Source organism: Bradyrhizobium elkanii WSM2783 (assembly GCF_000472865.1).
Lineage (GTDB): Bacteria > Pseudomonadota > Alphaproteobacteria > Rhizobiales > Xanthobacteraceae > Bradyrhizobium > Bradyrhizobium elkanii_A.
In genome coordinates this window covers 1-57,523 of sequence record NZ_AXAP01000007.1, presented here as the reverse complement: position 1 = coordinate 57,523, position 57,523 = coordinate 1, and the positions used below count along the sequence as shown (strand labels likewise).

54 protein-coding genes and 1 pseudogene (1 of these 55 cut by a window edge) are annotated in these 57,523 nt (G+C 59.0%); 26 read left to right on the top strand and 29 right to left on the bottom strand.

Going from position 1 to position 57,523, the window contains the following annotated elements; genetic code table 11:
• The 3 genes in view from YY7_RS0108965 to YY7_RS0108955 are tightly spaced (each overlapping or abutting the next) and all read left to right on the top strand, a layout consistent with a single transcriptional unit that may run on beyond the window.
• Positions 1-720, top strand: the 3' portion of a protein-coding gene (locus tag YY7_RS0108965; RefSeq protein ID WP_028162946.1) for a hypothetical protein. 678 nt of this gene lie to the left of the window's left edge; 720 of the gene's 1,398 nt are visible here — the last part of the coding sequence; its start codon lies off the left edge, out of view; the stop codon is at positions 718-720.
• Complete coding sequence (locus tag YY7_RS0108960) at positions 717-1,976, top strand: ABC transporter permease (protein ID WP_028162945.1); 1,260 nt, start codon at positions 717-719, stop codon at positions 1,974-1,976. Before YY7_RS0108965 ends, YY7_RS0108960 begins: the two co-directional genes overlap by 4 nt.
• Complete coding sequence (locus YY7_RS0108955) at positions 1,973-2,647, top strand: ABC transporter ATP-binding protein (RefSeq protein WP_028162944.1); 675 nt, start codon at positions 1,973-1,975, stop codon at positions 2,645-2,647. Before YY7_RS0108960 ends, YY7_RS0108955 begins: the two co-directional genes overlap by 4 nt.
• Here YY7_RS0108955 and YY7_RS51110 read toward each other — a convergent pair.
• On the bottom strand, positions 2,627-3,856 hold the full coding sequence (locus tag YY7_RS51110; protein ID WP_080663637.1) for a DUF3182 family protein: 1,230 nt from the start codon (positions 3,854-3,856) through the stop codon (positions 2,627-2,629). The two genes, YY7_RS0108955 and YY7_RS51110, sit on opposite strands and share 21 nt — an antisense overlap.
• Before the next feature lie 148 nt (positions 3,857-4,004).
• Here YY7_RS51110 and YY7_RS0108945 point away from each other — a divergent pair, with 148 nt between their 5' ends.
• From YY7_RS0108945 to YY7_RS0108935, 3 genes are all read left to right on the top strand, one after another.
• Positions 4,005-4,601, top strand: coding sequence for an ABC transporter ATP-binding protein (locus YY7_RS0108945; RefSeq protein WP_028162943.1), 597 nt, complete (start codon positions 4,005-4,007; stop codon positions 4,599-4,601).
• On the top strand, positions 4,598-5,404 hold the full coding sequence (locus YY7_RS0108940) for an ABC transporter permease (protein ID WP_028162942.1): 807 nt from the start codon (positions 4,598-4,600) through the stop codon (positions 5,402-5,404). Before YY7_RS0108945 ends, YY7_RS0108940 begins: the two co-directional genes overlap by 4 nt.
• A 110-nt stretch (positions 5,405-5,514) precedes the next feature.
• Positions 5,515-6,102, top strand: a complete 588-nt coding sequence (locus YY7_RS0108935; protein ID WP_051396609.1) for a ubiquinol-cytochrome c reductase iron-sulfur subunit — start codon at positions 5,515-5,517, stop codon at positions 6,100-6,102.
• Between the two features lie 53 nt (positions 6,103-6,155).
• Here YY7_RS0108935 and YY7_RS0108930 read toward each other — a convergent pair whose 3' ends face one another.
• The 9 genes from YY7_RS0108930 to YY7_RS0108890 all read right to left on the bottom strand — a co-directional run bounded on the left by YY7_RS0108930 (position 6,156) and on the right by YY7_RS0108890 (position 12,260).
• Entirely contained in the window at positions 6,156-6,389 is a 234-nt protein-coding gene (locus YY7_RS0108930) for a hypothetical protein (protein ID WP_028162940.1), read from the bottom strand.
• Positions 6,390-6,406: 17 nt separating this feature from the next.
• Positions 6,407-7,138 (bottom strand): hypothetical protein, encoded by a 732-nt coding sequence (locus YY7_RS0108925; protein ID WP_028162939.1) that lies wholly within the window; start codon positions 7,136-7,138, stop codon positions 6,407-6,409.
• A 349-nt stretch (positions 7,139-7,487) separates the two neighbouring features.
• A complete protein-coding gene (locus tag YY7_RS0108920) occupies positions 7,488-7,781 on the bottom strand; it encodes a hypothetical protein (RefSeq protein WP_155255099.1) in 294 nt (97 codons plus the stop codon).
• A 246-nt stretch (positions 7,782-8,027) separates the two neighbouring features.
• A complete protein-coding gene (locus YY7_RS0108915; protein WP_028162937.1) occupies positions 8,028-8,558 on the bottom strand; it encodes a PepSY domain-containing protein in 531 nt (176 codons plus the stop codon).
• A gap of 51 nt (positions 8,559-8,609) precedes the next feature.
• The gene (gene chrA / locus YY7_RS0108910) at positions 8,610-9,839 is read right to left on the bottom strand and encodes a chromate efflux transporter (protein ID WP_196237239.1); all 1,230 of its coding nucleotides are present in this window, start codon (positions 9,837-9,839) and stop codon (positions 8,610-8,612) included.
• A gap of 202 nt (positions 9,840-10,041) precedes the next feature.
• Positions 10,042-10,464 (bottom strand): hypothetical protein, encoded by a 423-nt coding sequence (locus YY7_RS0108905; protein ID WP_028162935.1) that lies wholly within the window; start codon positions 10,462-10,464, stop codon positions 10,042-10,044.
• Positions 10,434-10,619 (bottom strand): hypothetical protein, encoded by a 186-nt coding sequence (locus YY7_RS0108900; RefSeq protein ID WP_028162934.1) that lies wholly within the window; start codon positions 10,617-10,619, stop codon positions 10,434-10,436. Before YY7_RS0108900 ends, YY7_RS0108905 begins: the two co-directional genes overlap by 31 nt.
• A gap of 43 nt (positions 10,620-10,662) precedes the next feature.
• On the bottom strand, positions 10,663-11,604 hold the full coding sequence (locus YY7_RS0108895) for a DUF1259 domain-containing protein (protein WP_028162933.1): 942 nt from the start codon (positions 11,602-11,604) through the stop codon (positions 10,663-10,665).
• Positions 11,605-11,669: 65 nt separating this feature from the next.
• Positions 11,670-12,260, bottom strand: coding sequence for a superoxide dismutase (locus YY7_RS0108890; RefSeq protein ID WP_028162932.1), 591 nt, complete (start codon positions 12,258-12,260; stop codon positions 11,670-11,672).
• A gap of 1,025 nt (positions 12,261-13,285) precedes the next feature.
• Here YY7_RS0108890 and YY7_RS0108875 point away from each other — a divergent pair.
• The 3 genes from YY7_RS0108875 to YY7_RS0108865 all read left to right on the top strand — a co-directional run bounded on the left by YY7_RS0108875 (position 13,286) and on the right by YY7_RS0108865 (position 17,047).
• Positions 13,286-13,966, top strand: a complete 681-nt coding sequence (locus YY7_RS0108875; protein WP_028162931.1) for a twin-arginine translocation signal domain-containing protein — start codon at positions 13,286-13,288, stop codon at positions 13,964-13,966.
• A gap of 141 nt (positions 13,967-14,107) precedes the next feature.
• Positions 14,108-15,919, top strand: coding sequence for a GMC family oxidoreductase (locus YY7_RS0108870; protein ID WP_028162930.1), 1,812 nt, complete (start codon positions 14,108-14,110; stop codon positions 15,917-15,919).
• Positions 15,920-16,009: 90 nt separating this feature from the next.
• Positions 16,010-17,047: a thermonuclease family protein gene (locus tag YY7_RS0108865; RefSeq protein ID WP_028162929.1), complete on the top strand. Its 1,038-nt coding sequence runs from the start codon at positions 16,010-16,012 to the stop codon at positions 17,045-17,047.
• 112 nt (positions 17,048-17,159) lie between these two features.
• Here YY7_RS0108865 and YY7_RS56420 read toward each other — a convergent pair whose 3' ends face one another.
• Positions 17,160-17,636: a hypothetical protein gene (locus YY7_RS56420; protein ID WP_051396606.1), complete on the bottom strand. Its 477-nt coding sequence runs from the start codon at positions 17,634-17,636 to the stop codon at positions 17,160-17,162.
• Between the two features lie 797 nt (positions 17,637-18,433).
• Between YY7_RS56420 and YY7_RS57900 the strand changes: the two genes are divergently transcribed.
• Entirely contained in the window at positions 18,434-18,691 is a 258-nt protein-coding gene (locus tag YY7_RS57900) for a hypothetical protein (protein ID WP_080663633.1), read from the top strand.
• An 82-nt stretch (positions 18,692-18,773) separates the two neighbouring features.
• Here the strand turns inward: YY7_RS57900 and YY7_RS0108855 are convergent, their stop codons facing one another.
• The 8 genes from YY7_RS0108855 to YY7_RS0108820 all read right to left on the bottom strand — a co-directional run bounded on the left by YY7_RS0108855 (position 18,774) and on the right by YY7_RS0108820 (position 31,618).
• Entirely contained in the window at positions 18,774-19,925 is a 1,152-nt protein-coding gene (locus tag YY7_RS0108855) for an efflux RND transporter periplasmic adaptor subunit (protein WP_196237238.1), read from the bottom strand.
• Positions 19,926-20,042: 117 nt separating this feature from the next.
• A complete protein-coding gene (locus YY7_RS51100) occupies positions 20,043-23,258 on the bottom strand; it encodes an efflux RND transporter permease subunit (protein ID WP_063623364.1) in 3,216 nt (1,071 codons plus the stop codon).
• An 860-nt stretch (positions 23,259-24,118) separates the two neighbouring features.
• A complete protein-coding gene (locus tag YY7_RS0108845) occupies positions 24,119-24,550 on the bottom strand; it encodes a cupin domain-containing protein (protein ID WP_080663632.1) in 432 nt (143 codons plus the stop codon).
• A gap of 196 nt (positions 24,551-24,746) precedes the next feature.
• Positions 24,747-25,469: an urease accessory protein UreH domain-containing protein gene (locus YY7_RS51095; protein WP_051396605.1), complete on the bottom strand. Its 723-nt coding sequence runs from the start codon at positions 25,467-25,469 to the stop codon at positions 24,747-24,749.
• 24 nt (positions 25,470-25,493) lie between these two features.
• Positions 25,494-26,828 (bottom strand): MFS transporter, encoded by a 1,335-nt coding sequence (locus YY7_RS0108835; RefSeq protein WP_028162926.1) that lies wholly within the window; start codon positions 26,826-26,828, stop codon positions 25,494-25,496.
• Positions 26,829-26,834: 6 nt separating this feature from the next.
• A complete protein-coding gene (locus YY7_RS0108830) occupies positions 26,835-30,074 on the bottom strand; it encodes an efflux RND transporter permease subunit (RefSeq protein WP_028162925.1) in 3,240 nt (1,079 codons plus the stop codon).
• A 3-nt stretch (positions 30,075-30,077) separates the two neighbouring features.
• Positions 30,078-31,298, bottom strand: coding sequence for an efflux RND transporter periplasmic adaptor subunit (locus YY7_RS0108825; protein ID WP_028162924.1), 1,221 nt, complete (start codon positions 31,296-31,298; stop codon positions 30,078-30,080).
• 41 nt (positions 31,299-31,339) lie between these two features.
• Entirely contained in the window at positions 31,340-31,618 is a 279-nt protein-coding gene (locus YY7_RS0108820) for a metal-sensing transcriptional repressor (RefSeq protein WP_028162923.1), read from the bottom strand.
• 181 nt (positions 31,619-31,799) lie between these two features.
• On the opposite strand from YY7_RS0108820, the gene YY7_RS0108815 reads away from it, so the two are divergent.
• Entirely contained in the window at positions 31,800-32,858 is a 1,059-nt protein-coding gene (locus YY7_RS0108815) for a Cj0069 family protein (protein WP_028162922.1), read from the top strand.
• Between the two features lie 429 nt (positions 32,859-33,287).
• Here the strand turns inward: YY7_RS0108815 and YY7_RS57895 are convergent, their stop codons facing one another.
• Positions 33,288-33,614 (bottom strand): hypothetical protein, encoded by a 327-nt coding sequence (locus YY7_RS57895; RefSeq protein WP_245287227.1) that lies wholly within the window; start codon positions 33,612-33,614, stop codon positions 33,288-33,290.
• 277 nt (positions 33,615-33,891) lie between these two features.
• Here YY7_RS57895 and YY7_RS65000 point away from each other — a divergent pair, with 277 nt between their 5' ends.
• The 5 genes from YY7_RS65000 to YY7_RS0108785 all read left to right on the top strand — a co-directional run bounded on the left by YY7_RS65000 (position 33,892) and on the right by YY7_RS0108785 (position 38,503).
• Positions 33,892-34,242 (top strand): hypothetical protein, encoded by a 351-nt coding sequence (locus YY7_RS65000; RefSeq protein WP_028162921.1) that lies wholly within the window; start codon positions 33,892-33,894, stop codon positions 34,240-34,242.
• 330 nt (positions 34,243-34,572) lie between these two features.
• Positions 34,573-34,938 (top strand): hypothetical protein, encoded by a 366-nt coding sequence (locus YY7_RS0108805; RefSeq protein ID WP_028162920.1) that lies wholly within the window; start codon positions 34,573-34,575, stop codon positions 34,936-34,938.
• 19 nt (positions 34,939-34,957) lie between these two features.
• Positions 34,958-35,131 carry a hypothetical protein gene (locus tag YY7_RS60150; protein ID WP_155255098.1) on the top strand — a complete coding sequence of 58 codons (174 nt, stop codon included), beginning with the start codon at positions 34,958-34,960 and terminating at the stop codon, positions 35,129-35,131.
• A 277-nt stretch (positions 35,132-35,408) separates the two neighbouring features.
• Positions 35,409-36,914, top strand: coding sequence for a TROVE domain-containing protein (locus YY7_RS51090; RefSeq protein ID WP_245287226.1), 1,506 nt, complete (start codon positions 35,409-35,411; stop codon positions 36,912-36,914).
• A gap of 959 nt (positions 36,915-37,873) precedes the next feature.
• Positions 37,874-38,503 (top strand): hypothetical protein, encoded by a 630-nt coding sequence (locus YY7_RS0108785; protein WP_028162918.1) that lies wholly within the window; start codon positions 37,874-37,876, stop codon positions 38,501-38,503.
• Here the strand turns inward: YY7_RS0108785 and YY7_RS0108780 are convergent.
• A complete protein-coding gene (locus YY7_RS0108780) occupies positions 38,500-39,099 on the bottom strand; it encodes an RNA ligase family protein (protein WP_028162917.1) in 600 nt (199 codons plus the stop codon). The two genes, YY7_RS0108785 and YY7_RS0108780, sit on opposite strands and share 4 nt — an antisense overlap.
• A gap of 20 nt (positions 39,100-39,119) precedes the next feature.
• On the opposite strand from YY7_RS0108780, the gene YY7_RS0108775 reads away from it, so the two are divergent.
• Positions 39,120-39,539: a hypothetical protein gene (locus tag YY7_RS0108775; protein ID WP_349642652.1), complete on the top strand. Its 420-nt coding sequence runs from the start codon at positions 39,120-39,122 to the stop codon at positions 39,537-39,539.
• Between the two features lie 33 nt (positions 39,540-39,572).
• On the opposite strand, the gene YY7_RS0108770 is transcribed toward YY7_RS0108775, so the two are convergent.
• From YY7_RS0108770 to YY7_RS0108755, 4 genes are all read right to left on the bottom strand, one after another.
• Complete coding sequence (locus YY7_RS0108770; RefSeq protein WP_155255096.1) at positions 39,573-40,316, bottom strand: hypothetical protein; 744 nt, start codon at positions 40,314-40,316, stop codon at positions 39,573-39,575.
• 785 nt (positions 40,317-41,101) lie between these two features.
• Entirely contained in the window at positions 41,102-42,082 is a 981-nt protein-coding gene (locus YY7_RS0108765) for a DUF2971 domain-containing protein (protein WP_028162914.1), read from the bottom strand.
• Between the two features lie 62 nt (positions 42,083-42,144).
• Entirely contained in the window at positions 42,145-42,570 is a 426-nt protein-coding gene (locus YY7_RS0108760) for a hypothetical protein (RefSeq protein WP_028162913.1), read from the bottom strand.
• A gap of 1 nt (position 42,571) precedes the next feature.
• Positions 42,572-42,751 carry a hypothetical protein gene (locus tag YY7_RS0108755; protein WP_155255095.1) on the bottom strand — a complete coding sequence of 60 codons (180 nt, stop codon included), beginning with the start codon at positions 42,749-42,751 and terminating at the stop codon, positions 42,572-42,574.
• Between the two features lie 440 nt (positions 42,752-43,191).
• On the opposite strand from YY7_RS0108755, the gene YY7_RS51085 reads away from it, so the two are divergent.
• Together YY7_RS51085 and YY7_RS0108735 are read left to right on the top strand one after the other, a co-directional pair.
• Positions 43,192-44,139: a hypothetical protein gene (locus YY7_RS51085; RefSeq protein ID WP_051396604.1), complete on the top strand. Its 948-nt coding sequence runs from the start codon at positions 43,192-43,194 to the stop codon at positions 44,137-44,139.
• A gap of 17 nt (positions 44,140-44,156) precedes the next feature.
• Positions 44,157-46,511 carry a hypothetical protein gene (locus tag YY7_RS0108735; protein ID WP_155255094.1) on the top strand — a complete coding sequence of 785 codons (2,355 nt, stop codon included), beginning with the start codon at positions 44,157-44,159 and terminating at the stop codon, positions 46,509-46,511.
• Between the two features lie 92 nt (positions 46,512-46,603).
• Here YY7_RS0108735 and YY7_RS0108730 read toward each other — a convergent pair whose 3' ends face one another.
• The 3 genes from YY7_RS0108730 to YY7_RS0108720 all read right to left on the bottom strand — a co-directional run bounded on the left by YY7_RS0108730 (position 46,604) and on the right by YY7_RS0108720 (position 48,510).
• Positions 46,604-46,936 (bottom strand): hypothetical protein, encoded by a 333-nt coding sequence (locus YY7_RS0108730; RefSeq protein WP_155255093.1) that lies wholly within the window; start codon positions 46,934-46,936, stop codon positions 46,604-46,606.
• Between the two features lie 327 nt (positions 46,937-47,263).
• On the bottom strand, positions 47,264-47,563 hold the full coding sequence (locus YY7_RS0108725) for a hypothetical protein (RefSeq protein ID WP_155255092.1): 300 nt from the start codon (positions 47,561-47,563) through the stop codon (positions 47,264-47,266).
• Between the two features lie 89 nt (positions 47,564-47,652).
• Entirely contained in the window at positions 47,653-48,510 is an 858-nt protein-coding gene (locus tag YY7_RS0108720) for an HNH endonuclease (protein ID WP_080663629.1), read from the bottom strand.
• Between the two features lie 404 nt (positions 48,511-48,914).
• Between YY7_RS0108720 and YY7_RS0108715 the strand changes: the two genes are divergently transcribed.
• The 7 genes from YY7_RS0108715 (at position 48,915) to YY7_RS60140 (ending at position 56,512) form a co-directional block, all read left to right on the top strand.
• The gene (locus tag YY7_RS0108715) at positions 48,915-50,315 is read left to right on the top strand and encodes a hypothetical protein (RefSeq protein ID WP_155255091.1); all 1,401 of its coding nucleotides are present in this window, start codon (positions 48,915-48,917) and stop codon (positions 50,313-50,315) included.
• A 515-nt stretch (positions 50,316-50,830) separates the two neighbouring features.
• Positions 50,831-51,373, top strand: a complete 543-nt coding sequence (locus YY7_RS0108710) for a hypothetical protein (protein WP_028162906.1) — start codon at positions 50,831-50,833, stop codon at positions 51,371-51,373.
• Positions 51,374-51,846: 473 nt separating this feature from the next.
• Entirely contained in the window at positions 51,847-52,785 is a 939-nt protein-coding gene (locus YY7_RS56415) for an MrcB family domain-containing protein (RefSeq protein ID WP_196237237.1), read from the top strand.
• A gap of 227 nt (positions 52,786-53,012) precedes the next feature.
• Positions 53,013-53,792 (top strand): hypothetical protein, encoded by a 780-nt coding sequence (locus YY7_RS0108700; RefSeq protein WP_028162905.1) that lies wholly within the window; start codon positions 53,013-53,015, stop codon positions 53,790-53,792.
• A 28-nt stretch (positions 53,793-53,820) separates the two neighbouring features.
• Positions 53,821-55,086 carry a hypothetical protein gene (locus YY7_RS0108695; protein ID WP_155255090.1) on the top strand — a complete coding sequence of 422 codons (1,266 nt, stop codon included), beginning with the start codon at positions 53,821-53,823 and terminating at the stop codon, positions 55,084-55,086.
• Positions 55,087-55,161: 75 nt separating this feature from the next.
• Entirely contained in the window at positions 55,162-55,704 is a 543-nt protein-coding gene (locus tag YY7_RS0108690; protein ID WP_028162903.1) for an NYN domain-containing protein, read from the top strand.
• A gap of 232 nt (positions 55,705-55,936) precedes the next feature.
• Complete coding sequence (locus tag YY7_RS60140) at positions 55,937-56,512, top strand: hypothetical protein (protein ID WP_155255089.1); 576 nt, start codon at positions 55,937-55,939, stop codon at positions 56,510-56,512.
• Positions 56,513-56,539: 27 nt separating this feature from the next.
• Here the strand turns inward: YY7_RS60140 and YY7_RS51075 are convergent.
• Positions 56,540-56,983, bottom strand: a pseudogene (locus YY7_RS51075) (IS21 family transposase); the annotation flags it as partial.
• Positions 56,984-57,523 lie beyond the last annotated feature (540 nt).

The following is a 57,523-nucleotide window of genomic DNA, read 5'->3' as shown; positions in this document are numbered from 1 at the left end:
CCATTCTGGCGCCTCGCCGCGCGCGGCAGCGAAGTCCTCACAGTCCGCCGGCCGGATGCGCCGGAGGGCGTGGCAACCACGTTGCCCATTCTTTTGAACAAACAGCTCTTGAAGGAATTTCTTGGATTTGTCGGCGAGGAATTAGCCGCCCGCGGCATACAAGCCCCGAAAGAGGCGGCAGCCAAGGAACTTGTCGTGCGAGCGAAATCAGTCCGGGAAGTGCCGACAGTCGAAGGCGAAGCGACTTCCCTGCTCGATCAGCTCGGTCTCAAGCAAGACTGCGGCGCTGCCAATCCGGCCACCTTCTGCCTGAGAGTGCCGGAGCGAAACAATTTCGAGACGGCGCTCCTAGAGCAAAGGAAACTGGAAACAGGAGGGTCGTTCTTCGTCCTTCTCCTGCTTGGGCTCGTGGCTGCCGGGGCAGCGGGTCAGCAGATCCAGTTGATCCTGGCGCGTTGGCGCGAACTCGGAATTTTGCAAGCCGTTGGTTTTTCGCCGTTTAGAGTTCTGCTCTATTTCGCGGCCCGACTGTACGCTGCGCTTGCCGCAGGCATAGTGATCGCTGCAGTGGCGGTGAGTATTCTGCCATTCGCTCGCAGCGCTTCAACGTTCGGTTTTGCCGTCGCCGTTGCGCTTGTGGCTGCGAGCATCGCAGCTCTTCCGGTACTGCTGTGGCCGCTTGCACAAGCGCCTGCCCAGCTCCTTCGGGTGTCCGCATGATGTGGGTGAAGCTTACCTTCGGAGGCTACGGCCGCCGCTTCGTGGAAGCACTTGCGGCCGCCATCGTTCTCGCTGCTACCAGCGCGACGGTAGCTGCCTCGCTGATGGTGGTCGCGGGGGCCCGAAATACATTGACCAGGGCGATACACCAGGATCGGCCTGACGTCGTCGAGGTGAAGAGTCGCTTCAATCGAGCTTTGTTTGAAACCCCCCGGAGCGGATATTTGCCGCCGCTCACAATTCCGGTCTATGAACCGCTCATCGATCCCGCCGAGCTGGGAACGGCTACGGGCGACAGCCAGGTTGTTCGGCGGCAGTCGCTGTTTCGCAACGTCGTCAACGGCGACAGCTTTCTCAATATGTATGTTTTTGGTATCGATCCCGACGTCGAGCGCGGTTTGAGCAGCTTCTCGCTCGCGCGCGGTCGGTTCCTGCGGAGGGAGGATCGTGCCGTGGCGGTGCTCGATCAAGCATCCGCTCGGTCGCTCGGCGTAGATATCGGCGGGACCTTTCCGGTACGGAAGGCGGACGGTACGGATCTGCAGCTCACCGTCGTTGGCATTCTCGACAGATTAGAGCTACGGGGCGCCCCGCCAAGGTCGGCTGAAGCGCCCTCGTTGAGGCCCGATTCGACCTTCGTCTCGAGCGGTGCATTCGTGAACATCCAGACGAGCGAAGACATTTTCGGTCGCGAGACCCTGACCGATGCCCTCGTCATTGCCAGAAGCACCTCTGACGTGCCAGCTCTCGTGGCCAAGCTCCAGGAAGCCTTTCGGCTGGAGCCCGGCATCTTCATAACGGAACGATACAGCCAATACCAGCGCAAGGTGCGCGATTTCGCTCTGACGCTGACGTTGTTTTCCGCCATGAGCATCGCGACGCTGCTATTGGCTGGATCCTTCGCCGCAAACCTGCTGCATGACATTTATGTCGAGCGTCGGCGGCAGTATGCCACGCTCCTGGCCCTCGGGTTTCCGCCGGCGATGGGCATCGCTCCCGCTGTCATCTTCGGGCTGGCGCTTGGACTGGCTGCGGTTGCCATTGGCGGTCTCGCTGCCAGTGCTTTCGTGCCGCGAACTTTCGCGATGCCTTCTCTCATGGCCGATCTTGGCCCGACGGAGCCCACAATCGATTGGGTGGTGGTGTGCTCGATGGTGGCGATTGCGATTGCAGCCGTGAGCGTCGGCTTGGCTTCAACCACAGTTCAGCTTCTGCGAGGGCCGGTTGCAGCGACTCTATCGGAGGCAAGCCCGTGACTCCTGCATTTATCTCCCTGCGTTCAGTCTCGAAGACATATCGTAGCGACCACGCCACAGTTGGTGCATTGCGCGAAGTCTCACTTGAAATCGAGAAGGGTGGGTTCGTTCGGCTAAGCGGACCATCCGGTTCCGGCAAAACCACGCTTCTCAATATCGTCGCCGGACTTGATCGGCCTGATCAGGGGGAGGTCTTCGTGTCGGGTATCGACGTCGGTCGCCTGTCCGGAAGTCGGGCATCAAAGTATCGGGCTGAGCAGGTCGGTATGGTGTTTCAGAGCTATAATCTGATCCCGCAGCTGACCGCGCTCGAGAATGTCCTGCTCCCAATGATTGCGTTGGGGCGAGCGAACCAAGGCCGCGCCCGCGAACTTCTTGATCTAGTCGGCTTGGCCGATCGCAGCGACCACAATCCGTCCCAGCTCAGCGGGGGAGAGCAGCAACGGGTTGCTGTTGCCAGAGCGTTGGCAAATGATCCTGCGCTCGTCCTTGCTGACGAGCCAACCGGGAATCTTGACGACCAAAGTGCACAACGTGTGATGGGGTTGCTAACCCGTGTGGTTCGCGAACACGGCAAGACTCTGCTTCTCGTTACTCACGAGCGCGACCTACAGACTGCTCAGACGTCTCTCGAACTGCGAGGCGGTGTGCTAATGTCCGCGCCGGAATGAGGCGCCGGATACCCTTGTCGTTGCACGGCGCAGCGCCCGTGGGACGACCGTATATCTGATCAGCGGCCCCTCTTCGGGGTCATCGCCCTCAAAGTGGACGATTGCGCCAGGCGGGATTTTGCTCGGCTTTCCGAATTGTTTCACAGAGGCGGCCTCGACGACCTGCAAGGCGCAATCTTCCGCGAATGCCGTCAGGGCCGCAAGTTCGGCAGTGCTTGCACCACCTGAGCGCCACGACGCCTCGAACACCCCGGACCTCCATTGTCCACAGCCATCTATTCCCTCGCCGACGTCATAGTTTCGGCGTGAGGCCAAGAATCCGGGATATTGGGTCGCATTGCCATCATAGGTCCGAGCTTGCGTTATGGCGATACGCGTCTTGGCATCCATCGGCAGATTGATCAGTTCCGCCCAGCCTCCGCGTACGCAAATCAAATGCGAGCCACCGTAGACTGAAACTCCGTGATTGTTCGTCGCCGACCGTTGCGTGCCGTGATAAGCGATCGTCCGATCGCCTACCATTGCGCAACCAATGCTTCGCGTCGTAACGCAGCGTAAGTTCGTTTCCAGAACCAGTCCATGGCGCTCGATCTTTTCGGTTGGTAAATTGCCGAGAAGAGCGTCTAGCTCAGCAATCGTGCCAATCACCGTTTGTCCGTGGCCACCGTCTCCGAGCGGCTCCTTTACCCGGACGGCACCTTGCAAAAGCAGGCGCCTGACAGCCGTCCCAGCGTCGTCAGGGTTGAACACGGTATAGCCCGGCAGGACAGCATTGCTCACATTTTCTGCGAATGCGGCCGACCAGCCGGACGGGTGCGCTGCGAGCGGATTTATCAGTCGGTGCGTGATGGCTTTCGTTTTGGCGAAAGGATAAGGCACAACCGCGCCATAAAGCTGGCGGGGAGAGTGGATGCCGAGGTCCCGCGCCTCGTCGAGCATGAGCGTGTCGTCCGGAACGAAGAAGAGATCTCCGCTCGAATGCTTCTTGGCATCGAAGATGCCGGCGTATTTGTGACCGTTAAGCCGAGCGATGCTTTCGGCGACCTCCGACAGCGTGACTTTTTCGTGGGCGTACATCGGCGTGCCCAGCCGGGAAAAGTAGACGGCGACCGCATTGACCGCCGGGGTGCTGGGCTCACTTTGACCGGCGGCGGCCGGCCGCAGTCGTCCAATGTGATCAACGAAAGGAGATAATTTAGTGCCGTCCATGCGCAACCATCCCGACAACCGAGGATTGGCCAGTGCTTGGACGGAACATCCGTCTGACGGGGAGACTGCAAACCCCCGTGGAAATACATTAGTGAGCGACCTCCTCTAACGCAAGGCGTGGCCTTGTTCTGAAAGGCCATAGACGGCCATGCTTACAGTCAGCAAGCTGACGCGCTTGCACATCTGTGTTTCATTCGAGCTGAAGGATGGCGAATGCATTGCCCTGCAGGGACCTTCCGGGGTCGGCAAGAGCCTGCTGCTTCGCGCCATCGCGGATCTCGATCCCAATGAGGGGGCGGTCACGCTGGATGGCACGCTCAGGGAAACCGTGCCGGCCCCGCTTTGGCGGAAGCAAGTGACCTACCTCGCCGCTGAACCGGGCTGGTGGGCGGACACGGTGCAAGAGCATTTTGCCGCCTGGGATAATGCCATGCCGCTGGTGGTGCGATTGGGGTTACCGCCCAGCTGCGGAACCTGGCCTATCCAACGACTTTCCACCGGAGAGAAGCAGCGGCTGGGGCTTGCGCGGGCGCTGATGCTGCAATCGCGCGTGCTTCTGCTGGACGAGCCTACCTCGGCGCTCGACGCGACATCGACCGCGATCGTTGAATCGATCATTGCTGAGCGCGTCTCGTGCGGGACAGGTGTCATATGGAGCACTCACGACACCGCCCAGGCCCACCGCGTCGGATCGCGGTTGTTTGTGATGGGAAGCGACGGTCGCATCGAGGAGCATCAGATTTGACCTACATCCAACTGACTTACAGTGATCTCATTCTGCCTGCGCTCCTCGTTCTCATGGACGGCGCTCTCTCGCTTGCGCTTCACCTCAAGCTTGAGCGGCAACTCGCCGTCGCAACTGTGCGGATGGTCGTTCAGCTGGTGCTGGTCGGATATGTGCTCACGTTCCTGTTTGCTGCCGTCTCGCCTGTTTGGACGGCCCTCGCGGCCGTCATCATGGTTCTCTTCGCATCGCGCGAAATCGTCGTGCGGCAGAAGCGGCGGATGCTAGGTTTTGGGACCTATGGCTTGGGCGCAGGATGCACGTTGCTCGCTGCCGGTACCGTCACGATGTTCTCGCTGCTAACGCAGCTGCACCCGGAGCCCTGGTATCATCCGCGCTATGCGCTGCCGCTGTTGGGCATGATCCTGGGCAACACGATGACCGGGGTAAGCCTGGGCTTGGACGTGCTCACGACTGGCCTGGTGCGCGAGCGAGCTGCGGTGGAAGCCTGCCTTGCGCTCGGGGGTACGCGGTATCAGGCGCTGCTGCCGGTCATGCGAGATGCTCTGCGAAGCGGCTTCATGCCCACCATTAACGGCATGGCGGCAATCGGTCTTGTTTCCCTGCCGGGAATGATGACCGGCCAGATACTTGCCGGGGTCGAACCGATAGACGCCGTGAAATATCAACTCTTGATCATGTTCCTAATTGCCGGCGGAACGGGCCTCGGAACGCTGGCCGCCGTCATGGGAGCCGGACGCCTGCTTACGGATCATCGGCATCGATTGCGCCTGGACCGGATCGCTACCGAAACGTCGGGGTAAGGACTACTCTCATCGTCCACCGCCTTCATTTTGGCTGAGTCGCGGCGCTCAATTTGCGCTAAGATTAAGTGCAAATCGCACGTTGTAAGAAAAGTCGAACGGAGGCGGCGATGGCGTGTCAGGATCCGGTGCGACGCTCGCTGCTGCTGACGGCTCTGGCCGCCGCTGCATATGCGGCCGCCAAGCCTGCCGTGGCGGAGGAAGATCAGCCAGGCAGCGATGAGCGACCACAAAAGGGCGATGTTCTCGTTCACTCCGAAGGGGAGCATGCCGGCGATATCATCAAACCGGATGATCTGGAGCTTGGTGGGCCGCCCGTGCACGCTTGGCCGAAGGACCCGAAGTCCTCGGTGATCCGCAAAGGATCGCGGCTCAATGAGATTGTCATCCTAAGGCTTGATCCCGGCGAACTCAACGATGAGTCCCGATCGCGATCGGCCGATGGCATCGTCGCCTATTCGTTGATTTGCACCCACGCCGGATGTCCCGTCTCCGAGTGGGTGAAGGCATCAGAAGGCGACAAGAACATTCTGAAATGTCCTTGTCACAACTCCGAATTTAATCCGCGAGAAAGCGCGCAGGTCGTATTCGGGCCGGCGCCCCGCCGTCTTGCGGCACTTCCACTGGCCATCGCCAACGACTCGATCACGGTGGCCGCAGGCTTCATCGGAAAGGTAGGCGGCCAGCCCGGAGGGTAACGGTCGCACCGTTAAGGACGCGATGTTGACCTAGTCTCCAGCAGTCGGCCGGCTTAGCGCCGCTCTTTGACCTGACCGCTGCTGTCGACGACGAGCGATACGTCCTTGCCGTCCTTCACCGCCTTGACCGAAATGCCTTCAGCCGTGGATTTGATGTCACGGACTTGGGTGTAGCCGTCCGATTGAAGCTTAGCCAAGAGTTCCTGCTGGGTCAGGGCATGAGCCGGCGTGACTAGGCTGACCATCAGGCAGCAGAGGATCGCTTGGGAGATTGTACGTACTGACATCATCTGCACTTCTCCTGTTATCTGACGTGGGCGCTCTCGAAGAAGCGGAGTGGAACGCCGAACGTCAGTCCGGCACGGACTTCGTTGACCGGACGGTGATTGGTCAGCGCGTGGCGATAGGCGAGATCGAAAGAGAGCTTGTCGCTCACCTGCCAGATCAAGCCTACGAGCCCGGAAAAGGTTTCCTCCTGGCCGAATTCCTTTTCGTAGAAAAATTCCGAGACCGGCCGCACCGTCCATTTCGACGGCCCCTCGATGATAGTGCCGAGGAAGACATCGGCATGATGGTCCCGCGTCAGCAGCATTTCGGCGTTGAGGTGGATCGTTCCCCAGTCCCAGCGTTGCGAGACGATGGTCGCCCAGCTTGCGCCGACGCCGCTGTCCCCCGTGCTGTCTGGCAACAACACACCGAATTCGGTCGCGATGCTTGGTCCGCTCTTATCTTGCAGGCTGCCCGGCACCACGACATGCTTGAGGAACGCACCCGCTGCGATCAGGTTCGTCGGCCCCGAGGGCGACAGCGGCGTCTCGCCCTGTCCCTCGAACACCGCCTCCCATCCTTCGCTCAATCCGAAATTCAGGACTGTCCATGGCGCGACCAGCGTCGGGGTGGCCCCGTCGCGTCGCACGCCGGCCGGCTGCAACTCGACTTCGAGTTCTCCAGGGGCGGCCACGGCGGCATCGGTGCCGTCGAACGGCCGGTAGGCGAAGGCACGGCCGGAGCATGCCGCGACACCGACAAAGATCAACGATGCCGCAGCGCATCGGACTAGAAACGACTCACCAATGAGCATCTTCGTTCGTCCGCGGTCGACACCTCGGGGCGATGGGCGAAACAAGTACCGCCAGCAATGCGGTGGAGAGTTCATTCTCTTCTCCTGCCCTTTGGCGATCTCGAGTTCGATCCGCTAATCGAGCGGCTCCGACACCTTCAAGAATCGCTTTCCCGCCAGCAGAACAACCTCGACCACACTACTGAATGCTTGTTGGCAGCCAACTCGGATAGCTGGCACGAGACCCCGCGCGTACGAGAGAGCTCTTGCCGCAACCTGTCCCTACGGCGGGCGGCTACCGTATGCTGGAGCAAGCCGGTTCTACTCAATCCTCGTCGTCGTCATCAGCAGCGCGCAGCCGGCCGGTCTGCGCGTCGACTTCAACCTTCGTGGTTTGGCCACTCTTTGAGCCGATCGCTTCGAGATACCTTCCGTCACGAACGATCTGTACGTTCGACCAACCATCGGACTGCAGTTTCTGGCGCACCTGGTCCTCGGTGACCGGTTGATCGCCGGCGATGAAAACCGGGCCCTTGCTGGGTTCGGCGGTCACCATAGCTGCGCCAGCCAATCCCAACAGCAGCAGACCGCCACCGGCCAATATCCACTTTCGATCCATCGCGTTCTCCTCTTCGTGGTTTCGATTGCTCGAGCTTGCCGCCGGCGATCATCAGTCGTGGCGCTGAAGGGCACTTCCCAGAACCTCTTCTGGATCGCTGTAGTCGCCGAACCGATCCTGGCCACATTGATCTTGCCAGCCTCTCAGCGCGCCACCACTGAAGAATTTCTGAAATTGTTGTTAGAGAGCTGCGGCGATCGATGGATCGGTCATGTGCGCCCAGTTATGCCTGGACCCGCAAGTCGGCTAATCCAGCGGTTCGCTAATGCTCGAAAGTTTCTTCCCGTTCAAGAAACCAAGCGACGCAATGGGCTGCCCGTTTTTCAGTTCGGGCACGGCGCTCACCACAATGCTCTGCGCGCCGTATCCTTTTGCCTTGGCCACGGCAGCGGCGAGCGTTACCTTTGCCCTGTCAATCGCAGCTTTTTGTGCCTCGGCGTGCTCAAGGTCCTCGCCTTCGGTGATGGGCTCGACCTTGCTTATCTCGCCGGTCATGTGATCGACGACGACTTCGAAGAACTTTCCGTCTTTTGCGGTGTAGATCGAAAGCTGAAGCTTGCCATCTTCAGCCTCGAATTTTCCGGAGATTGGCTGGCCTTCCCGTTCGCTGGTCACCAGGGCCTGTTGCAAGCTAACCTTGGCAGAAGGTAACAATCTGACCAGAACGCCTTCGCCTTCATCATCACCCGCTGCGTGTCCGAGCCCGACGGACAATCTCGTCAGACCAACGATGACGAGCCCGGCAGCAGAAGTGATTAGGAACTTCGTGCGAGTCATGGGTCCCTCCGTTCACTGACCTCAATGCCCCTCGCCCCGCACCGAAACCTGTCACTTGATCATCACCCACGCCGGCTGTAGCCACGGATAGGCAACGAGGCCGACGATCGCCGTGGCCGCAACGAGCATGGGATTGCTGACCTTCCAGCGGAACAGAACCGCGAGCGAGACGAGCGCGATCGCAATCGTCAGCCAATCACCGATCGCGATCTTTCCAAGCAGAATGCAGGCGCCCAAAATCGTGCCGATCGCTGCTGCGTAGGCACCCTTGACGAATCCCTGCACGTTCGGGTTTTCGCGGTGCCGCGCCAACAACGGGGCTGCGATCAGCACCAGCAAGAATGACGGCAGGAAAATGCCGACAGTCGAGACGAGCGACCCCCAGAAACCGGCGACCAGATAGCCGACGAAGGTCGCCGTGATGACGACCGGCCCCGGACTGATCATTCCGATCGCCACGGCGACCAGGAACTCCCTCTCGTTGAGCCAGCCATATTGCTGAACGAGCCCCTGCTCGAGGAACGGCACGATGACGAGCCCGCTGCCGAAGGTCAGTGACCCGGCTTTGAGGAAGAACAGCAAAAGCTTGCCAAGCGTGGAGCCAGTCACGACCGGGGTGACGGCCGGCGCAGCGGCGGGGATGACGACGATTTGCATCGCGGTCGAGGAACGCTTGAAGATGTTTCCGTAGTAGAGGATCCCGACAATGCCGGCGCCGATAAACAGCAGTGCCACTTCGGCCTGCAGGACGACGGTAACGACCAGGCAAACGACGGCGATGGCCCACTGCAGCCAATCCTCCATGCCGAGCTTCGCGAGGCGATAGCAGGAGTGCAGGATGAGCGCGATCACCGCAGGGCTGACGCCATAGAAGATGGCCGTCACCGGCTGCAAGTCGCCGAGGTACACATAGAGCGCGCCGAGCGCCGCCACGATGATGAAGTTTGGCAGGATGAAGCACCAGCCGCCGATCCAGGCACCCCAGAAGCCGCAGCGAAGCCAGGCGACATAGATGCCGACTTGGATCGCGAGCGGGCCGGGAAGCGACTGGCAGATGGCAATCGACTCCCGCATCTGCTCCTTGGTCAGCCACTTCTTGTCGTTGACCAGCTCCCGTTCCATTTGACCGACGAGTGCAACCGGGCCGCCGAAGCCGAGAAAGCCAAGGCGAAGGAAATACCGTGCCAGTTCACTCTTGCTATTGTGTTTTGCCTGCATTGTCGTCGTCACCTGTGCCCCTTTCTGGTGATCGGCGTGGCCCGCCGGAAACTCCAAACTCACTCGTGCGCTGCATGACGTTGAGCGCCAGTGCGAAGGCGTCGCTGACGAGCTGCGGATCGCCATAGAAGACGAGGGTAGACGAGCAGGGCGCTCGCGCTGACTCGCTGTCGCCAGGAGTCCGTTTGGACGCCCGCTCTTTTCTCTTGATCATCGCTGGCTCCTCATCGCTCCATTCCCTTGCAAGTTCGACCGCTCAAACTGGCTATTCGCGATCCGAAATGGGCTCGAGAACGCCGACAGCCGGTAGGCCCAGTCCCCTCGGGGTCACGACAATCCATGAACCCGACGATGCCACCTCGAAGCACCCGTCATCCGGCTCCGGAAGGTCGAGGCAGAGATCGTCTGAACGAACGAACCATTTGCCTGTTAGCACCTTGCCCATCGAGTAACTTCTGAACGTGCCGTCACGTTGGTAGACTTCGCGCCAGTGCACCTCATCGGTAAGCTGCCTGTCAGAAAACCGCGCGCGTATCTGTGCGCCCGACAACTTCTTCAACTCTTCGGCCGAGGCACTGCCGCTCCAGAGCGTGAGCATGGCCAGCAATCCGACGGCGGCATATCCGACGCGTGTTCCCGCACGAGAATTGCCCATGCTTATGGCTTCGATTTGCACGACTTCAGACACATCTGGTACTCGGTCTTGCAGGCAGGTCCCGCGTAGTTCTTCATGCATGCCTTGTGCTGCTCGGCGCATACCTTGCAGGACGTTTGCGCCTCGGCCGCGCAATCGGCGGCCAGAAAGCCTGCCAGCATGGACAACGCAACGACGACTCGCTTCATCCCGGCCCCCTCTTGACTCTGGTCCGTGTTGCTTGCTCCTCACCTAACTCTTGGTGCTCGCCGTCTTGTCGAGTGCCGCACGCAGCCCTTTGGCCAGCTTGATCGCATCGTCATTGGCCCAGAAGTGCATGAAGAACAGGCGTGGCTGCTCGTTGAGCATGTGGTTGTGGACCGCCGTTACATCGATGTCGTTCGCCTTCAGCGCCTTGATCACAGGATTGACCTCGTCGCCGGTCAGCACGAAGTCGCCGGTGATAGCTGCCTTGCCGCTCCCCGTCGGCTGGAAATTGATGGACTGTGCCACACCCATCGGGCCGACCGGTGCGAGTTGCATCCCAGCTTCGCTGATCGGATCGCGCCGCGGAACGGCGAAGGCGTAGACACCGCCATTGTTCTGTCCCTTGGCGCCGATGATCTGATCGAGCTGGGCGGTATCGAGGTCGATGGCGGGCGGTGCGGCCGCTGCCGAGGGCGCCAGCGGCGTTTTGCTCACTGCCAGCGCGTCGCGGATGGCAGCAGCCATCTTCACGGGATCGCCATGACCGCCGACATGCATGTAGAAAGTCGCAGGGCTCGCCCGGAGCAGGTGATTGTGAACGGCGGTGATCTCAAGCCCGCCGGCGACAAGCTTGGCCATGACCGGATTGATCTCGGTTTCCAGGAGCACGAGGTCGCCCATCACCATGGCTTCGCCGTGCATCGGCATAAACGCGACCCAGCCACCGAGCGCAAGCGTCGGCTTGATGGTCACGCCATCCAAAGTGACTGTCAGATCGCTGCGCGGGAATCCATAGCGATGCACCTCGCCGGAAACTGCCGGCTTCCGACCGAAGATCTCATCGATCTTTTGCCACTCGATTGCCTGGGCATGCGCACTGGGGACGAACGGCTCGGTGAAGATGTTCCAGTCGATGGTCTGCGCATTCGCAACTGACGCGGACGACAGCGCCAGAATTGAAGCCGCCAGAAAATATCTGAGACCCATTGTGAACCTCCTTGGTTGGATAGAAAGGCCTCCGCCTGCCGCGTGTCCGTAAGGAGCGAACAGCGTCATTTTGAGAGACCCTCGTAAGACCGTTCGACGGCAGACCAATTAATGGCCGATATAAACGCGCCGACATAGTCGGCAGCCTTGGCGCCGTAGTCGATGTGATAGGAATGTTCGTACATATCGAGCGCCAGGATCGGCGTGCCCCCGGCAAGCGTATGGCAGTGATCGGATGCCCATTGATTGACGAGCTTCCGGTCACGCGGCGACCACGTCAGCAGTACCCAGCCGGAGCCGCCACCCAGCGCCTTGCCCATTGCAATGAATTCGCCACGCCAGCGTTCATATGAACCGAAATCGCGCGTGAGCGCATCCTTCAAGCTTGTTCCGGGCTCGCTTTCATCACCAAGGCCATCGAAGAACACTTCGTGCAGGATCATCGAATTGCTTGCGATGAGTTGCTCACGCTTCAATCCGTTGAGCAGGAAGCCCGGCGCGGTCCCGTAATCGAGTTCAGCAAGCTTCTCATCGATCAGGTTCAGCCGCTTTACTGCGCCGCCATAGTTGTTCTCGTAATGGCTGATGATCATCCGCTCCGACATGCCGTGCACGCGGCTGGGATCGCAGGAAAGCGGTTTCATGGTGTAGGTCATAGCAGCCTCCCGATACATGGCCGGGCAATCAGCCGGGCGCTGGAAACGCCGGCAGCCAAAGGCGCCATCAGATCAGAAAGCTTGGAGGATGGGATCTGGATAATGGCAGACATGATGCGTCCTTGGTGAATACCGGACGCGATTCTTGGGCATGTCGCCTCGTGGGGAGATCGCTTTCCCCATGGCGCAAGTAAGTCCCGTGAGGACTAGTTTGTCAACGGGGGTCGGGCTCTCTTCCACGTGATGACGGAGCTCGGACCCGGAAACAACCCGGGGAACTTCGCGTTAGCAAGACCCTCAATCCGCCGGGCGCAGCCGTTGCCGCCGCCCGTTCTCCTCAGATTACTTCCTTCCGGTCGGGACAGCTTGCCGGGCGAAGTTTATTCGGCATCCAGACCGGTCGGGTCGCCGACATCGGTGTCAGGGATTCGATCGGGGATGCCGATCCCCTCCAGTGCCAACAGGTCTGGGCACACAGGGAATCTTTAGTTTACGTCTTCGCCCTCGACCCGCAACCTTCCGGTCTGCGCGACCTTGATTGTCTGTCTGAGCCGACCGCTCAAGGTATCTTCCGTCACGAACGATCTGCACGTCGAATGGCCATCTGATTGAAGCTTTTCGCGCACCTGATCCTCAATCACCGGTCGATCGCTTGCAATCAGAACTGGTCCCTTACTTGTACTTGGCCCAACCGTAACCACGGCGACGCCAAGTGAAGCCTAAAGTAGCAGCGGACTGTTGTTGCTCGCACACTGACAGTGATCCACAATCCGACGACGTCTTGGCCGACAGCCCTCAAAAGAAAGGCAGGATTGTGTGAATTAGATCATAGAGAATTCGCGCAGGAGATACTCTTCTTCTCGTATACAACAAGTAAGGCATGTCCGAATCAGAAAGCAAGCCGCTACGTTCAATGAGTAGTTGAATATTTTGCGACTTCGCCTGTTCTTTCGGATGCAAGGTTAGCCTGACTTTTTCCGACCGCACCGCGGTGACGAACGACCGACGTTTTGACGGAGACGGCAATGAGAACAGCCAACTCCAAATATTCGGAATTCTCCAGCAAGATCGATCTTGGCAGACGACACTTTCTCGAAAAGGTCGCCATGGCCAGCGCAACTGCGGCCGTCCTTTGGCCGGGATCAGCGAAAGCCGTCATGGAACTGTGGGAGGAAGGCGATCCGCTCTGCAGCGTTCACTACGACGCACTACCGAAGCCGGATGGCTACGATCTGGATCTTGCGTATCTCGAAAGTTTCATCGGCGTGTCGAAGTCGCTGACTGGACTTGCCGAGCTCGACCGGCACATCGCAAACCAGTACATGGAGCGCTTTGCTACCCATCCCCAGCTCTCAAAGAACCTGGACCTGCTGATACGGGCCTATCGAGCAATACCTGGGGGCAACCCGGGTGAGAATGAGGTCAAGCAGTCGATCTGGATGTCGTCGGATGCCGCCGTGCGAGCCGGCGCGAAGCAGCTCATCTATCTCTGGTACATTTCGGCCTTTTACATTCCGCTCGATATTACACCGGGCCCGAAGCCGCCGCTGCAGGATGATCCTGCGGACACTCGGAAGAAGATCTGGGTCTATGGCACGCCCGAGCAGTACAGCCGCGGCATGATTTGGCAGGTGATCCATGCGCACGCGCCGATGACGCCGGGCGGGCCTCGCCGCTATTGGGCCAGCAAACCGCCGATCGTCTGACTGCCCTTCGACTGGCGATCACGCATTTTAACTAGAAAGGTACTGACGCGACACAGACGCCAAGAGCAAGAGGGTCCGGTTCTCGTCCCTGAACCGAAATACTCCGGATCACCGATCAATGGCTGCTCGGGAGACATGATCATGCGACCGATTCTCGAACAAGCGGAATTCGACCTCGTTGTCATCGGTTCCGGCGTGGCTGGCGCAATGGTTGCGCATCAGGTTGCGAAGGACGGCTTCCGAGTCCTGATCCTGGAGGCCGGCGGTGTACCTCCCGACTCGCTCGGCCGCTGGGCCATGGTGCACAACTACACCAATTCTCCTTCCAAGGCGCCGGACTCGCCTTTCTGCGGTGATGATGTGCTGCCGGTCGATCCGAAGGTCGACCCGAAGACCGATCCCGGCAAATACCGTTTCCTGCAGCCGAGCCCGATCGAAGACGGCGGCAAGAACTATTACGACTACACCGCCGAAGCGATCGGCAAGAAGCGTTTCTTCAAGAGCTATTACGAGCGCATCGTCGGCGGCTCAACCTGGCATTGGCAGGGCATCTACATCCGGATGCTTCCCAACGACTTCAGGATGAAGACGCTCTACAAGGTAGGATTTGATTGGCCGATCACCTATCGCGAGCTCGAACCCTGGTACGTCAAAGCCGAATACGAGATGGGCGTTGCCGGCAGCGATGAGGAAAATGAAGACTATTACGAACGGAAGTGGGGAGCTTATCGCAGCGAACCGTTCCCGATGCCGGCCCTCGCGCCTAGCTTCCTCGACAATGAACTCGCGCGCGTCATCAATGACAAGAAAGTTCCGGATCATGGTTTGCGGCTGAAGGTCAATACGGTCCCGCATGCGATCAACTCTCGACCCTATGCGGGCCGCCCCGAATGCGACGGCCACACGTCGTGTGTGCCCCTATGTCCGATCAAGGCGCGATACGAAGCCGTCATTCATGTCGAGAAGGCATTGTCCGCGGGCGCCGTTCTGCGAACACAGGCGGTCGTCACCAAGCTCGATGTTGACTCCGAGCAGAGGTGGGTATCGCGCGTTTGGTACAAGCGGCCCGACGGAACCGAAGACCGCGCGTCAGGGCGCATCGTGGTGCTCGCCGCCAACGGCATCGAAAATCCCCGGATACTGCTGTCGTCCGGGGCTGCCAATTCCAGTGACAAGGTCGGTCGCTATCTGATGGATCACCCCATCAAGCAATCTTTCGCACTGGCGCCCCAGCCACTCTTTCCCTTCCGCGGACCGCAGACCACCTCCGATATTGCGGCATTCCGCGACGGCGATTTTCGCGCGCGCTACGCCGGCTTCAAGACCTCGATCAAGAATGACGGCTGGGCGAGCACCAAAACGGGCTCCCCCCGCGGAAACTTCATTCCCCCGAAGGACCCGAGCGGCAATCAGAACCTGAACGGGACAATTCTGGATTTCGTCGAGAACTTTGCCCTGTTCGGAACCGATCTGCGGAAGAAAATCAACGATCACATGACCCGTCAGATCACGCTGAACAGTGCCTGCGAGCAGCTGCCGCGCGAGACCAACCGCGTGACGCTTTCCACCAATACAGATGGGCTCGGCATCGCCAAACCAATGATCAGCTACAATCTTGATGATGACGAGTACGTTCGCAACTCGTTCAAGACGGTCGTAGACGTTCACAAGTTCATCTTTGATCAACTCGGCGCGACCGATCGTGTCATGCAGGCCGACCCACCGGACACCACCATCTATGGTGGCTCCGGCCACATCATGGGTACGACCCTGATGGGCAGCGATCCCAAGACGTCGATCGTTGACAAATATTGTCGGGCGCATGACCACCCGAACCTGTTTGTGCTGGGCAGCAGCGTATTTCCTACCAGCTCAACGGCGAACCCCACGTCGACTGTCGCGGCGCTGGCGTTGAGGGCCTCAGAAACGATCAAGGAACAGTTGAAGAGCTGAGCGCCGAGGGAAAGCCTTGGTTTGCCGTAGGGTGCTTCGGAGAAACAGAATTCTTGAATTTCGCTTACTTATTGGCAGGGGGAATTATTAATGCCGGCAGGATTGCTCGAAGTGTACGGCACAATTGAGCTCAAACAGTTCTGGCCAAGCGGTCAATCGGACGCTGACACTACAAAAGTCATTTTAAGCGTCGGGCCCGACGCGATCAAATTCCGCAAGGACAGCTCTTCGCCATTTCACCCGACGCATGTGTTCAACAATGCGAAGGTCAAGGGCAAGTTTAGTACTCCGCCCATCAAAAACGGAAAAGTCACAATCCGACTGCAGGGAATCGATGCCACCGAGCTCCATTATCAGCCATCTGCGCTCTCGGCGAAGGAGAAGAACGGCTTGAGCGCGACGAAGCTGGCGGCATACAAAGGTCTCATCCACTTCTATCGTCAGCTACTGGGGGCCACATCGGCGAAGGCGCTGCACGACTTTCTCACGTCGACGGGAAAGACGGTCCTCGACTGTCGGGTTGTGACCCAAGTGGATACCCCAAACGAGGTGTTCGACACTTACGGACGGCTGGTTGGCGACATCGAAGTGACGGTGAACGGCCAGGCGGTAAATCTGAATCACTGGCTGGTCGAGCATGGCTGGGCATATCCTACGTTCTACTCAAGCATGACCAATGATGAAATCAATGCGCTTCTCGCCCTTGCAAAAACCGCACGGTCAAAGAAGACGCTTGTGTGGAAGTTTCTGTCCAATACGATTGGTCCCTTCGATTTCAATCTGCGCGAACCAAAGGTCGGCGACCTCAGCGTGCTGGCCACGGACGAGGGACCTGCCATCTTTCCCAAGCTTTATCGGCGCTATACCAACTGGTCGGCGCGCAAGAAGGCGCAAGTCGCAGGTCAGAACTTCCAAGGATTTCTAGCGGCCGGATCTGGCGGAAGGCCCGACATCTGCTTCTTACTCGCTGATTTCCTAGCCACTGGCGTTCATTCGGCGATTCCCCACAACTTTGCCGACTTTGTGGTAGGCGGGAAGACAATCAAGTTCGCCCCAGATAGCCTGGTTTTCAAGGAGGCGCCTTCCACGTTGCTCGGGCCGGACAACAAGCCCATCACCCATTTCTGAGTCTAGTACGCGCGATCATCGCACGGTCGCGATCCTCCGCTGGTTGACCATTCTGCCGGAAGCGGACCTGCGAAGCGTATGGCAAAGCATGTTCGCAAACACACACCACGATCTATTCCTTCGTAAGCTCAACAATGGTCCTCTCTCCATTGATGGTCTCGACAGTGAGTTCGACCTGGTCGCCATAACGAACAGAATCGAAGAGCAGACCGTCCTGTACCTTGAGGTCCGCAGTCGCGCGCGGGGTCAGGCGCACGGTGATCCGGTCGTGGCGTTGGTCTACCTCCGCGACGACTCCTCGCAACGTCTCTTGTGGCCTTGCCCGCGTCGCCAGCGCGGGGGCGAGATCGTCGATATGAGTGGTGAGGACCGGCTGGGTCGCGTCACGAATCGCGGTAGTCGCCGGGACATCAAGAGGGCGCGACGCGACATGCGCCGGAGGAAGTATCGCGGCTGAGATCGCGAGAGCCCGGAGCGCGACGCCGCTGGTGCCGAGCAGGCGCCCTATCCAGATGCGTGCCGAGTTTGCGCGAGAATCGGGATCGCGAGTGAAAAGTCGAATCCGAGAAGAGAAGTTGATGGCAGACATGCGGCGTCCTTGGTGAAGTTCGGACGCGATTCTTGGGCATGTCGCCTCGTGGGGGGATCGCACACCCCCATGAATGGAATAAACCGATTGCCGTCGCTGCTGTCAATCGGCTGTCAGATAACCAGCAAGACTCCCGAAATCAGCAACAAAGCGAGGGACGATCTTTCGGAACATCGCTTCGTCAATGTAGTCAAACAATCTCAGCCCAAGCCGTGTTCCGAGTAGCAAGCACGGCAAACCCATCACGAAGAGTTTAACGGTCTCACTCGTCACCGTTCCCTTCCTCCAAACCAGAGCGCTGACATGAGGAAGGTCCGGACGGCAACGGGCCGGAATATTGTGCGGTCACCACTTTACGGGGAGGCTGCGACGTGGCTTTTTGCCGATGGAGCGAGCGCATGGAAAACCTGCCGGCGACGCGAAAGCTTCGTGCGATCCTGCCGTCACGCGAACCTTTTTCGCACGCCCGCGAGTGGGCGAATTCGCACGACCGAGATACTGACCCTGCAAATCCAAACTTGCCGGAAACCGCGGCGAGGCAAGGATGCCTCTGCAGAGTCTTGGCGTCATCAAGATACAGAGTGCAGCTGACAGCACCCTCGACCACGCCGCATTCGACCCCAAGACCCGGCGCTTCATCGCGCATATCGCGCAACACCGTCGAAGTGATCGATCACGCTGCGGGCAAACACGAAGCGCCCCTGCGGGGATTCCAGTAGAGAAATAAATCCGTCATCGCTGGAACCTTTGTCGGCTGCCTCTATTTGCTCGCTGTCCAATGCTAGGAGGTAGATACCATGACGAAAATTCTTTTAGCGACGGTCGCCATTCTCGCATTTGGGGCACCTTCATTTGCGCAGCAGGACAAAACTACCGGACAAGCGCCCCCATCAGGCACTTCCGCGTTCTACGTAGCTCAAGATCCCGCGACGATGAAATGTAAAGTTGTCACTGCCCAGCCTGCCCCTGGTGAAATGAAGGTTATCGGCACGGCTCATCCGACACAGGCGGAAGCGCAAACAGCTTTGGCGGCTGAGAGAACTTGCGCCAAGTAATGAAGTGAAGGCGCGAGTATGGAGGATGAGGCATTGGTTCGACAAAACTACTGACCCGACGCCGCAGGCCTCGGCGTCGATGTTAGGTGTTCTCGCGAACCATCGCCGACCGAACCACCGTTCCAAGCGACGGAATGCCCTTGGTGGTCGCCGAGACCGCTGTCGCCTCCGACAGGCCCGCCGTAATCTCAATGCGACCGTTATCGATGAGACCGGTCCTGACGGCGAGGCGCGTGACCCGATCGGCAGCGATGGCGTAGACGAAATTGCCGCCATCATCCGAACCTACGGCAGCGGTGGGTACGGTAAGCGCATCGGGCCGTCGGTTCATTTCCAGTGAGACCTCCGCATACGTGCCGGGATAAAGCCGTTCGTCGGGATTGGGCAAATCGATTTCGGTCCGCATGTCGCGGGTCTCGGGATCGAGGCGCAGTGAGAAGCGGGTTACCTTGCCGATGAATGGCTTACCGTCGAATCCAGACGGCTTGATAACGGCCGGATCGCCGACGTGAAGGTGAGGCACGTCGTTCTCCGGAACGTCGCAGAACACCCTGATCGTGTCGATCCGCTGCAGTGTGAAAAGCGATCCGGCGGACGGCGTCGTCCGCGTGGCCGCGGCGGCCTGGACTAAATCGCCCCGGTTCACCTGGCGCCGCGCGACCACGCCATCGAAAGGCGCCACGATCTGCGTATAGGCGAGCAGCGTCTTGATTCTCTCCACGGTGGCGGCGGCCACATCGACCTGGTGGGCTGCGAGATCGCTGTTCGCTTCCGCGACACCGAGATCCGCCTTGGCGATGGCCGCGTTGGCGTGCACCTGATCGAGTGTCCGGTCGCTGATGAAGTTCCGTCCCTGACCCAGCTGCTCCCGGTCCTTCGCCAGGGCGTCCTGAAGCGCCAGCTCTGCCTTGTTGTGATCCAGCTGACGGCGCGCGCTCTCCAGCGCACTTCGTTTGGATTCCAGCTCGGCCTTGGCTTCGGCAAGCTCCTGCTTCATTTCCGGAACGTCGATGACCGCGAGCACTTGACCTGCCTTCACGTGATCGCCGATGTCGACCCGAACCTCTGACAGGTACCCTGCGACTTTGGCGAAGAGATCCGCTTCCTCAAAAGCTTCGAGGGTCGCATTGGTTTGAAGACGTTGAGCCACCGTGACTCGGCGTGGCCGCACAACCTCGACCCGCGGAGGGTCATCGATCTTTGTTTGCTTCACTGGTGATGGCGATGCCGCCAAGTGTTGCCGTTCAACAGCGATGGTTCCTGCTGCGAGGCCGACTAACAAGACCTTGATGACGGTTCGGCTTTTGAAATTCATAGTACGTCACCTCTAGGATCCATTCTGGTCGTTCGCTTATTCCGCCGCCAGCTCGCGGGACTTCGCTGTTCGGTCGCCAGCATACCGCACAGCCCCGAGCTGCGACTCCGGCTCAAAATGGCGGCAATGCGGGTCGTCAGGATCCAGCGACGCGGAAATCGGCGTATGTCGCGACTGGAGTATGGCTATGATCGCGGGCAATATGATGAGGGTAACGCAGGTTGCGCCGAGCAGACCGCCGATCACCGCCCGCCCAAGGGGTGCGCTTTGCTCTCCGGTTTCGCCTAGTCCGAGTGCCATCGGCAACATTCCCGCCAGCATCGCGAAACTCGTCATCAAGATCGGACGCAGGCGGCTTCGTGCGCCTTCGATCGCTGCCTCCCACGGCTCGCGGCCTTCAGCGCGGCTGCGCTCTGCGAAGGTTACAAGCAGGATGGCGTTTGCCACGGCGACACCGATCGCCATGATCGTGCCCATGAACGATTGAATGTTGAGCGTGGTCTGGGTCAACCAAAGCATGACTACAACTCCCGCCACTACGCCGGGAATCGTCAATCCCACTGCCAGGGAAAGCCGGAACGACTGGAAGTTGGCGGCCAGCACCAGAAGGATGACGCCCACCGCTGTCAAAAGTCCCAGACGGAGGCCGCCGAACATCTCCGCCATCGGCTGGATCGCCCCGCGCAACGTCACACTCACCCCATTTGGCGGCTTTCCTACATCGCTGATCGCCTGCTGCACATGGCTTGCTACACGTCCTAGATCCTCACCATAGATGTTCGCGCTAAGCGTCAGCATCCGTTGCATGTTGTAGCGGTCATATTCGCCGAGCGCTGTGCTATCCGTAACGTGAGCAAGATTGCGAAGGTCGATCTGTTGGCCCGACCGGCGAGCGATTGGCAGGTTCTTCACCTCTTCCAGCGAATTCATCCGGCGCTCGGGGATCTCGACTTGCACCTGATATCCAATACCGCTCTTTGGATCGGCCCAATAATTGGCCGAGGTGTAGCGACTGGATGAGGTACCCGCGACGATCGATTTCGCCACGTCGTCCGTCGTTACTCCCAGAACGCCCGCTCGCTCGCGGTCGACGGCGACAGCAACCGTCGGGTAATCAAGTTCCTGCTCGAATTCCAGATCTCGCAGCGTCGGCACCTGTCCCAGCCTCGCTCGCAGCTTATCGGCATATTGGCGGCTGTTGGCGAAGCTCGGCCCGCTCACAGCGACTTCGATCGGGGTTGGCGCGCCGAAGCTCATCACCCGGCTGACGATGTCGCTTGGCTCGAACGAGAAGCGTACACCGGCCAGTTCCTGCGGCAACTTCTTGCGCAGCCGCTCCTTCAAATCCTCCATGCGGATTCCGGCGCCACGCTTTAGTTGCACCTGCAGCACGGCTTCCTCGGACCCGGAACTCCAGAGATAGATGGTATTGATCGGGTAGTTGGGCGGCTGCGTTCCGACAAAGCCAAGACTAATGTCCACATTGTCAGGCCCCACCTCGCGCTTGATGATATCGAGTGTTCGCAGCGCAATCTGCTCAGTACGCTCGATCCGAGTTCCCGCCGGAGCCCTAAGATGCAATTGCATCTGGCCGGTATCCACGGTCGGAAATATCTCTGTGCCGAGCGAGCTGCCGACCACGAGAATGATGGCACCGGTCGCAACCAGGTAAGAAAGCACGGTAATGCGTCGGTGCTTCATGATCGTGCGCGTAAGCCGATCGTATCTGGCGCGGCATCGATCAAAAACGCTCTCTTGTGATTTGTGTTGCGTGTCCGGATTGCGCAGCATCCAGACCGATAGTACCGGCACAAACGTGCTCGAAAGCAGATACGACCCCACCATCGCGAAGCCCACCGCCAAGGCGAGCGGCACAAAAAGATTGTGTGCTGCGCCGGTCATGAAGAAGGCTGGAATGAACACCGCCAGAATGCAGAGCATGGCCACGAAGCGAGGCAGCGTGGTTTCGGCCGTGGCCAGGCTTGCGGCGCGGGCTAGGCTATGGCCATCACCGAGACGCGTGTGAATGTTCTCGATGGTGACGGTCGCTTCGTCGACCAGGATGCCGACAGCCAATGCCAACCCACCCAGCGTCATGATGTTGATCGTCTGACGCGATACCCAAAGCGCGATTACCGACGCCAGGATTGCCAGCGGAATATTCAGGACGACGACGAGCGAACTGCGCCAGTCCCGCAGGAAAAGCAGCACCATGAGACCCGTTAGGATCGCACCGAGCGCTCCTTCAACGAATAGGCCCTGGATCGCGCGAGCCACGTATGGGGATTGATCGAACTGGTAACTTACCTGAACGTCGTCTGGCAGTACGGATTGGAAGCGGGGCAAGTTGGCCTTGACGGCCTGGACGACCGCAAGGGTCGAAGCGTCCGCGCGTTTGGTGACGGGGATATAGACGGTGCGGCGCCCATTGACGAGTGCGTAGCCGGTCTGAATGTCGGCGCCGTCTTCGACCGTTCCGACATCACGTATGAACACGGTCTGTGTTCCGTGCGAGCGGATGGGAATGTTACTCAGCCCCTTGAAATCTCCGACAACAGAGTTGAGGGGCACCATCGGCATGAGATCGCCGATGCGGACATTGCCAGATGGACTGATCGTGTTGCCGGCGGCCAATGCCTGCACCACCTCGTCCGGCGACATGTTATAGGATCGCAGCTTGTCGGGATCCAAATGAACCAGGATGGTCCGTTGGCTCGACCCGAACGGCGGCGGCGCCGACACGCCTGGCAAGGTCGCGAACAATGGGCGCACCTTGAAGAGCGCCGCATCCTGAAGTTCGGCGACGGTTTTCGTCTTGCTAGTGAAGACGAGATCGCCGACCGGAACGCTACCACTGTCGAACCGCATCACAAATGGCGGCACTGTCCCCGCAGGCATGAACGCGCGAGCGCGATCGACGTAGGCGACCGTCTCCGCCGTAGCTTGCGCCATGTCGGTCCCAGGATGGAATTGAAGCTTGATCAGCCCTACGCCCTGGATCGATTTGCTTTCGACATGTTCGATGCCTGTAATGTAGAGGAAGTGGTACTCATAATAGTTGACGATGAATCCTTCCATCTGGGCGGGGTCCATTCCCCCGTAGGGTTGGGCGACGTACAGAACGGGCACCCCGAGATCCGGGAAGATGTCGCGCGGCATGCGATCGAGCGCCAGAAAGCCCACCCATGCGACGGCTATAACCATCACCAGAAGCGAGATCGGCCGTCGCAGCGCCAAGGACACCAAGTTCATCGTGCCGCCTCAGCCGGTTCTGCCGCGTCCGAGCGACCCAACGCGGCTCGACGGCAGCAACAAACGCTACTGGGACATTTTGGAGAAATGCAGCTCATGTTTCGGTCCAAACGCCCAGCGCACGAGGTCACACGACCTCGAGCAGTGAGCAGAACTTGGACGGAGAACCGTCTTGGATGCCGGGGGTCTGCAGGCCCCGACGTGAGATCAAACATTGCAATCCAACGTGATCTTCTCAACTAAATTTACTTTTACGTTTCTGGAAATCCAATTGACGAGAAATTGTAGCCGTACGTTACCTTGGAATGCTGCGTCTGGAGCCTATGTCGGCAATTGTGAAGCCTCGTGTTAGGATATTGATTGGCAGGGTCGCGCCTTCGGCACTAAGTTCGGGTGGCATCATTCCGCGCTGACTGATAGCGAAAAAATCGCTCGTGCTGCTGCGGAAGGTCGCCGCCGTCCAGACCTTTGGCTGAAGCGTTGGCGGCATGTGAGGTCCCGCACAACGACGACTCAGCACCACCTGGACGACGCCGAGCGGTCGACGACCGCGACCGCCACCTGATAGTCGCGCCTTTTGTAGTCTGCGAGCGCGGCTTGCGCCAGTTCCAGGGCTATGCTGAGTGCCAGCGATTCTCAATGAATCCTAGGCACGTGCATGGGCGAAACTAGCAAGAAGAAATAACGCGCCAACTAGACTTCTCGCAATCATGACCATATCTCGCTTGAGGGTCAGATGATGCGTGCAGTTGTAGCAACGGATGCGTGAAAAGCCTAACCGCCATGTGTCGAAGCGTGGTGCGGACCTCCAAAGCGGTCCTTGAATTGTGCGATTGCCCTATCGCCTTCCCAGCGTCGCTTCAGTTTCTCACGACGACAATCAGCGGCTTGTCCCTGGCCGCTCTGCTATGCACGACCAATGCCTTGACGCTTGCGCTGGTACTTTCATTGCGGGCGAGATGGACGAGATCGGCTGCGATGATTCCTGCTTCTCCGGCATTGAGCCGAGTCGCGGCTGCTCCTTCGACTTCCACGACAAGGCTTCCTTCGAACACATGAAGTAACTCCTGCGCACCGGGATGCTTGTGCCAGGGAGCAGCCGTGCCGGGTGCGAAGTCGACGACACTGACGATCGTCTCCTGGACGGTTTCGCCCTGACTTTCGAGGTCTTTTCGGAGTATCTGGGTGAGCTTGGGCGCTGTCTGCGTCTGTGCCCAGGCGATCGTTGGCATGTATGGAAGCGCTGCTGCCGCTCCAGCGAGGTAAAGCATTTCACGGCGGATCATTTTCATCTTCTGCCTCTCGAGTTTCTCGCCGGTTGTTGTCCCTCGTGTTGCCTATCCGCTTCGGATATCCAATGAACCCCGTGCTCGGGCGGAAATTCCGGGAACCAATTCCGCCAGGCTTTGGACGTTGCGCGTGATTGGCATTGCCGATAGAGGATTATGTGCGGTTCTTTAGGATGTCGCTTCATGGGAGAGCCGAAGCTCACCAGTTCGACATTAAGGGCCAGGCTCCAAGTACGATCACCGCGATGGCCGCGAAGGCTTCCAGTGCCGATGCTGCACAGCTACGGATCGTCTCCGTGCGCTCAACGAGGCGCAGAAGCCATGTCCGAGCGAACACCGCCGCCAATGGAAAGAGCGCAACCGTGAGGGTCATGCCGGCAGCGAAAATGGCCGATAGCAGCAAGCCCCATTTGACCGCACCATGGGCTGCCGCATAGGTCATGATGAAGGTGGTGAGCGGGCATGGAATGAGGCCGGTTGCTATCGCAAGCAGCGGCGCGGAGCGGTCATGGCGATGAGGTTCGGGACGAAACGCGCGCCACAAGAGCCAGAGTCCGATCAACACGATCAGGATTTGGCTTGCCTGTTCCAGGGCCGGCGCACGACCGGCGCCGCCAATCGTGTGCTTGAGGACGGCATAGCCGGACAGCACCAGGACGACGGCGGAGCCGACATGTGTAAGGATCAGCAGCAGGCTTGAGCCTAGGGCGCCTCGCCAGCGGCCATCTGCCGCATAATAGGAGGCGAGCACCGATTTGCCGTGGCCGGGCAGCAGGGCGTGCAACATGCCAAAGGCAAAAGCCGCTGCGGCCAGTGACGGCAGCGCACCGGCTCCGCTCGCCTGCAGCGCATTCAGCGCCTGCGCTGCGTTCGTATAGAGCGCGCGCTGCGCCTCGAAGATCGAATCGAACCCCGCGATCAATGAACCCGCCCGCCTTGGATTTGCTTAGGCATCGTTGGGCCAGCGCCGGTGATGCTCATCGATGACGAACACATGAGCATGGCGTTTCATGGGCGCACCCTGCAAATGGGGATCGTCGGGCGCCAGGCCGGGATGATCGTGCTCGACCACTTCCGGGTCGTCGGCCGGCCACAGCATCCGCGCGGCGACCACGCCGGCGAGCGTGATCGCCGCGAGCACAAGGGCCGTGATGGACAGGCCAGCCGAATTCCCGAGCCAGCCGGCGATGGGATAGCTCAACAGCCAACAGGCATGCGACAGGGCAAACTGCGCCGCGAACACCGCAGGACGGTCGGACGGCTGCGCCGAGCGTCTCAACAACCGTCCGGTCGGGGTCTGAACCGCGCTGTAGCCAACTCCCATCAATGTCCATGCCGCGAGCAGGACCGGCCAGATCTGATCGTGCCCGGTACGGAGAACAGCCATCAGCCCCAGCAGCAGAACGGTCAGCAGGGCGGCGGCGGAAAGCATCACCGCGCGATCCGGCCACCGGTCGAGCACCCTCGGCAGCAACAGCGCCGCCAGCATCGAGCCGCCGCCAAAACAGGCGAGCGCGATGGCGACATCGTTGTCGGGCCGCCCCAGCACCGCGCGGACCAACACCACGGTATTGACGATGACCATGGCGCCCGCCGCGGCAACCGACAGGTTCAGCGCGAGCAGCCCGCGCAGGCGCGGCGTCGCCAGGTAGATCCGGACGCCTTTCGTGGTCTTTTCGTAGAACGACTGGCCCGCTTCAGCCTTGGCTGCCGTCGAAGGCAGCCGCACGGACATCACCAACAGCGCGGAACACAGGAAGCCGATCACCGTGCCGGCAAATAGATTGTTGAACGAGATGACGGTCAGCAGCGCCGCCGCCAGCGTCGGGCTGAGCAGGTTTTCGAGGTCATAGGCCAGGCGCGAAAGGGACAGGGCGCGCGTGTAGTCGCGCTCCGCCGGCAGCACGTCCGGAATGGTTGCCTGGAAGGTCGGGGTGAAGGCCGCGGATGCGGATTGCAGCAGGAAGATCAGCACGTAGACCTGCCAGACCTCGGTGACGAACGGCAGCGCGACCGCGACCGAAGCCCGCAGCAGGTCCATGGCGACCAAAAACAGCCGACGCGGCACATAGCCGGCGAGGCTTCCCGCGATCGGCGCGATCCCGACATAGGCGATCATCTTGATCGCAAGCGCGGTTCCCAGCACCGCGCCCGCCTTGTCGCCGGCAATCTTGAAGGCCAAGAGTCCGAGCGCCACCGTCATCAGGCCGGTGCCGATCAGGGCGATGACCTGCGCGCCGAACAGATGGCGGTAGGTCCGGTTGGCGAGGACGGACAGCATGGCAGGCTATTCCGCTGCCCGTCTCGGCACGAAATGCTGTTCTGTCTCCGGTTGCGAGCGCCGCGGCGCGAAATAGGCATACAGGGCTGGCAGGACCAGTAACGTCAGCAGCGTCGCCGTGAGCAGCCCCCCGATCACGACGGTGGCGAGCGGCCGCTGCACTTCCGCACCCGTGCCGGAGGCCAGCGCCATCGGCACGAAACCAAGCGACGCAACGAGAGCGGTCATGATGACCGGCCGGAAGCGGGTCAATGCACCATCCTGAATCGCAGTCCGCGTATCCACACCGTCGCCGATCAACTTGCGGATCTGGCTCAGCATCACGAGCCCGTTCAAGACGGCAACGCCGGACAGCGCAATGAAACCGACAGCGGCCGAGATCGAGAATGGCATGCCGCGGAGCCACAGCGCGGCGATGCCACCGGTCAACGCAAGAGGCACGGCGCTGAAAACAAGCACCGCATCGCGCGCCGATCCAAGCGCACCGAGCAGCAGCAGGAAGATCATCGCAAAGCAGCCCGGCACGACGAACAAGAGGCGTTGGCGGGCAACCGAGAAGTTCTCGAACTGTCCACCCCAGGTCAGATAGGTGCCCGGTGCGAGCTTGACCTGCTCGGCGACCTTGGCCTGCGCCTCGGCGACAAGCGAGCCGATATCCCGCCCGCGCACTTCGGCGGTCGCAACCACGCGCCGCTTGCCGTTTTCCCGGCTGATCTGGTTGGCGCCGTCGGTCGATTCGAACGAGGCGAGCGTACGCAAGGGGATGGACGCCGCGGGTGCATTGGGGTTGGCGTGCGGCAGCGGCACCGGCAGATTTTCCAGCGCGGAGATATCGGAGCGCAACGCATCGTTCAGGCGAACCACGATCTGGAAGCGGCGGTCCCCCTCGAACACGAGGCCGGCGACCCGGCCGCCAATGGCGGTTCCGATCAGGTCCTGAACGGTGGCGAGGTTGAGTCCGCGGCGCGCGATCTCGGCCTTGTCGATCCTGATCTCCAGGAACGGCAGGCCGGTCGTCTCCTCGACCTTGACGTTTTGAGCACCCTCGATGCGGCGCAGGACGGCGGCAATGCTTTCGGCCGTCCGCTGCATTTCGGCAAAATCGTCGCCGAAGACCTTGACGGCCAGATCCTCGCGCACGCCGGCGATCAATTCGTTGAAGCGCATCTCGATCGGCTGCGAGAAGCCGAGCTTGTTGCCCGGCAATTTGCTCGCCTCGGCTTCGATCTCCTTGATGAGATCGTCCTTGGACATCGACGGGTCCGGCCACTCGCTCTGCGGCTTGACGATGATGTAGGTGTCGGAGGCGCTTGGCGGCATCGGATCGGCGGCGAGGTCCGGCGTCCCGGTTCGTGAAAACACGAAAGCGACTTGCGGGAACTTGCCAACCGACTGCTCGATCAGGAGCTGCATCGCCTGCGCCTGCGCCAGCGAGGTGCTGGGCACGCGCTTGACCTCCATCACGATGTTCTTTTCGTCCAACGTCGGTGTGAATTCCTGCCCGAGCCGGCTGAACAGCGCGCCCGCCCCGAGGATCAGGAGCAACGCCAGCCCAATCACCGGCAGCGGCGCGCGGGCAGTACGGGAGAGCAGCGGCGCGTAGATGGATTTCAGCGCGCGGATAATGATGTTCTCCTGCTCGCGCACCGGCTTTGAGATCGCGATCGCGATCGCCGCCGGCACGAAGGTCAGCGACAGCACGAATGCCGCCACCAGCGCGATCATGACGGTGAGCGCCATTGGCTCGAACGTCTTGCCTTCGACGCCGGTGAAGGTGAGAAGCGGAACGTAGACCAGGATGATGATGAGCTGGCCGTAGACCGTGGGGCGGATCATCTCGGTTGCGGACGCCGTGACCGTTTCGAGCCGCTCAGGCCGTGACAGGCCGCGCCCAAGCTCGCGCTGTCGTTCCGCGAGATGCCGCAGGCTGTTCTCCGCGATGATGACGGCGCCATCGACGATCAGGCCGAAATCCAGCGCGCCGAGGCTCATCAGGTTAGCGCTGAGCCGCCCCTGCAGCATGCCGGTGGCGGTCAACAGCATCGTCAGTGGAATCACGCAGGCCGTAATCAGTGCCGCGCGGAAATTGCCGAGCATCAGGAACAGCACGGCGATCACGAGCAGCGCGCCTTCAGCCAGGTTGGTTGCGACGGTCGCGATCGTGGCGTCGACCAGTTGGGTTCGATTGAGCACTGTCCGGGCATGAATGCCGGGGCGCAGCGTCCGGCTGATCTCCTTGATCTTGCGGTCAGCCGCGGCGGCCACCGTGCGGCTGTTGCCGCCGATCAGCATCAGCGCGGTGCCGAGCACCACCTCGCGGCCGTCGACGCTGGCGCTGCCGGTGCGCAGCTCCTTCCCGATTGCGACGTCGGCAAGATCGGAGACGCGGACCGGCACGCCGCCCCGGGTCGTCACCACGATCCTGCCGATATCATCGAGATTTTCCACCCGCCCGCTGGCCCGGACGACGACGCCTTCGCCGTTCTGCTCGATGAAATTGGCGCCGCGGCTGATGTTGTTCGCTTCGATGGCGTCGATCACTTGGGTGAATGACAGCCCATAGGCTGCAAGCCGGACCGGATCGGGCTGCACCTGGAACTGTTTCACGAAACCACCGATCGCATCCGCCCCAGCGACGCCGGGAACCGTCCGCATCTGCGGACGGATGATCCAATCCTGAACCGTGCGGAGATAGACCGTGCGCTGAAAATCGTCTGTCAGCCGCTCACCTTCGGGCGTGAGGTAGCTGCCGTCGCTCTGCCAGCCGGGCTTGCCGTCCTGCACCGGTGTGGTCGCGCCGGGCTTTTCATACTCCACGGCCCACCAATAGATCTCGCCGAGGCCGGTCGAGATTGGCCCCATCCGGACATCGACGCGGGGCGGAAGGTTGTTTCTTGCTTCGTTGATACGTTCGGCGACCTGCTGGCGGGCGAAATAGATGTCGGTGCGGTCGGCGAACACGGCGGTGATCTGCGCGAAGCCGTTGCGCGAGAACGACCGGGTTGACTCCAAGCCCGGCGTCCCGGCCAACGCGGTTTCCAGGGCCACTGTGACTTGCTTCTCGATCTCGACCGGGGTTAGGGCCGGCGCGACTGCATTGACCTGGACCTGAACGTTGGTGACGTCTGGAACGGCGTCGATCGGCAATTTGGTCAGCGACCAGAAGCCGGATGCGGCGGCCGCAAGCGTGACCAGCAGAACGAGCCAGCGCCGGCGAACGGAAAAATCGACGATCCACGCGATCATCGCCTAGTCCTCGTCGCGAGGTTTGGCAAATTCCGCCTTGAGCGAGAACGTATTTGAGACGGCAATGGTCTCGCCAGTAGCGAGACCGGCGGCGATTTCGACGGACTGCCCGTCCTGTTCGCCAAGCACGACATTGCGCTTTTCAAAGCCGTCCTTGTTGCGGACAAAGATCGCCTTTCCGCCGTCGACATTCTGGATCGCGGTTGCGGGCACGACGACCTCGACCCGACGCTCGCTAAGTGCAATCCCGGCCGTGACGAACGATCCCGGACGCCAATAGCCATTCGAATTGTCCAGCGCCGCCACGACGCGGGCGGTTCGGGTTTCCTTGTCGAGCAATGGGCTCACGAACACGATCTTGCCGGTCGCCGTCTCGGGCAATCCGCGCGCCGAGACGCGCACCGACTGGCCCTCCCTGACCTGCGGCAGATCGGCGGAAGAGACCGACAGCTCGACCCAGACGCGGCTGAGATCGACAATGACAAACAGCTCGGTCTCGAGATTGTCGCGCCCCACCGCCGCTCCAAGCTCGACCTTGCGCTCGGCAAGCCGCCCCGAAACCGGGGCCCGGACGTTCTGGCTGCGCAACGACGCGTCCGGGGATTGCGGCAGGCCCGTGATTTCGTCCGTTTCTACGCCCAATGCGAGCAACTTCTGGCGCGCGATGTTGAGGCGCATCTCGGTCTGCGCGGCGGCATTGCGCGACTTGATGTATTGCTGCTCCGGAACGGCCCGCCCTTCCCACAGCGATTTGTCGCGGGATGTGAGGTCCTGCTGCAACTCATTGGCAAGACGGGCGGCGAGATACTCGCTCTTGGCGTCCGCCACTTCGCGGCTTTCAAGAACGGCAAGCACGTCACCCTTGGTGACGTCATCACCGATGTTTTTGCGCAGTTCGGCCACTGTCCCCGATAGCTTAACCGAAACATGGGATACCCGACCCGCATCAGGAATCACCGTCCCGGGCACGGCTAGACGTCTTGCGATTGTTCCCGGCCCGACCGTTGCCAGGTCGATATGCGCCAGCTTGATCCGATCGTCATCCATGGCGACGACGGGTATCTTCGGCGCGGCCTGCTCGGATTTGCCGTCGCGTTGCGGCGGTGCATTGCCCGGTGCGATGCCGACGGTGCGCTGCAGCCTGGTCGAAACGTCCGGCATCAGCGCCACGACGGCGGCGCCCGCCAGAAAGGCGACGACTGCAATTATTGAACGGTTCGCCATCGAAGTCTCTGATGCGGCCTAAATAAGCTCGATGTGCCGCGCTAAAGATATTTCGAGATGGCCTTGAACTCGGCCAACACGCCCTTGGTCGATTTCGCGGATCCATTCGCGGCGGCATCCAGGCAGTGATCGACATGATCATGGATCAGCGTCCGCTTCGCCTCGCCGATCGCCTTTTCGACGGCATGCAGTTGCTGGGCGAGGTCGAGGCAGGATCGGCCTTCGCCGAACATCTCGATCACCCGGTGCAGATGTCCTTCGGCGCGCCGCAGCCGCTTGACGATCTCGGGGTGGGTTTCGTGGACGTGCTCGTTTGCCATGCCCAGTACCCTATCCCCCTGGAGGGGATAATCGCAAGCCAAATCGCTTCAGAGCAGCAATCGACAACTTGCAACGAGCGGATAAAGTCGCGTAAACTTGTTCACCGGGGAAGGGCAGACTCCCCGTCAGACTTTTCGGTCCAAGCTCTGCGCGACACGCGATTCGTCGTGGAGCTTGCGCATGAACACCGAACGGAACGCCTCTCAACATCACACCGTCGCCATCCTCTCGCGCGGAGATGCTGCCGCACGTCGGGACGCGACCCCACAGAACAGCCGCTTTGTCCGCGTTTTCGAGGCCCTAGCCTCAGTTGGCGTCGAGGCCCGCCCCGTCATCTACGACGAAATCTTCGCTGATGCGGTTCGCGACCAATTGCTTGCGGTCGATGGGGTTCTTGTCTGGGTCAATCCCATTCATGAAGGGAAGACGCGTGCGGCGCTCGACCGATTGCTGCGGGAGGTTGCGGCAAGAGGCCCCTGGGTGAGCGCACATCCCGATGTCATCCTGAAGATGGGCGTCAAGGAGGTGCTTTACCGGACGCGCCATCTCGGTTGGGGCGGAGACACACATCGTTATGACAGCGCCGCTGCTTTCCGCGCTGAATTCCCGTCGCGCCTGCGGGCTAACGGTCCACGCGTGCTCAAACAAAACCGCGGCAATGCAGGCCAAGGCGTTTGGAAGGTCGACTCCCTGCCAGGTTCCGACGCCGCAGTGCGGGTGCTGCACGCCCAGCACGGCAGCCTGCCCGAGGACATCCCGTTGGAGGCCTTTATCGTTCGCTGCGAGCCATATTTCGGGTGGGGAGGCTGCATCATCGATCAACCGTTCGAGCCGCGCCTGCCGGAAGGGATGATCCGCTGCTACATGAGTGGGTCTAAAGTCGCCGGGTTTGGGCATCAATTGATCAAGGCCTTGATACCGCCGCCGCCGGAAGGCCCGGATTCGCCGGAAGCGCAACCCGGGCCACGGATTATGCACGGGCCCGACGCCCCGTCGTTCCAGGCGCTGCGACGATTGATGGAAGATGAATGGACACCACAAATGCTGGAAACGCTCGGCATCGATGGGCCGTCGCTCCCGGTCATCTGGGACGCGGATTTCCTCTATGGTCCGCGCGACAAGTCTGGCGCCGATACTTACGTCCTCTGCGAAATTAACGTGAGTTCATGCTTTGCCATTCCCGACGAGGCGCCAGCCGCGATCGCGCGGACGGTTAGAGACCGTTTTATGCGAACTTAAGAATCGAGCTCGAGCGCCAACTTCCGTTCGGGGCCTAAGAGCGAAGTCTCTGATGACACAAGGTTGTTGATGACACAAGGTTGTTGCAAAGATGGCGGCCTTGAACGTCTTTGGCAAACGAGGTGCTCTCTGTACGGGTCGGCATCGTCCGGCCTCCTGTAGCGATCCTTCAGTTCAGCCTTTAGAGAAGCACGAGGAATCAGGTCCGAGACAGAACCCCCGAACACAGCCGTATGGCTCAACCCTGCGCTGAGTGAGGCGCGGTCTCTCAATCTAAGCGAATCTGGGTTACGCAGTGCTCTGGAATCGTGCGATTCCGCAACTGACAGCACCGCCGCAGTCCCAGGACAATCACCTCCCGGTGAGCGCGGGCTCTTCTAGTCTAACGGGGCCAATCACCGCCGGCTCTTATAAAGCTCACTGCTGATTTCAGCGGTTCTCGTCACGTTCAGGATGCGCTCGCCAGTCACGACCTACTGTTTGATGGTCCGTGTCAGTATTGCCCGCAGATCCCTCGTGGTCGGTAGCCGGTCGGCTGACATTTCCTTGAGCCTTCCAGTCGCGGTCGATCTGAACGTTCTCACCACGCGCCCTATCTTGGTTGCGAGATTGGTCCGATTGTTGGGGCGTACGGTCTGGCTGCACCGGAACCGACTGCCCCTCCTTATACGTCTTGGATAATCCGGACTCTTCTGCAGATGCGGGAACCAAGGCAAAGGACAACGATGTTGCCATTGCTACTGCAAGAACACGCATGGTCTCTCCTCCTCCGTTCGACCGAGGCTAACAGCTCGGTCAAATTTTAGTTCGGAGAGAGGAGCTCATTCTTGTGGTTCACCAGCCAGATCGCTGCAAGCCGGGCGATCTGAGGGACGGCACGTCCGTTCGCTTGACCTTTCCGCCGCCTTGCTTTCGAGGTCCGGCGACAATGGATCGGTGCATTCCGATTTTTGGGCTGGAAGCGCAGCTGACCTCGCCGAGCGTAATGCCATTGGCGTTTTTCCGATCGGTGGCTGGTAAGGAATAGCCTTACTTGGAGCGGTTCGACGGCACTGCGCGCGATGCCCTGATCGTGACGCCCAGAGCGTCGGGGTCGAATGTGGACATATCGCGGCTGGATGACGACGAGGTCGCCGGGGTGCGCCTCGACACCCTGAAACAAGGCGGGAGCACCAGCGAGCATCATGCCGAGCATCAACCGGCGTTCGCTCCAGGATGCCGCGCGCGCAGACCACGCGTGAAGATGCCGGTCGAAGCGCCGTCCCGGCCAAACGTCAGGTGCGTTCAGCTCGCGCGCCATCTCGCCGTGCTCGAGCTGCACAATTTCCGACGGCGCATCCTGCACCGCATCGCGCAGCATTTCGAAATGGGAAAATTCGCCTGACGAACCGTGACCGCTACCCATGACTCGGGTGATAGCGCGGGCCCGCGGTGATTCGTGAACTGAAATTTTCTAACAATTGCAGGGGAGATCAGTGGCGCAATTTACGTGTTGATGCGCCAAAAATGGGACGCCGCGTGAAAATTTTCGCATGGCAGGGGCGATGTGAACGAAACCTATGCGGAAAGTGCCAAGGTTCAGGTTGTATTGATGATACGCCACAGTTGCGTAGGCCTGCCGCGTGGATTCCGCGATAGCGCGCCAGCTCTCGCGCTCGATGGCTGAGAACGTCAGGCTGCGTGCCCGCCTTGTCGAGTTAGGAGTGAGAGACCTATGAGCGACGACGACAATGTCACATCGCTGCCGGTGAAGTTCAAAAACCCTCCGTCTGAAGACGGACCGATGCTCAAGGTCATCGACCTGCGGTTCGGCGACAATGGATGCAATCATCGCTATTTTTATCGCGACGGCCGGATGCAGCACGTCGGCTATTTGATCCGCGAGGGCGAGACCGAGGTCGAATGCGGCAATTGCCATACCCGGCTCGATCCCATGTTCGTGCTGCGGATCATGGCGAACGAGGAGACACAATGGCTCCGCACGCGCACGGCCTATGTCGCGGAGATGCAGCGGCTGAACGAGCGACGCCGCACCAAGTGCGACCACTGCGGCAAGATGACGAGGATTAGCGTCCGATAACCCGAAGGAAAGAACAACAATGACGACGGCCGAAGAAGCCCGCCTTCGCGCACGGATCAGCCGCCTGACCCGCGTGCTCGAGGACATTGAGGACTTTCAAGCATCGATCGCTAGGCTGCGCGAGATCGAGGAAGACGATCGTCACGACGCCGATCTTGTCGTCAAGTCCGAAAAGTTTGCATCCGGCCCTTGACCCGCCACAATGCCGGAGCCTATGGCACGCCGCCACGCCGTAGCTCTCGGTTACTTCGCTTTGGATGAAAGCACCAAGATGCCGAGCGCGCCACTTGCTGGCACCCCTGAGACAGACGCCGTAGACATCGGATACTTCGCTTGAAGAGCCCCGGTCGTTGGTTCGATTCCAACCCGCCCGCAAGGGTCGGTAGCTCACTTGGTAGAGCAGGGAAAAAGGACCGGTATCGCCTTTCGCTCTGTCTCACTGGTCGGCCCGGCAAATAGAGGAGCGACCGATGCGAACCAATGTCCGCGCACAGAACGCGCTTCGCACCCACGAGGGCGCAATCGCCCACCCCATCAATGCCCAGCAGGCGCTGCGGCGCTCGGTGCTGTCCTGCCTCCTGTTCGAACGGGAGTTCTATGAGGACGGCGTCGAGATTTCCGATCGCATCAGGACGCTGGCGGAGAGCGTGAACCCGGAGACCGTCGCCGCGCTCGCGGTCGAGGCGCGCAACCTCATGCACCTGCGCCATGTGCCGCTGCTGCTCCTCGAGGTGCTGTCGCGCACCGCCGCCGGTCGGTCCGATGCGCTGGTCTCGAAGACCATCGAGCGCGTGATCTCGCGTGCCGACGAGATGGCGGAATTTCTGGCGATCTATACCGGCGGCGGCGATCGGCGCACGGCGAAGCCCGGCCGTGGCCGCCAGTTCGCCGCGCAGGTGATGCGCGGGCTCGATCTGGCGCTCCGCCACTTCGACGCCTACCGGTTCGCGAAGTACGGCCGCGCGGGCAAGGTCAAGCTGCGCGACGTCTTCCGCATCGCGCGGCCGAAGCCGGTCGACGCGACGCAGGCGGCGCTGTTCAAGGCGGCCAAGGACGGCGCGCTGCCGTCTCCGAATACGTGGGAGGTCGCGCTGTCGGCAGGTAGCGACAAGAAGGCGACGTTCGAGCGGCTGCTGCGCGAGGACAAGCTCGGCTATCTCGCTTTGCTGCGTAACCTGCGCAACGTGGCGGAGGCCGGTGTCGACCGCGACCTGATCTGCGAGAAAATCCTGCTGCGCAAGGGCGCGGCGCGCGTATTGCCGTTCCGCTATGTCGCGGCGGCGCGCGTGGTGCCGACGTTCGAACCGGCGATCGACCGGGCGCTGCTCGCCGCGATCGGCGAGCTGCCCGCATTCGCTGGCCGGACGGCGATCCTTGTCGACGTGTCCGGGTCGATGGACGAGAAGCTGTCGGCGAAGTCGGACCTCACGCGCCTGGACGCAGCCGCGTCGCTGGCGGCGATCTTCGCCGGCGATGACGTGCGGCTGTTCTCGTTCTCGAACCACGTGATCGAGGTCCCGGCGCGCCGTGGCATGGCAGGCATCGATGCGATCAGAACCAGCCAGGACCATCAGGGCACCTATCTCGGCCGCGCGGTGGCCTACATGAACGGGTTGAGCATCGACCGCCTCGTCGTGATCACGGACGAGCAGAGCCACGACCATGTGCCGCCGCCGGAGGCGAAGCGGGCCTACATGATCAACGTCGCGTCGAACCGGAAACGGCGTGGGCTATGGCCGCTGGACCCATATCGACGGGTTCAGCGAGAACGTGATCCGCTACGTGCGGGAGATCGAACGCGACTATTGATAGAGGCCCTCCCGCAAAAGGCGGGCCTTCCGCTGTCAGTCCGTCCTTTTCTTTGCAGGACTGCGACGGCGTTTGCGGGCGACAGCAACCATGCCAGTCCTGCCGCGCGGATCGCCGCTTCCCTGCAGCGCAATGGTTCCGCTCCCCGGTTCGGGCAAGGTCAATAATCCGTTCTCTTGAAGGGTCGCCAGCTTGCGGCCTTCGTTACCGGCTGCGACGACAAACTTCAGCGCTGAAATCGGATTGCCGATGATCTCGATCAGCTTTTCGCAAGAGATTGGATCAAACCCGAGCGCAGCCCCGACGTCGAACACAAGCCTGCGCGCCTCGTCGGCATCGACCACGAAGTCATCGTCCAGCTCGACCCGACGGGGCGGTCTGCGCAGCCTTTTGCGCTTATCAAAGAATTTTTCGATTTTCTCCCAGAACGCAAGGAAGTCGGTCCCGGCGGCGATCCATGACCGCGCCACTCGCGACAGCAACAGCAGCGCGCCGAGATACCCCATGAGTTCGATCGAGCCCGGCGAGGAATAGTGGAAAGATTTGATCCTGAGCGACTCCTCGCGCGGGATCGAGCGGTAGATGTAACGGCCGAAATGTCGGGTCTCGATATCACCGGACCAGAACTGCTTGCGCAGGAGGTCCTGCAGCCGGTTGCGCGTCTCTTCCTCGGTCGCGACCAGTGGATAGAAAAGGCCGTAGCTCTCCGACATGCTTTCGGCGAGAGCGAGCAAATCCTGAATATCCCACGCGCCGTCAACTTCAATCGTAACGGACCCCTGCAGCCCCTCTGTCATGAACGTGCCCCCCTTGCCGAAGCCCGTTCTAGCATCGGTTGCGCGGTTTGCCTAACCATCGCGAGGCGGCAGGCTCCGGTCAAACTGACCGCAGAAAGATCAGCTACGGCGCCCCTTTCGTTTGCCCAAACTGACTCAATCGCAATCTGCCGTGGGGCATCGCTAGCCGCACTTCCTCCGGCTCAGGCCTACCCCGCCATTCGCGCGAGCCTCTTGTCCGAGCGGGAAGAAATCCTGCGCAGGCGCCAACCAGCGCGCGAATTCTTATTGTCTTGCGCCTTTGAGTTTGCCAAGACATTTATGCGTCGCGCACAGCCAGGGGGGCGCGCATGAAACAACGCTTCGATCTATTCGCCATCTGTCTTTTGATCTTTGCTGCGATCCTGGTCACCGCAATGGCGACCGACCCAAAGGGATTTTCAGTTCGGGATTGGCAGCCGCTGATGGCGGCGTTCGTTGCTTTAGCCGCGGCGTCGCTTGCGTATCACGCGGCAATGGCCAAGCTCGACCACGACAGGGAGGTCCTCGCCGAAGAGCGGCGCCGCAAGGCGTTGGCAGTCTGTTTGCGGCTGCGCTTTGGGGCTGGTGCTCAAAAGCACGATATCGACAATCTTGCTTTTCGCATACGTCCGCTCAACCACGCCACGTTTCAGAGGGACATTGCTGCGGACACGCTTATCGTCCGCAGTCAGCCCGCGATTGAAGAGGCGTGGGAGAACGTCGATCTATTTCCGGCAGATTTAGCGCTGGCTCTGCACAATATGCAGCTCGGCCGCAGCAACTACGAGCTGTTCAAGGAACGCTACGCCGATCAGCGATGGACACTGAAGCCGGGCGAGGCTTTGCCATCTGAATTGCATCGTGCGCATGAAGCGTTTTCGCTCTGGGGCCAGAACTCCGAGCAGTGCATCAAGCAACTCTTGGAGTTCGTGCGGACCGAATTGCGGCGGCCCGTCTAGAGCTGATCCTGCACGCGGCTATAGGCCGGATGCTTCGGGTTCTTGACCTTGACCCAGTGCTTGCAGCGCCGGGCGCCATACCAGCGCTCGGCGTGTTTGGACACCAGCCCTTCAAGATTCATGTTGCAGGCGGCGCGGAACAGGTCGGGGCCGATCGCGCCGCGCTCGAACGGAGCCGCGAAAATCCCTTCCGGTCGCCGGGCGAGCACCCGCTCCAGATTGGCCTTGCGCATTGACAGCGGCAGCTTGCGCAGGTCCTCGCCGTCTGCAGCCAGGATGTCGAAGGCGTAGAGCTGGACCCCATCATTGTGCTTGTCGGAATGCAGCCCGTCGAAATCGCTGACGCCGTCGACCCCGAGCAGCACGGCCTCACCGTCGATGACGAATTGCTTGCGCCGGTTCGACCGCGCGGCGTCGGCGATCCATGGGAAATGCTTGGTGCAGTCGACACCGCTCTTGGTGATCAGGCGCACACGGTCGGACTCGCGGATGACCATGATCCGATAGCCGTCATACTTGACCTCATGGAACCAGTCGGGGCCGGAGGGGACTTCCGTGGCCTTGACCGGCAGGGCGAATTCCGGACGCCAACGCATAGAGGCGTATATATGAAGAGATGGGCGAATTGCGAATCCAGTTGATTGACGGCCAGTCGCCGACAGGCTGGAATACCCCGGTGCCCGTCATCGTGAGGTTAGTTATGCGTTCCTCGCCGTCGATTGCACCCGGTTCCGACCGGGATATCTATCTGGTCCTCGACAGCTTCGGCAGTCGTCTAGGCTGCGCTTGGGTTGAGACCGACGAGGAGCACACCGACCGCGATACTTTGCTGCGCCACCTGATGGAGGGGCAATACAGCAACCCGATCCGGATCGTCAGCTTCAACACCAGCGAAGGCTGGTCGCAGGATGCCTCAGAGGAGATCGCCACCGAGCTGCGCCAGCGCTGCGCGGAACGCGGCGAAGTCCCGCCGACGCTGGAGGATTTTCTGGAGCGGCACGGCCAGCGCGTCGACATTCAGCTTTCGCTGCTCTAAGGCTCGCACTTGGTTCGCGGATGTTCGGTTGGATTAAGGTGACGGTGGTACTGGCGGGCAATTCAACCGTAGCCATGAACACGCTGTTGATACGTCTGCCGGTTTCGCGGCGGCGAACCGACTGACCTCGTCAATCTGGTCCCACCGGATGAACTCGATGCGTTGGTCGGCGACGTTCCTGACTAGCATTCCTCTTTCAAAATTTCGTAGCAGCACCCGGTTGCGTTGTTCCCCGTTCTTCATGGAAATCGCGTACGGCCCAGTTGTCTGGCGTAATGCAGATTTGCCCCGCTCAATTCCGATAAAAAACGCCGCCATGGCGACAACCGGGATCACACTTAGCGCCGCGCGCGCCTGCTGAAACACAGGTTCGGTTCGATCCTCGAAGGGCAGCAGTCGGGCGCCGTAGACGAGCCAAACGTAGAGAAGGGGAAAAAACACTGCGATTGATACGAGTTCACTTGAAAAGAAGAACGTCGTAACCAGACCGGCCGCAAAAAAGCCTGGGATGACCCATGTGCGCCAATGCTTGCTTATGGGTGGAGCGAAGACCCGCTTGCCAAGAATTGCGCGCCAGTCCAGCCACACGTACATGATAATGGCAGTGGAGGGTATCCACTGGGTGGCGTTCGCAAAATAGTCCGAAGTCGAGGCGAACGTTTGAAAGCTCGCTCCTATGACGAGGAAGTATCCAAACTCATGGGTGACTGAGAACAGGAGAAGGACCAGTGTGGCCGCGCCAAGTATGGCTCCAAAATTATCGAGAAACTGTTTCATTCGCTCGTCCGAAGGGTGTTTCCTGACGGCGTGTATCCGTCGAGGCGAGCTGAGGGTCATTTCTCGGTACAGCGCCGCCACATGCCCTTCAACGAGCCGCCCACCTAGTTCAGTGGCTTTTCAACGGTTTTTAGGTCAAGAGGCATTGCCCTGTGGGCGGCTTCCAGTGCCTGCGCTCGTTGGCCCGCCACGGCGCACGACGCGGTGATGGACGCCAGGGCAGCCCCCGATTGTTCCTAAAGAGAATCAATACCGGTGAAAGCGATGCCGCAGCTTTTAGGAACGGGCCTATGCTGGCGAGGTTCTATTGTTGCACGCATCGTTGGCTCACAACGTGCGTGCGACGACAAACTTGGCAGCTCCGGTCGATGTGACGACGGCTGGGCTGCTTTTTTGTGGCGAAGGACTGACGTGTGACGAAACCGAATTGCCTCGTGTGTCACGGGCTGGGCTGGGTGTGCGAAAATCACCCTGACCGTCCCTGGTCAGAGGACGTTTGGGGGTGTCAGTGCGGCGCCGGCATGCCATGCGAATGCAACCGTAGCGACGGGATTGATGAGCCTGACGTGAGCGGAGTCCTAGACGAGACCCCACCTGTCAAACATTAGCTGGCTGCGAAAAATCCTTGTCGTCGCGGCACAAAGTGCACTCACATCCGCGCTGCAGTTGTGCTTTTCTGATCGTGCGACCTCTCGCTGATCAGTAGTCTCCAGCCCCGGTTCGGTTGAGAGGGAGTGCGCCCCGGCGTCGACCACCAATGATCGCGCCGGGGCGTTGGCGCGCCTTCAGGTCCGGACCGGTATCTGCGAGGTAACGATCCGCTTGGCCGCATCCACAACCCCAGCGTCGCTCAGCACCGATACGAACGCCTCGTACATTGCGAACGGATACTGGGTAGGTCCGATGATAATTCGGTCGAGCAACTCGTTCGGGTCTAAGCCAGTCAGCCCAGCCTCCGCATCGTTTTGCAACGGTATCTTGAAAATCCGCTGCGGCACACCTGCCACTGTTTCAATCGATGACTGTATGCGCGCGCCGGTATGACGCCATGGGGCATGAATGATGCGCCATTCCCTTTCTTCGTGAAATCCCTCATGCTTCAAACCGACCATCGCGCTGATCAGCATGACCCGGACTGTTGCCAGCAGCCACGGCCGGCCGATGCTCTGCAGAAACTCTCGATTGTTGCGGATGTTGGCAATCACCGTGTTTACCTCGTCCGCGAAGTCCTGCTCCGTGAAGTACGCCACCGGACTCAACTCGGCGCCAAGCCTTGCATTTTTCCCGAGCGCCAAATCCAGCTTGATCACCATGGCAACGCGGGCCGTCGAGTTGCCGAAAGCGCGCCACATCGACAGCCGTCCGTGTGCGTCCTCGCGGTCGTCGTGTTCGGATATCGACGCGATGTAAGTCCCAAGATGATTAGCCTGCAGTGACTGATCGAACTGGGTGATCGCCTCCTCAGCAACGCCTTGAAAACACCCGTTCAGGGCGTCCGTGAATGCAGCTCGATTTGCGTCCTGGCCGAAAAATCGGCGCAGCGCATCCAAGCCATGGTGCACCTCGCGGTAATCCGACATGCAAACAGTGTTTCGCATCCAAAGGCATCGGTGGCGGATGATATTGAGCGCGTTCTCGGCGGACGTGTAGTGAACGAAACGGCCTTTCCGGGCAATCATCTCCTTCCGTCTGCGGTCGGCGTAAGGAAACAGGATGCCGTTCAGTCTTTCGATTTTGGCCAGCTCTTCGGCCGTCAGTTGCGCCATCTCACGTCCCTTTCATCGATTCGTCTTTGCTGTTGAGAGAAATTCGTCCCGCGCGCTGATGCTCATGTGTGCCGAAACGGCTTGCTCCTGAACGCACCGTACTCAAGCTTTTCTTCAAGGTGCGGCGGTTCGTCATCAAGCTCGCTGACCATGCCGACCATCGCGAACGACTGCCGGAACCCGCACACGAATAGGCTGAGGGTTTTTTCCGGCGCAACCTGATTTTCATAGGCGAACTGATCATTCAGGCTGGTTTTGGCGCGCCTCAGATCGGGCGGGTTGCCGACCAAGTTAAGGACCTCTGCCGGGATCATCCCGTCGAACACCTGCGCGTTGCTGAAGAACCTTGTGACGATGACGCCGGAGGCTGGGACAATGCGACCCGTGTGCTTGTAGTGCAGCGCGCAGAACAGCTTGGTGGCGAACGACCGCAGTGCGCGCAGGAAATCCGGCTGGGCGATCGACACGACCGGGATATCGCCCAGCATTTCATAGCCGTCGCGGCTGCGCCCGGTTCGTTTGAGAAAGGCCCGGGACCTCGTTGGGCTTGAGCCGCATGGCGCGATAGGCCTCGGGAAAGGCCTGACGAACGGCGTCCATTGCCCGCCGCCTTTCAAAGCTCTGCAGCTCGCTCTCGTTGTCGTCGAAAAAGAGCAGCCGCGCGAGCATCGCGACGATCTTCTCGTCATGCCGCGTCATACCGTTGCAGGGTTCACAGGCCGGGAAGCTGTACCCTTCCGGCCACTGCCTGCCGTCGAAGATGCCGCGTGCCGGAACGTGGTCCTCGGTGGTAGCCGGTGTGTTGCCGCCGCAAAACAGCAGATTGGATGCGCCGCCAGAAACGCCTGCTTTCGTCGTTTCTTGTCCCCCATCGAGGCTTTGCCCACTCCCCAAAGCAGCGCCGACGATCCAAACCCGTGATGCGGGCTTTGGTCAAGGCTCAATGCGGTGGGTAATAAATCCGCCTCCCTTAGGTTGGTGGACCGCTCCTCGGGCGCGGCGATGTCCCAGGCCCTGTTCTTTCTGCCCGAAACTTCAGCTAGAGCTTGCGTTTTGGCCGATTAAGCCAATACGTTGAAAACTGTACCGCCCAAACAAATGAAAATCGAATGCGAAAGACAATCGCCGACTTGGCCCGTGGCGTCTACGAGCATAACGAGCATGCCAATCTCGCCGACCGCAAAGCCCGCCGCTACCATCCGTATTCGTTCGATTTCGACTCAACGCCTCTGAGCCTCGAGAGCCCCGAGGAGCATTGGGACGAGCAAGTTAAGCAAGTTCACCTAGAGAATCGCGAGCATCAGATCAAACGGCTTGAGCTGGAGTACGGCACGCTCCGCATTGAGGACGTTATCAGGAACGCGACGGATCTAGGAGCAAAGTCGATGTCCCTGCTCGCCTATCACAATAGGCTGCACACGCAAGCGCGGCGTGCCTTTGTTGCGGGCGTGTATTACCCAGCCCTAGTTGCGGCCTGTGCGCTCGGTGAGCGTATCCTAAACCACCTAGTGCTCGACTTGCGCGACAGCTTCAAATCCTCCGAGCACTATAAGAAAGTCTACCGCAAAGACTCCTTCGACAACTGGCCGTTCGCGGTCTCTGTCTTGACGGACTGGAAGGCCTTGGCAGATGGCGTTGGGGCAGACTTCCTTGCTCTCGGCGACCTCCGAAATCGGTCGGTTCATTTCAGTCCAGAGACTTATCAGTCTTTGCGCCAGGATGCTCTTGCGGCCTTTGAGCGGCTGAACGCGATCATAGCAAAGCAGTTTGGATATTTCGGTCTCCAACCTTGGTTCATCGAAGACACACCCGGCGCGCAATTCGTGAGGAGGACCTACGAGGACCATCCGTTTGTCCGCACCTACATCATACCGCTGAGTGGTTTTGTCGGCCCTCTGTACGGTATGGAGCTGTCACAGCAAGGACTGTGGACCCATCTCGACTATTCTGACTATGGTGATGATGAACTCAGCGACGCAGAATTTGCGAAACGGTATCGAGAGCGCGACCCAACCAAAATCGTTTCTCGCGAGATGATTGAGAAACATGGAAGATAGTGGCAGCAGCATGACGTATGCAGCAGATCGGCGCTAGAATGGAAACCTGTAGGGTCAACGTTTGCTATCGACCGATCCGAATTGCTTGGGTGGTTCACTCAGAAGATCGCGATGCGATCCGCCGCGTTGTCAAATTGACCAACGCGTTTTGGGGTGGTCGGTACAATCCGATCGTATTCGCCGATCAGCGGGAAAATGCCAAACAACTAATTGATCTCTTTCGCGCCGATCACATCGTCCCTCTTGGCGACGCACCGGAATTGCAGACCCTCCGCGACGAATACCCACACCTGATAAACCCATTTTTCCATGACCAGCTGTTTGTTGATCGCCAGTTTGGGCAAGCACGATCTTATCTTCTCGATGTTCAAAACGCGCTGCATTACTGGACCAAGCAGCGGGACTGGAGTGGCGCGCGCGAGCATGGATTCCGCCGGATAGTTTGGGACAACGCCGACCCGATGGCTGATGCGTGGTTGTTTCAATTTGGCGCGTTCCCTAACGCCGATGAAATAGGAATCGATTACACCACCATTCTTAGGCAACCTACCGAGGCATCGGACGTCCGAATAGAACCCGCCGCGCCCCTTCCTGACGGAGTTTCTAGCCACCTGACCCTCTCCTACATCAACCGCTACGGCCTTTATCGACATTACAGCGTGCGCGCGGGTCGTGAAAATCCGGGGTTTTTCGTGGGCGATGTATCGAGCAATGAAGACTTGGTGACGTTCTGGAATTTGCGTGCGGCCGACATTCCGCTAGTCTTCGTTGATCTGGCTCACTTAGAAAGATTCGCGGGCGTTCTCCCGAGCTACAAGTATCAACTTCAGACTCGGGGTGTCGGCACACCAGAACCATTACGGCATCTGGCAATCTGGGCCCGAGATGACGCATCAATGGAGCCCGGGCGCGCAAGGCTCGGCGATGATGTGCATGTGTTTTCGCGAGTAACTCCCGAACTTTGGAACGGTTTGAACGTTCGTCCGCCGATGATGGTATTGGGCGAAGCCTCAGCGCTGGGCGTCAGAGATGAGAGTAAGGATCGGATAGCCGTTTCGTTTACACTCAATGAAAAACCATTCAGCGGCGAACCTTGGTTTTACACACAGCATCTTGTGGCTTCCCTCAAGCTGTACGGCGTTAGCGATGAGCAGCATACTTTCACGCCGCCCTATGTCCCCGAGTTAAATGAAATGGCGGGCCGCGCCATGCTGCTCGAATACGATAAGATGCGATTAGAGCCCGATCGCGTCGGCGTCATCGTTAATGCGACTGATCACGATGTAACTCTTCGCGCACTGAGTGTGTCGGAGGTGATTAGACATACATTCGCGCTCTGTGGCCTAAACGCCGAACCTAGCAATGGCGGACTCATCACGCGGCAGCTCGCTTCCCGTATGGGCGGATATAATGGAGGCCGGGCCTTCAAGATCCCGGGTGTTCGGCGTTTGATCAAAACATACGGTCCTAATGCGTCATTCTCAAAAAGAGCGGCATTGCAAACAATCGGCCGCGCTAATTCAATCACTGGCGCTCGCTTTTCCGATCACGAACGGCTTTACATCGAGCCGCGCCGCGCCGGTCCGCTTACCCCCATAATGGTGTTCGAGCATCTCGTTGCCAAAGGCCTTTTTCGCATTGGAGTTGATCTTCTGTGCCCGAGCTGCAATCTACCAAGCTGGATTCCACTGGAAACTCTTACGCGGAGCAACACGTGCGAATTGTGTGGAGCAACCCACGACTCGGCGCGTCAATTGGTCAACGCAGAGTTTTCGTATCGCCGAAGTGGAGTTCTGGGAATCGAGAAGAACGCTCAAGGCGCTATACCTGTCGTGCTATTACTACAACAGCTTTCCGTGAACCTGCGTCACATTGGGCACGAGGTATTGCTTGCTCCATCGTACAATCTGCGGCCAATGGCCGATCGAAATCTGCCGGAATGTGAGACGGATTTTGTTGTAATCTATCCCGAAACGTATCCTGACCCACCCTCATTAATTATCGGCGAATGCAAAGACGAAGGCGACCGCATTAACCAAAGGGACATCGATAATCTGAGGGCGGTAGCCGATGCTGTTCCAAGAAGATTTGAGCCCTATATCTTGTTAGCGCGGCTTACACCTTTCTCGCCCGAAGAGATCGCTCTTGCGCGCACGCTGAATGCTCCGTTTCGCAGAAGGGCTATCTTGCTCTCGGCGCGTGAACTGGAGCCGTATCACATATATGATCGAGTAAACGCGGAACTGAACACTAGGTTTCGCGGCACGTCGCCAGAAGAACTTGCGATGGCGACCCATCGAATCTATTTCGAGCGTCTGGCCGACGAGCAGGAGACTGCAGCATCTAATCGGGCCGACGACAGGCCGGGTTAGGTGGGGATCACTCCGCGTTGCTGAAGCGAGTATAAGAACGTCGATGACCTTCGATCGCGGCCATGGCTCGACGGAAGTGGCTGAGCTTGCCCTCAATTGATCTCGCGCCGCTCCAGCAGCCGCGACAGTTCAAAATCGCTGGTCTTATGGGCGCGGAATGCGTGTCGCGAGTCACGAATTGCGGCTCGGTGTTCAGATGCGCGCACGCTGGTCGCGCCTCGGAGTTCGGCGAGCTGCAATTCGACACTCCGGATGTTTTCGGGCCGCACCTTCAACAGCAGACCTCCCGGCGGTTCCGTCGCTTTCAAACTCGGCAACGAAGTCTGGGCCAAGGCAGATGGAGCGCGATCATCCATCCCGGCGCCAAAAAGGGCTCTCTCTGGTTTTTTCCGGACAATTTCTTTTGGATAAAGAACCCCCTCCAAAATCCAGACTCGTTTCGCAGACTCCGGAGTTGGCCAGACAGGCTAAGAGACGGAAATGATACGGTTTATTCAGGCCACGCCTTCTCCCACAACAAGGGGAGAGGCGGCGCCCCGCAGGGCTCTCATGCGATCACCAGTGGTGTAGGTGAAAGTGTATGTAACTGTGAACATGTACAAGAGAGTTCTTATTTTATAAGTAGATACGAATCTTTATGGCGGACACTCTCTCCGCCATAGAACCGGATTATCATATTGATTTATATGAGACATCCGCATCGCTATCAGCGATGGCCCCCAAATCAGTCCCCAAATGGTGCGCAGCCACTGCTATTTGGTTGGCGGAACAGGCCCGCAAATAAGCACCGGCTTGTTTAGCGGTTCGAATGATTCGCCCCGAATGATCGCGAACAGTTCGGCGTCGGACAGCGCTTCCACCGAAACGTCGCCGCGCTCGATGGTCTGCGCGCACTTACCGTCCAACCTATCCCCGATCTCTTTGATGGCTTGCAAATCGCCGCCCTCTGCCATCTCGATTAGTTTTCGCGCGATGGCGCGCAAGTGGCGATGATCATTGGCAGCGCGGATTTCCATCCGCAGCGCGTCAGCAAACGGCTTCTGTCGGTTCAAGCTGCCAATTGGTCTGCCCATTTGCCGCCTCCTAGACGTTTGAAGCTTCAAGCAAATCCGTGACGGAACTATGGTAGCTCAACTCGACCTTAGGTCGCCATGTCGGGAACTTTGCCGTCCGCGTAATGCTTTGCGAACGTGATCAAGTGCTGCGAGTCTTGAAGGTCGATGTTGCCAACAACAACCGTGTAGGAAGGCATTCTGGTCTTTGAGAACAATCTTATGTTCACCCGAATTTGCAGAACCGTCGGGCTTAAAACTTGCAAGAAGATATCAGTAATATGATCTCCGTCAGGGATTGGTTCTGCAATATCCCAACTTCCACCGACAGTATAAAAATAGTCATCGGAACGGCCGAGAATTATATCAAGTCCAAGCGGGCTGAAACCAGCAATGCCCCATTCCGCGACAACGTATCCATAGGCAATTTTTGCAAGAAGGCGAGCAAACGGATAGGGCTGCGCTCTCAGTTTGTGATGGCCATTCCAGTCAGGGTGCCTTCGTCGCATTTCCGCTTCGGCGTCGTGATCTCCAAGGATCTCCATCGTCCATCGCAGGTGGTCGGTCCCAAACGGAAGTCCTGTAAGGATGCGAGGCTCGCCGAACTTGTATAAAGGAACCGGCGAGGGATAGTCCGCCACAGGCACCTTCATTGATCTGCCGTCATGCCGATAAACGATGACGTGCGTCTTGCGCTTTTTCTTATTCCGAGTTGGAAATTCACGTTTTGCGCGAAGGAAACCCCATTCTTGGCTCAGGACGGGAGTTTCGATTTCCCGGTTTATGATCCTCTCGCAAGTTTTGCATGACGCCTCGGGTAAAATAAGGTTTCCGCCAAGCGCCAGCGGAATGATGTGCTCGTCTCCAAATTTACTCACGCCCGCGGGCAATTTGGTTTCGCCACAGTAGATGCATTGTCGTATCGGCGGGTAAAAATGATTTTGCAAGGCACACCCTGTGAAATTTCATCAGACGAAGAAGCGTCGCAAAAAAAGCATCGTGTAAAACGGCACCCTCGCCATTCAAGAGTATTGCCCCTACGGGGCGCTCCGCGCAATTACTGCGAAGTGGCTCGGATACGTGAGAGCGCTGCGCAGGCCGCGCCGCCGTGACGCTCTATGATCCGCCTAAAAATAAAAACCCGTTTCCACGCCAGCAAGTAACGCTCCCATTCGCAGGGTACTCTTCGCACAACACTATGTTCATTTCGATAAGGGCCTTTTGCGCAACGAACATGCGAAAATAATCTTGACGAAAACCTAGGGCGGGCCTGTCGCAAGTTGCGAGCCAGCGATACTAAGACTGGATCGATCCACAACCTGCGCGACAGCAAACCATGCCGTGGCACCCAATGTCTGGAAGAAAATCGCTTCAGGGACGCTTGAGTGACAAGCTAGGCTCGCTACTGACCTTTTTCGGCACCGCAATTGCTTGGCCATTTTACCGCTTACTAGACTTGGCGCTCTGGAGGCGACAAAAGTACTACGACAAGTTATCACGCCACTGCGTCACGGCTTGTTTTGTGGAATGCTGGACGCTCATTTTCGAAAAAAAGCCCATAGACAGTACATCGCCAATCTTCGAAGGCATCTTCAATTCGATCAACCATTTTACTCGGACGGCAAGTGAACAGCGTGGTGATTTCAACGCCTTTGAGCATACACTACTTCGCAGTCGGTTCATTACGTGGGTCTTGCGCGATTCCCCAAAGCCTGACGATACGAGCGCTATCGCATTTGCATCCGAGCACAACTTAAACCCGACTATCGAAAAGTACGTAAATTTACATAACTACGTTGCGTTTATTGCTGCGCAAGAAATTCGACCGCTGGAAGAACTTGCAAAGGAGCGACCAAGCGCTGAATACTGGAAGGGTACCGTTTGGTTTAAGGATTTGCCCGACCCACTCAACGAAACGACAAAGCCCCGATCAGTGGGTAAGTTTCTGCGAGCAAACGTTGTTCGGCTGCAATCCGAACTCGCGCAAAGTAACTACATCAAGATCGATTTTTCTTTTTCCGACCTTTCGACACTGCTAGCCCTGCTCGGCACACTGCTTGTGGTGCTTGGCTATACACGCGTGTTCATTCTAGGAAAGTACTTTGGATTTCCCTTCCAAGAGTATTTTGGCGTGTCGGACTATCTTTCGCGAAGTCTCAATATTACCGGACAAGTGTTGTTCAGTGCCATGCTAACAGCCGCATTCGGCTTTACCTATCTCTCTAGCGCAAACGCTTATTCGCTGACCCAAGAGGATTTGCGACGCAAATCCGTGCCCGGCAGAATTGATAGCATCACTTGGCATATTGTCGGCTTATCAAGCCTTCCTGCTTTGGCGTTTCACTACTACATGGCAGGAGTGGTTGACCCATTGCTCGCATTGGCGGGAATGATTTACGTAGGATCGTTCGTGGTTGGGCGCATGAGTGCGCGATACTTTGAAAATCCGCTCAAAGCATTTCTCCTCGTTAGTTTGATTTTCTTAAGCTTCGTGAACACAATTTCGGGCGTCATTCTTGAAATCAACTCGCTCAACCGCCCAAGTGAAACAAGTCCAAGGCGTATCGTAAAATTCAGCGATGCGGAGTATCAGGAAACGGATTGGCAATTCATAGCCTTCACGAGTGACTACGTAATCATGAGGAACCGGCAAACTCAGCAAGTACTGGTTCGTGCGCGCTCCGACCTCAAGGTCGTAGAGAGCAATGCCGCCGGAGCAAAAGCTTCCAGTCCTGCCGGACCGATCCCTTAAACAAAAAAGCATGCTTCACGTCGAAATTTTCCCCCACGGTGGGGGTGTCCGTAACGTCCCTACCTGCTTCTTGATCCTTGTCCCCGATGGGAATCCGGAGGTCATTGGGTTAAATGCAGGCGCGCCGGTTTGGTAGCCGGTTACGGTCACCCAAAGTGATGAGCCCGAAGCCGGATGCTGGCCTCAGTCTCGACCACATGAGCACTGTTCAGGACCGCGATCAGGCCACTAAATCGAGGTATGACCGGCTGAGGCCTGTGTAGGCTCGTTATTTCCGTGCCAGCACGGCAAGGCGGCGGTGGCCACTAGGCCCTCCCAGCGCCCATCCGAGAGACATGGGCCGCATCCTGTTAACGGCCGCCTTGAGGCATCAGGGATGGCCGGCGGCGGTACTTTGGTCTGGAGTAGGCGTCAGTTTGAAAACTGACCCCTGTGGTTAATTCTTGATGACGCTCGCCTGGCTCCTGCGAACGAAAAGGAGAACGTGATATGACGCGGTAGGCTGGGGCGGTAGCATGCGGCGGAAGATTCGACGTTGGGTGGCGATTACTGTTCAGGTCGCCAGCTATGTAGGTTTTGCGTTTTCGGCGATCTGTACCTTTTTGGGTGCGGCGCCAACCGAGATCGTCGCTACTGTGATCGGACCCGTTTGGGTCGCTCGCCTTCTCTCGTTTAGGGAAGGCGTCTTAAACATGACGCAGGAGCAAGCGCGCTGGTTTTTCGTGATTATTGGCGACCTATCCTTCGGCACGTCGCTTTACTTTTTGTTCTATGTCTATTTCTCCAAAAGGCTCGCAAAAATCTACGTTACTCAAACCGAGCACGAAGCGGTGATCGAAAGAATGAAGGCAGACGTTCAATCGGTAAGCGACGATTTCGATGACCGGTTGACTGAACAAACCCAAAGAATAGAGACTACGACTAAGGAAAGTCGCCAGATGTTGGCGGAGGCAAAACAACGCGAGCGCTCCGCGCGCAGAATTCATGACATGACCTACAAGTTGCTACAGAAGGTTCGGGCCGCGAAAAAAGGTCCATCTTCTACCTCTGAACAATAATCTACGCCTGCGATTTCTCCCTGATCCACTCCAACGCATCATGCTTGCTGGTAAAGCCAAGGAACTGTCCACTTCCCCGCCGCGCCCCAGAACGCTGGCGGAGTGGCCCTTGCCGATGGCGTATGCCGCGCTACGAACTGACCAATTCGCAAAGCCGCCGTTTCACAGCTTCACCTTTGTGGCGCTCTATCGCGCCACTGACGGCCTCTCCTCATCGCTGTCGCGCGGACCAAGTTGCCGGACCGTCGTCAATTATACGGCATAAATGCACCGCCCTCTCAATGAATGCTGGAGATGGCCTCAAGCCGGCAGCATGTTGTTGCTAGTTACACAATCGGGGCTCGGAATTCCTTTGACATTCATCGTCCAACAATAGATTGAGAAAAAACCACAATACAACTCGGTCCACTCGACGAATTGTGGAAGTACCCGTTTTGGGATCAAGAAAGCCTACAATGCCCTTACGAGATACCTTGCAACGTATCATCACGGAATTTCCTGAGGCCCGGAAACACCCATTGGAAGCCCACCCGCTAGCTCGCTTCATGAGAGGCGAAGGCAAACAAGCAGCAACGGAAGGTCTCGGCGATCAGGGGAGTGGCCTTATTGTTCAAGCCAGTCCGGGACAAGGAAACTGGGCGGCTGTTCCGTGGATTGCCGTTTTTGACCCTGTCGTGACCACGAGCGCCACACGCGGATACTATGTGGTTTACTTATTTCACGCGACGGAGCCAATTGTTTTTCTTTCGCTGAACCAAGGCACGACTTCCACCCGACAGGAATTTGGTTCAAGGACGCGCGACATTCTAAGCGACCGCGCTTATTTCGTTAGAAAACGATTGCCGGAATTCGTGTCGGCAGCCCCAACAATCAAGATTGAGACAGGGTCTGATGCTCGGCTTCCCGGAGACTACAGTGCGGGTCATTGTTTGGGATTCAGTTACAGTCTTGCCGAGTTGCCGAGTGAACCGGTGCTGCGAGACGATCTTCAATTATTGATCCGCGCCTATCGAGCGTTGACATTTCGGGGTGGCCTGGACGCCGACACCGATGCAGACATGGAGGTTTCAGATTTCAACCTTCCGGACAACGCGACCATAACTGAAAAGAGAAAGTACGTCTTACACAAGAAGATTGAAAGAAATGGCACGGCAGCAAAGGCGGCGAAAAAGTATCATGGCACGGTCTGCCAAGCGTGTAATTTGGACTTTTCCGCTCGCTATGGGGACATCGGCCAAGGCTTTATAGAGGCTCACCACCTTACGCCCATCAGCGCACTGACAGAGGGCGTCGCCGTCCAATACAACATCGCCAAGGACTTTGCAGTTCTATGCGCGAATTGTCATCGCATGATCCATCGTACCGACGACCCGAGCGACATCGTTACATTTCGGGGGCGCTTGAAGAACTAGTGGTTGACCTACACCGTGCGTGTAATCGGGCCACTGTCGCTTGGCAGTGCACTGCAAGCGTTAAATGCCCAATCCCGAGGTCATGTTGTTCTCGTTTGTGGTTTGGAAAACCGCTGCACCGTTAATCTGAGAGGCTGCGCTTGATCGCCAAGCAGAAGTCCGCCGAGTAGGTGTCGGGCAGGTCAACAGCAATCGGCTAAATTGCAATCTCAACATCGAGTGTCATCGTGTCGGGCAAGAAACAACATCATGTTCCCCAATCCTTGCAGCGCGGATTTCTTTTCGACCTGAAAGCCGAAAAGACTTATGTCCATCGCAGGAACGGCGGCAACTTCCCCGCATCAATTAGCGACGTGCTGGCGCAGCGCTACTTTTACTCGCGCCTGTCGAGCGACGGCAGCAAAACGCTCGACGACATGATCACGGAATACGAGAACAGGTTGGGCGGCCTGCTGATAAAGCTGCGCGCCATTCAGATTGATGGCAAAGCGGATGCCGATGTCGCTGCGGAAGTCATCGCTCACCTGACGCCGCGCAGCGCCAACTTGCGTCGCATTTTCGGCACCGGCATGGAGGGGCTTGTGACGGCGGCAGCCGAAGCCTTCGCCGACGAAGACACTGTCGCCACCATGCTCGGCTTGGCGGAGCCGGTGCCAAACCCGACGTGGAATGAGCATGCCGCGCGCATGCTAGAAAACGAGTCTCATCTCAAAACGCAGCTCGGCCTGTTGCCGATCCCGAAGGTCGTGCTCGACAGGGCAATTTTTATGATGGCGAAAGAATACTTCGTCGGCAACTTTGACGCCGTAACTCTCGGCTTCGCGGAGCTGTTCACCGCCCTAGTTGGCGGCCTCGATGGCATGGTGCGTGAGGCCCACATCAAGGCGCTGGGCGACGGGTCGGTCGCGGAATCACGCAAGACCTCTTTAGAGGAGCTTGAGTGGCACGTTCGCGCCGCGCCGCCAGAGGGGCGCGATCCTGCCCGATTGCGTGGCACTTGGCGTTGATGAAGCGGGCGGGATATTCGTTCCGTACATGATGACCAAGACGAAGTTGGTTTCCGCGGTGGTTATGCCTCTCACGTCGGAAAAGCTGCTCGTGGGCGTCCGACCCGGACATGCCGCGCCCGATCTCGCCAACTTCAATCACGACGCCGCATCTTGTAGCGAGGAACTTTTCATCACTGCTTCACCAGCACCGATCTTCGCGGAATTGGGCGTGAGCATGGGCGCGCGCTGGACAGGTCAAATCGATGCCGTCATTCAGAACGTCCTGAAAGACGTGCTTCCGAACAAGACGTCAAGCGAAGGCGGCGGCGAGCCGCTTCCGCTGCCGCCGCTGAGCTATCAAATGTCCTTTATTAGCCTCGGCACTGAAGAGGAGGTCGCGCCGCTCAGCGAAAAGACGCAGCGCCTCGTCGGGCAACTCCGGCCACTATTCGATCTCGACCGCTTGGATGGCATCACTTTCGCGGCGGGCTTTCAGTCCGCGCTCTCCGAGATGGAGCGCGGGTTCGACGTCAATACGACCCCCGAAGGAATCCCCGACCACATCGCGCAAGGAGTGGCCACTGCCTTGGTGGTGCGCGAAGGCGCCACCAAGGTACGCATCGTTCTAAATGCCGCCTATGGCCTGTCTCTCGTCGGCGAAGAGCAGCAAGACGCCGAGGTGGCGCTTCATCTTCTCGTGGCGGGGCTTGCGCAGGCCTCCACGCTGAGCCAGATCGAGAAGGCTCTTCCTGGTTTTCTCATGGAGCCCGTCATGATTAACGATCATGATGGCGTATTGCATTGCGCTGTCCGCAAGGCGTTGCGCGCCTATCGCTACGCGCGCGACAGCGCCGAATTCGGGGCGGATGATCTGGTAGAGCAAGAGTTCTCCAAATACCTGATCTGCTCGTTTGATACCGCCTATACGAACATCGCGAAAGCGAAGGAAGAGCACGCAGCTAACGAGAACTTTCCCGAGCTCTTTGAAGCTACGCTGGGAGCGGCGTCCGACATTTTGATCAGCGCCGCCCGGCTCGTCGGCCATCGTCACGGCATGGGTAAAATGGAATTCCCAGCCCCCGAAACAGAGGTGGGCGCTGCAATGGGTTTACGGCAGCTCACCAGTTGGATTGAGGTGTTCTCCAAAGACCTCCAACACTTCTGGCAAAAGGAGACTTGGACGCGCGGCGACTTCTACGACCTCAACATCCATGCCGAGCGCGTGCTGTGCGCGAGCGGAATCATTCTCTGGCGCGATCCAAACACGCAGGGAACGATGATAATGGCTGTACCGCCGCAACCGCCGACGTAGCTGGGTCGTTTGCGAATGCTTTGACCAAGTCGCCCTTAGGCTGTAGCGTGCCCTTATCTCGTGCAGGGGGGCATCATGGCTGACTACATCTATGTTGATAATTCAAACCTTTTCATCGAAGGCCGGCGGGTCGCCGCAGTGAAAACCGGTAAGGCCCCGAGCATAATCGAGGCAATGAATCAGAAAATATTAGACCCGACATACAACATCAGCTTCGGCAAGCTTCACTCGTTCCTCACCGGCGACGATCTCTCGAAGATCAAACGTGCGATCTTGTTTGGCTCGAGGCCACCGCCGAATGACAGTATCTGGAAGCATGCAGAAAAGGCAGGATTTGACCTACAACTGGAAGATCGAAATTTCTCTAACAAAGAAAAGAAGATCGATACCGCCATCGCAACCAAGATGACGAAGGATGCCTACAAACAAGGAAAAAAGGACGAGGATCTTTTCGTTCTTGTTGCTGGTGACAGGGATTATGTGCCGACGCTGCTCGAACTCGCTGAGGATGGATTTAAGGTCGAAGTCGTGTTCTGGGGACATTGCGCGCGAGAGCTTCGAGACGCGGCGTCAAATTTCATCAACCTCGACCCGCATCTCGAAAACCTTCGCTTTTAGTGGCGCGCGGGTGATTATTGCTCAATGTGATCAAGGTATAGGTTGGCGACCCGGCGAATAGGCCGAATGGAGACGCGCGATGCCTGGAAGAAGAATGAAAGGGTTTTGATGCGAATCGGTGCTTGCGAAGCGAAGTGCTTCTCCGGCAGGCGTGCCAGAAGGCGTGTAAGGTGTTTTCCGCCACGTGATCCTAGATGCGCTCGGCATGAATAGGACTGACAACAGAATCGACATGAACAATGATCGTTTGCTGCACGAACTGCTGCCATATCGGATGCAAGCTGTCGCAGTTCTCAATCGGGCATTGAAGCTTCAAGCGACCTTGGGCGCTGCGCCCATGAATATCTACGCCAACGAGAAGTTAGTGATTGAGGGAAACCTAAACGCATTCACGAATCCGGCCATCGAGGCTGGCCTGATGCACTGTCGCGCGTTGTTGGAATTTCTAGGCTTATGCATGATTGGCGACGGACGACTTGGCAATATTAAGAAGCGTCGCAGTCGCGATGTCGGCATCGAAAATTTCAGCAACTCTAGCGGCAATCTTAAGAAAGTCGCTCCTGACGAAGTTCTGAACCGCTATCCAAGACCACGGGAAGAAGCGGAAAATGCTTTGCTCGCTGTTTTTCAGCTGACGAACAAGGGTCTTGCTCACGTCACGGAAGATTTGACCGAAAACGCAGAGCATGGATCGCTAATTGAGATCGCGAGCCGTGGTGTCCCCTCGCTGATGGTGAGCTATCTCTATACGCCGCTTGGTCTGCCGGAGCCCGATTACAAACTCACTCACCGGCCGCGTAGCGACTGATCGCCATCCCGAGCGGTGCGCGGCCATCGTCGTGGTGCCGCTCAGCAAGACCACCTCGTGGCTCCAGTCGAACTGGTAGGCTTCGCCTGGGGCAAAGCTCAGCGGGACATAAGCGGCGGCCGTCGATTGCCCGCGTTCTTTGCTCCACCGCCTGGCGTAACGCCGCACCGCATCGTAACCGCCGTCATAGCCGCGGCCGCGCAGCTCTTCGAAGATCCGGATCANCGTCAGCTGTTCACGAGCCGATTTAGCCGCGTTCGCCGCCAGCAATCCGTCAAGCTCTACTGCCCATCGTCCCAGCTTTGGCCGCGGCTGCACCTGCCGCTCCTACTCGAAGGAGGTCTCTCCAGACCTCAGCACCTTCCGAACCGTGTTCCGCGACACCTTCAGGTCACGGGCGATCTCCTTGATCGTCTTGCCCTTGATGAAGTGCTCGCGCCGGATCCGGGCAATCGTTTCCACGATCAGCATCCCCCACCACCTGCTTCGTTCCAAAGCAGGCAGCGCAACAGACCAATCTGTAGGGGGTCAATTTTGGACGCCGATCCCCCGGCTTAGGGGGTCAATATTGCAGGCCGAATGACACCTGAATTTGCCGCGAGCATTGAGCGGCTGAAAGCTCGTCCATGGAATGAGTCCATCGTCCAGGCGTATGAACAGGGCTCGATAGCCACGAAACCGGCGGCGCCCCCCGCGGCTTCCCCGAAGCCACTAAAAGCCTCTCGTTTAGTTCCGCGGCAACGGCCGCGGTCACCCAATCGCCAAGCTTCGCGAGATCGACGGCGGCGGCTCGGTGGGTCCAGCGCTCTGCCTGATACGCTTCGGCATTGTTATACCGAAGGACAGCGGGCTGTTCTTTGCATCATCGCAGGCGAGATCAAGCACCACGGCGTATGCGATTTGCCGATCGACAAAATAGCCGCGCTTGCCGGCGTCTGCCGGACCACCGTCCAAACCACTTTGCATGAAGGCCGCCGGCTGTTCCATCTCAAGGTCACCGAGCGTCCGATG

What these genes read in the sequence shown, in the direction of transcription:
- YY7_RS0108815 (WP_028162922.1), top strand. Translation starts at nt 31,800, where the DNA reads ATGAACACCGAACGGAACGCCTCTCAACATCACACCGTCGCCATCCTC.
- YY7_RS0108915 (WP_028162937.1), bottom strand. Translation starts at nt 8,558, where the DNA reads ATGACTCGCACGAAGTTCCTAATCACTTCTGCTGCCGGGCTCGTCATC.
- YY7_RS57895 (WP_245287227.1), bottom strand. Translation starts at nt 33,614, where the DNA reads ATGCGTGTTCTTGCAGTAGCAATGGCAACATCGTTGTCCTTTGCCTTG.
- YY7_RS0108820 (WP_028162923.1), bottom strand. Translation starts at nt 31,618, where the DNA reads ATGGCAAACGAGCACGTCCACGAAACCCACCCCGAGATCGTCAAGCGG.
- YY7_RS0108930 (WP_028162940.1), bottom strand. Translation starts at nt 6,389, where the DNA reads ATGTCAGTACGTACAATCTCCCAAGCGATCCTCTGCTGCCTGATGGTC.
- YY7_RS0108715 (WP_155255091.1), top strand. Translation starts at nt 48,915, where the DNA reads ATGTCTGGAAGAAAATCGCTTCAGGGACGCTTGAGTGACAAGCTAGGC.
- YY7_RS0108920 (WP_155255099.1), bottom strand. Translation starts at nt 7,781, where the DNA reads ATGGATCGAAAGTGGATATTGGCCGGTGGCGGTCTGCTGCTGTTGGGA.
- YY7_RS0108825 (WP_028162924.1), bottom strand. Translation starts at nt 31,298, where the DNA reads ATGGCGAACCGTTCAATAATTGCAGTCGTCGCCTTTCTGGCGGGCGCC.
- YY7_RS0108755 (WP_155255095.1), bottom strand. Translation starts at nt 42,751, where the DNA reads ATGCTCGCGCGGCTGCTCTTTTTCGACGACAACGAGAGCGAGCTGCAG.
- YY7_RS57900 (WP_080663633.1), top strand. Translation starts at nt 18,434, where the DNA reads ATGACGAAAATTCTTTTAGCGACGGTCGCCATTCTCGCATTTGGGGCA.
- YY7_RS51085 (WP_051396604.1), top strand. Translation starts at nt 43,192, where the DNA reads ATGCGAAAGACAATCGCCGACTTGGCCCGTGGCGTCTACGAGCATAAC.
- YY7_RS0108845 (WP_080663632.1), bottom strand. Translation starts at nt 24,550, where the DNA reads ATGAAAATGATCCGCCGTGAAATGCTTTACCTCGCTGGAGCGGCAGCA.
- YY7_RS0108875 (WP_028162931.1), top strand. Translation starts at nt 13,286, where the DNA reads ATGAGAACAGCCAACTCCAAATATTCGGAATTCTCCAGCAAGATCGAT.
- YY7_RS51100 (WP_063623364.1), bottom strand. Translation starts at nt 23,258, where the DNA reads ATGAACTTGGTGTCCTTGGCGCTGCGACGGCCGATCTCGCTTCTGGTG.
- YY7_RS0108865 (WP_028162929.1), top strand. Translation starts at nt 16,010, where the DNA reads ATGCCGGCAGGATTGCTCGAAGTGTACGGCACAATTGAGCTCAAACAG.
- YY7_RS0108760 (WP_028162913.1), bottom strand. Translation starts at nt 42,570, where the DNA reads ATGCTGGGCGATATCCCGGTCGTGTCGATCGCCCAGCCGGATTTCCTG.
- YY7_RS0108710 (WP_028162906.1), top strand. Translation starts at nt 50,831, where the DNA reads ATGCGGCGGAAGATTCGACGTTGGGTGGCGATTACTGTTCAGGTCGCC.
- YY7_RS0108735 (WP_155255094.1), top strand. Translation starts at nt 44,157, where the DNA reads ATGCAGCAGATCGGCGCTAGAATGGAAACCTGTAGGGTCAACGTTTGC.
- YY7_RS0108900 (WP_028162934.1), bottom strand. Translation starts at nt 10,619, where the DNA reads ATGAAGCGAGTCGTCGTTGCGTTGTCCATGCTGGCAGGCTTTCTGGCC.
- YY7_RS0108830 (WP_028162925.1), bottom strand. Translation starts at nt 30,074, where the DNA reads ATGATCGCGTGGATCGTCGATTTTTCCGTTCGCCGGCGCTGGCTCGTT.
- YY7_RS60140 (WP_155255089.1), top strand. Translation starts at nt 55,937, where the DNA reads ATGAACAATGATCGTTTGCTGCACGAACTGCTGCCATATCGGATGCAA.
- YY7_RS0108775 (WP_349642652.1), top strand. Translation starts at nt 39,120, where the DNA reads ATGGGCGAATTGCGAATCCAGTTGATTGACGGCCAGTCGCCGACAGGC.
- YY7_RS0108765 (WP_028162914.1), bottom strand. Translation starts at nt 42,082, where the DNA reads ATGGCGCAACTGACGGCCGAAGAGCTGGCCAAAATCGAAAGACTGAAC.
- YY7_RS0108890 (WP_028162932.1), bottom strand. Translation starts at nt 12,260, where the DNA reads ATGACCTACACCATGAAACCGCTTTCCTGCGATCCCAGCCGCGTGCAC.
- YY7_RS0108690 (WP_028162903.1), top strand. Translation starts at nt 55,162, where the DNA reads ATGGCTGACTACATCTATGTTGATAATTCAAACCTTTTCATCGAAGGC.
- YY7_RS0108870 (WP_028162930.1), top strand. Translation starts at nt 14,108, where the DNA reads ATGCGACCGATTCTCGAACAAGCGGAATTCGACCTCGTTGTCATCGGT.
- YY7_RS0108960 (WP_028162945.1), top strand. Translation starts at nt 717, where the DNA reads ATGATGTGGGTGAAGCTTACCTTCGGAGGCTACGGCCGCCGCTTCGTG.
- YY7_RS0108785 (WP_028162918.1), top strand. Translation starts at nt 37,874, where the DNA reads ATGAAACAACGCTTCGATCTATTCGCCATCTGTCTTTTGATCTTTGCT.
- YY7_RS51090 (WP_245287226.1), top strand. Translation starts at nt 35,409, where the DNA reads ATGCGAACCAATGTCCGCGCACAGAACGCGCTTCGCACCCACGAGGGC.
- YY7_RS60150 (WP_155255098.1), top strand. Translation starts at nt 34,958, where the DNA reads ATGACGACGGCCGAAGAAGCCCGCCTTCGCGCACGGATCAGCCGCCTG.
- YY7_RS0108935 (WP_051396609.1), top strand. Translation starts at nt 5,515, where the DNA reads ATGGCGTGTCAGGATCCGGTGCGACGCTCGCTGCTGCTGACGGCTCTG.
- YY7_RS56420 (WP_051396606.1), bottom strand. Translation starts at nt 17,636, where the DNA reads ATGTCTGCCATCAACTTCTCTTCTCGGATTCGACTTTTCACTCGCGAT.
- YY7_RS0108895 (WP_028162933.1), bottom strand. Translation starts at nt 11,604, where the DNA reads ATGGGTCTCAGATATTTTCTGGCGGCTTCAATTCTGGCGCTGTCGTCC.
- YY7_RS0108770 (WP_155255096.1), bottom strand. Translation starts at nt 40,316, where the DNA reads ATGAAACAGTTTCTCGATAATTTTGGAGCCATACTTGGCGCGGCCACA.
- YY7_RS0108945 (WP_028162943.1), top strand. Translation starts at nt 4,005, where the DNA reads ATGCTTACAGTCAGCAAGCTGACGCGCTTGCACATCTGTGTTTCATTC.
- YY7_RS0108805 (WP_028162920.1), top strand. Translation starts at nt 34,573, where the DNA reads ATGAGCGACGACGACAATGTCACATCGCTGCCGGTGAAGTTCAAAAAC.
- YY7_RS51110 (WP_080663637.1), bottom strand. Translation starts at nt 3,856, where the DNA reads ATGGACGGCACTAAATTATCTCCTTTCGTTGATCACATTGGACGACTG.
- YY7_RS0108835 (WP_028162926.1), bottom strand. Translation starts at nt 26,828, where the DNA reads ATGCTGTCCGTCCTCGCCAACCGGACCTACCGCCATCTGTTCGGCGCG.
- YY7_RS0108695 (WP_155255090.1), top strand. Translation starts at nt 53,821, where the DNA reads ATGATGACCAAGACGAAGTTGGTTTCCGCGGTGGTTATGCCTCTCACG.
- YY7_RS0108780 (WP_028162917.1), bottom strand. Translation starts at nt 39,099, where the DNA reads ATGCGTTGGCGTCCGGAATTCGCCCTGCCGGTCAAGGCCACGGAAGTC.